We start from the raw sequence: 57671 nt of genomic DNA on the forward strand, positions 1-57671 counted from the left end.
CTTTGACATATGCACAACGAGGGCACCGCACTAGCCGACGCGATATCGAACGCCGTCTCGCGCGCCACCCGGGAGGTAGCAGTGGACGCAGACGAAACCACCGGCTCGGGACCGGCGGATCAGGCCTCCGGCCCCGAATCCGACATTGATGAGCCCCAGCAGCATTCCCCCGCCGAGGCCGAGGCGGGGTCCGTATCGGACGACCCGTCGCAACCACCCGCGAAGTTGACCACCGCCGTCGCGATCGCCGCCGCGGTGCGCGACGGTCTGGTCACGGCCGGGCAGGTCGTCGACGCCGCGCTGGATCGCATCGCGGGGGGCGATACGCGGGTGGGCGCCTTCCACACCGTCCGCGCGGAGCGGGCACGGGCCGAGAGCCGCGCCCTGGCCGACCGCGCCGACCTCGACATCCTCCCGTTGGCCGGCGTCCCCGTCGCGGTGAAGAACAACATCGATGTCGCCGGTGAGATCACCGACGCGGGTTCGCGCGCGGGTTCGGGTGTCCCCGCCGCCGCGGATCACCCGGTGGTGCGGCGGTTGCGGGCCGCGGGCGCGGTCGTGGTCGGCCTGACCGAGATGCCGGAAGGCGCGCTGTGGGGCACCTCCGACACGCCCGAGCGAATTGCTCGTTCCCCGTGGAATATTCGCTACAGCGCCGGTGGCTCCTCGGGTGGATCGGGCGCCGCGGTCGGTGCGGGACTCGTGCCGGTGGCCCACGGTAACGACGGACTCGGGTCGGTGCGCATACCCGCCGCGTGCTGCGGCGTCGTCGGCATCAAGCCGGGACGCGGCGTGGTCCCGGCACAGGTGGGGGTCGACTCCTGGAGCGGGATGACCGAGAACGGGGTGCTCGCGACCACGGTCGCCGACGCGGCACTCATGCTGTCGGTGCTGGCCGACCGGCCCGCCCTGGCCGATCTGGAACCGCCGACGCCGCTGCGTATCGCGATCGCGCCCGGATCGCCGTCCCCGCTGGTCCGGGTGGACAAGCACTGGGCCGCGGCCGCGCAGACCGCCGCCCGGCTCGCCGCGGAGGCCGGTCACGGCGTCGTGCCCGCCGCACTGCCCTACCAGGGCGCGACCACGGCGCTGGCGTGGCGCTGGCTGGCCAATGCGGCGCGCGAGGCGGGTGCGGTCGCCAATCCGGAACTGCTGCAACGCCGTAACCGCGTGCATATCGCGCTGGGCCGGGCGGTGCTGAAGGCCGGTCTGGTCCGGCCGAATCAGGTCGACCGGATCGAGGCGCGGCTGCTCGACTTCTTCGAGCAGCACGATGTGGTGATCACCCCGACGCTGGCCGCGCCCGCCCCCGCGGCGCGCAATTGGCACGCCCGGGGCTGGCTGGCCAATGTCGTTGCCAACGTTCGCTTCTCGCCGTTCACGCCGCTGTGGAATCTGGTCGGCTGGCCCGCGGTGAGCGTCCCGATGGGGCTGCACCCGCGCACCGGGACGCCGGTGGCCGCGCAGCTGGCCGGGCCGCCCGGCAGCGAATCGACGCTGCTACGCCTGGCCGCCCAGTTGGAGACCGCTCAGCCCTGGCAGCGCACCGCCTGAGCCCTGCCCCTCGTCTTCGACGGCGCTCATCGGTCGTCTTCGACGACGGAAAACCCTCCGGCGACAACGCGATTGGCGAAATCGAGAATGGTCGGCCGGTCGTCGTCCGCGCGCCACACCATGGCGAGTTCACACGGTGCGAGGCCGGCGACCGGGCGGGCGGTGAGCCCGGGCCACCGATACATCGGCACGTTGTTCTCGGCCAGCAGGCAGACGCCGAGTCCGAGGCTGACGGCCTCGAGCCGTTCCTCGGCGGTGGCGGCCTCGCCGCCGATCTTGGCCTGCCGCCCGCCGCGGGCGTCGCCGCCGAGCCAGAAGTCGCGCGCCGCACCGGCTTCGGCGGGCATCGCGATGAACGGCTCGTCGATCAGATCGGCGAATTCGATGGCCTCATGATCGGCCAGCCGGTGGTTCTCGGGGAGCAGCACCCACCTCGCCTCGGTGCGCAGCACCTGCCAGCGGTAGCGCCCGGAATCGGGCACCGGCAACCACATCAACGCCAGATCGGCTTGCCGGCCCGCGAGGCCACTGGAGGGATCGGTCCACGATGCCGAATGCAGGGCCAGCCGATGTCCGCTGGCGCTTTCCAGTTCGGCGATCAGACCGCGTCCGATCGAGCTCTGGATACCGACCCGCAACACCTCACCGGCTTCCTGGAGGGCCACGTTGGTGACCTCCCAGAGCTCCAGGATGCGACGGGCGCCCTCGAGCAGTTCTTTACCGGCGACGGTCAGCGCGACGCTGCGCTGGTTGCGATCGAACAGGACCACGTCGAGCTGACGCTCGAGCTGGCGGATCTGCCGCGAGAGGGTGGGTTGAGCGATGTGCAGCCGCTGCGCGGCATTGGTGAAGTGCAGTTCCTCAGCGACGGCGACGAAGTACCGCAGGTCGCGCAAATGCGGGTCCATAGCACCTTGCTATCAGAATCGGTCAGGGAAATCCAGCCGCTTTAGACCTTCGAGTCCGAATAGAGGGTCATAAACAGCCAAACGGTTTGTTACCGACAGCATAGGGCTCCGCCATAACTCCAGCACAATCGCATCGGTCAATTCTCAGCGAACGCGATAGCCGTCGCGAGAAGCCGAGCACACGACATCACCGCAGGCGTCGACCAGCGGTGATGTCACATTCGGCCCGGCGCGGAGAGCTCCGCCGCCGATACGGCCCGTCATCGCGGCCGGTCAGCAACTTCCATCGATAGCGATTGCGCAGGGAACATCATCAAACGGTGATTTTCGCCACACTCTGGCGGAATTCGGTCACCAAATCGGTCATCTGCCCAGTTCAGGCGCTGTAGACCCGCGGGTTCAGGGTGCCGATGTAGGGCAGATCGCGGTAACGCTCGGCGTAGTCCAGTCCGTACCCGACGACGAATTCGTTCGGGATGTCGAATCCGACGTGCGCGACCTCGATGTGGGTGCGCAGCGCATCGGGCTTGCGCAGCAGCGTCACCACCTCCAGCGAGGCGGGGTTGCGGCTGGAGAGGTTGCGCATCAGCCACGACAGCGTGAGACCGGAGTCGATGATGTCCTCGACGATCAGCACGTTGCGCCCGGCGATGTCCTTGTCCAGATCCTTCAGAATCCGGACCACGCCCGAGGACGAGGTGGACGACCCGTAGGACGAGACGGCCATGAATTCCATCTGTGTCGGGATCGGCAGCGCCTGCGCCAGCTCGGTCATGAAGAAGATCGCCCCCTTGAGCACGCCGACCAGCAGCAGATCACCCTCGGGCGCGTCCGGGGGATATCGCTTCGCGATGAGTTCGGCCAGCTCGTCGACCTTGGCTCGGATCTGCTCCTCGGTGATCAGCACCGACGCTATGTCGTCCCCGTACACGTGTGCTGGGTTCCCTTCGGGTCGTTATCGTGCGAACGCCAACGTCAGCCTGCCACGTTCGCGCCTGGCAACCAACCTGATCCCCGGCATTCCCCCGCCGACCGCGACGCCGCCCTGCCCGTGCCAATCGGTGATCAAGGACTCCACCGCGCGTAAATGCTTGTCCGTCAAGGCCTTTGCGCCGCCATCGAGGAGCCAGGCCCGGATGACACGCCGACGGATCGCGGGCGGAACCGTGGCGAGTGTCTCGACCGACAGCGACGAACCATCACGCGCATCGATCAGCAATCGATCGGCAATCGCATCGAGCGCCTCGCCGTCCTCGCGCAGTTGCGCGGCCGTACGAGCCAGGGCCGGTGCCACACCCCCGCCGAGGACCTCCTCCAGCAGCGGCAGCACCTCGGTGCGCAACCGGACGCGGGCGAATTCCGGGGCGGCGTTGTGCGGATCCTCGTGCGGGTCGAGACCCAGATCCCGGCACATCTCCCGAGTGACCGCGCGCCGCACGCCCAGCAGCGGCCTGCCCCAGGGCTCGTCGTAGCCGGCCATGCCCTGGATCGAGCGCTGGCCCGAACCACGCGCCAATCCGAGCAGCACGGTTTCGGCCTGATCGTCGAGGGTGTGCCCGACCAGCACCGGCAGGCCGTCGCGCAGCTCGTCCAATGCCGCGTAGCGCGCCTGCCGCGCCGCCGCCTCCGGCCCACCCGGCCCGGTCACCGACACCCGGCGCATCCGCACCGCCCGGCAGCCCAGCCGCCGGGCGATCTCCGCGGCCTCCGCCGCGACCACCGCCGAGCCTTTTTGCAATCCATGATCGATGATCAACGCGTCGACCTGGTCGGCCTCGGCGAGCGCCGCCGCCGTGAGGGCCAGCGAATCCGCCCCACCGGACAGGGCGACGGCCACCGCGCCCTCCGGCCGATACCGCAGCAACCACTCGCGCACGGCGTGCCGCATCCGCAGCACCGCCTCCGTCTCCGGGAGCCGGGCGCGCGCGACCCCGGCGGCGCCCGCCGGCGTCACCCCAGGACTCGGTCGATCCATCGTTGCGGGGTGCTGATCTCGTCGGGCCGGGGCAGGGTGTCGGCGTCGGTCCACACGGTGTTGAACCGCTGCATGCCGACCTTGCCGACGACCTCGTCGACGAACGCCTTGCCGCGCACGTACTGCGCGACCTTCGCGTCGACCCCGAGCAGTGCGCGCAACAGCCGCTGGATCGGATTGGCCGGGCGGCGGCGACGCTGATCGAAGGCCTCGCGGATCTGCGCGACGGTGGGGATCACGGCCGGGCCGACGGCGTCCATCACATGGTCGGCATGGCCCTCCAGCAGCGTGCCGAGCATCAGCAACCGGTCCAGCGCGTCGCGCTGCGGCGGCGGCTGGGTGGCGCGCAGCAGGCCGAGGATGCCGCGGTCGGCGGGATCGTCGCTCACCCCGTTGTCGCGGCGGCGACGCATTTCCTCCAGCAGCCGCGCGAGTACCTCGTTCACCGATTCGTCGCCGACGGCGCCGAGGGTGTCGACGTTCTGCTTCATATAGTCGGCCAGCCAGGGCGCGGAGGAGAACTGCACCCGGTGCGTCACCTCGTGCAGGCACACCCACAGCCGGAAATCGCTGGGCGAGACGCCGAGTGCGCGCTCCACGGCCATGATGTTGGGCGCGACCAGCAGCAAGGTGCCGTCCGGCCCGCTGAACGGATCGTATTGGCCGAGGATCGCGGTGGACAGGAAGGCCAGCATCGCTCCGGCCTGGACGCCGGCCGGTTTCCCGGCGAAGCGGCCGCGGTCGTCGCCGGCGGATCCGGTGAGTTCGGACATGGATTCGGCGGCCGCGCGGATCCAGCCGCGGCGATCGACGATCGTCGCCTGTGGGACGGGCTGGTCGTCGAGGAGCAGACTCACCTCGCGCACCGGGCCCTCGGCCCGCACGGACGCCTCGGACAGTTCCTCGACGACCTGTTCGGCGGAATACCGCGTGGTGCGCGGACCGGACGGCACGACGGCGCTACCAGCCCGTGCGGCCAGCCGCCAATCGACCGAGCCGGCCAGCACCGAGCGTTTCGCGGACGCGTTCTTCGCCACGTCCGTGGCTTCGCGACCGGCGACCACGGCATCGTCGGCGGTACGGCCATCGGCGGGGTCACCGGATCCGGTCATCGCATTTCCACCCGTCAGGAGCATCCACAGTTGCGAAGCGTGGTGGCGACGGCGTCCAATGCCGGGCGGCTGGCCTCGGGGGGCCGGTCGTTCGACATCAGCGCGAAGGTCATGACGCGGCCGTCGCGATCCAACACATATCCAGCCAACGCGCTCGACACCGACAGAGTTCCGGTCTTGGCGCGCACCCAGCCCGCGCCGGCGCGTTCGGGGCCGCCGTCGACGAACCGCACCGCCAGCGATCCGGTGCCACCGGCGACCGGCAGATAGTCCAGCAGCGGCGCCAGCGGTGAGGCGACCGCGGCGGCGTCGCCGGTGTTCACGACCGCGGGCGGTGTGGTGCCGCCCGGATCCGCACCGCCCGGCTGCGCGGACGCGGCCGATTCGGCGATGATCCGGTCGAGCAGTCGCGCCGGAACCCGGTCGTCGGTGGACAGTCCGCTGTTGTCGATCTGGGTGACGCCCGCGGTGTCGAAACCCGCCGCCTTCAACGCCGTCAGGGTGGCGGAGGCGGCACCGGCGAACGACTGCTCGCCACCGGTCGCCGCCGCGATCTCCCGGCCGATCGTCTCGGCGAGCACATCGTCGGAGTGAATCATCATGTCCCGCAAGCGGTCCCGCAGTTCCGCGGAGTCCACGTGGGCCAATTCGGCGGCGCCGGGCGCGGCCTTGCCAAGCCGCACCTTCGCCGGGTCGGCGCCCAGTTCCAGCGCCAGCCGGCGACCGGCGTCCAGGGCGGGCGTGGCCGAACGTGGCGAATATTCGACCAGCGGGTCGAGGCGGCCGCCGTCGATCATCACCGGTTCGATCGGCGCCCACGAACCGCCCGCGATATCGGCCGGGTCCCAGCCGGCCGGTGAGGTCGGACCCGAATACAGCGAGGTGTCGACCACGACCGTGTCGACCGGATGCCCGGCGGCCCGGATCTGAGCCACCAGATCCGACAACTTCGGCCCGTTCGGGTAGTAGCCCTTGCCGTCGGCCTGCGCGGTCAGGGTCGGATCACCGGCGCCGACCAGCACGACCTCACCGGGCGCCGAACCGGCCACCACCCGCGTGGTGAGCCGATGGTCCGGCGGCAACACCAGCAGCGCCGCCGCCGTGGTCATGACCTTCAGGGTGGACGCCGGGATCATCGGCTTGTCCGGATCGGCGCTCCAGAGCGTGGCGCGGGTGTCCGGATCGGAGATCGATCCGGCGAAATTGCCCAGGTCCGGACTGGTAGCCACCCGGGCCAGGGCAGCGGCCAGCCCCTGACGGCTGGGTTCGGGCGCACTCGCCGAGGCGGGATTCAGCTGGGGAAAGGGCTTCACGGGGGCCGGGGGTGCGGCTATCGTCAAACCCCCGTGCCGGAACTCCTCGGTCCACGGCCGCACCGTCACCAGAGCCACCGTGGCCACGACGACGGCGACAACGGTTGCGACCAGCACCGCGACCCACATATTGCGGCGTCGGCGAGCGGCCAGCCCACCGATGTTCTTCCTACCTCGACCTACCACGTGACAGCTGTCTCCCTATTCACCCGTGTGAGGCGGACGCTCCCTGCCGCACCCATGCGCGCATCGACCACACTATCCTCACCTCGCCGGCGTTCCACCGAACGAGCTGGCGCGTCGGCAGCCCACCGGACCGGTCGGCGAGTCGGCCGCGGCACACGCCGGCGAGCAGCCGTACCGCATCAACGCATACGCATCGGACGAAGGAGATGACGTGGAGTTCGACGTCACCATCGAGATCCCCAAGGGGCAGCGCAACAAGTACGAGGTCGACCACGAGACGGGTCGGGTGCGGCTGGACCGCTACCTCTACACCCCGATGGTCTACCCGGCCGACTACGGCTACATCGAGAACACCCTCGGCTCCGACGGCGACCCGCTGGACTGCCTGGTGCTGCTGCCGGAGTCGGTGTTCCCCGGCGTGATCGTCGAGGCCCGCCCGGTCGGCGTGCTGCTGATGAGCGACGAGGCCGGCGGCGACGAGAAGGTCGTCGCGGTGCCGGCCGGTGACAAGCGCTGGGATCACATCCAGGACGTCGACGACATCCCGGAATTCGAGCGCAAGGCCATCGAGCACTTCTTCGAGCACTACAAGGACCTCGAGCCCGGCAAGTGGGTCAAGGTCGACGGCTGGGACGGCCGGGCCAAGGCCGAGACCCTTGCCGATGAAGCCTTCAAGCGGCTGCAGGAGCAGGGCGGCCACTGAGTGCCGCCGGTGCCCGCGCGGGGCGGACCACCGGGAGAATCGACATCGAGCGAGGGCGCTCGCGGGCGTATGCGTCCCGCGAGCGCCGATTCGCCCGGGCCGTCCCGGGCGGCCGCTATTTGCCCTGGAAGTTCGGCTTGCGCTTCTCGAAGACGGCCTGAATCGCCTCGGTGAGGTCCTCCGAGGGCAGGAAGGCCGCGTTCCACGCCGAGACGTACCGCAGCCCGTCGGCCACCTTGCCGGCCTTGGGCTGATCCAGCACGTCCTTGATGCCCTGCACGACCAGCGGCGGATTCGCGGCGATCTCCTCCGCCAGCGTGTGCGCGGCGGCCAGCACCGCCTCCTGGTCCGGGTAGACGTCGTTGATCAGGCCGATCTTCTCCGCGCGCGCGGCGTCGATGTCCTTGCCGGTATAGGCGAGCTCGCGCACATGGCCCTCGCCGATGATGCCCGGCAGCCGGTGCAGCGATCCGATGTCGGCGACGATGGCGACCTTGGCCTCGCGCAGGCTGAAGCTGGCCTCCGCGCTGGCCAGGCGGATATCCGCGGCGGCGATGAGATCGAGTCCGCCACCCACGCACCAGCCGGAGATCGCGGCGATCACGGGTTTGCGGCAGTCGGCGACCGCGGTCACCGAGGCCTGCATGCGGCGGATCTCGTAGAGGAAATCGGTGCGCGGTGCGGCCAGGGCCTTCTCGCCCAGCAGCGGACCGAAGGTCGGGCTCATCGCGGGCAGATCGAGGCCGTAGGAGAAGTGCTTACCGGAACCGGTGAGCACGATCGCGCGGATCTCCGGGTCGGCGTCCAGCTCGCCGAAGATGAGCGGCAGTTCACTCCAGAAATCCGGGCCCATGGCATTGCCCTTGCCGGGTCCGGTCAGCGTCACTCGCGCGACGTGACCGGTGCGCTCGACGTCGAAAGCCTTCCAATCACTCATTCGTCCAGCGTATCGGGGCAGTTCGGCGGCGGCGGGACGGCGTCGGGATTGCGGGAGGGCGGGCACGACGTAGGTTGGAGGCGTGAGCAGTTCCCAGCGACCCGACGCCGAGCTGGCCGATCTCGACCCTCAGCACGACGGCGTCACCGCAGCGCAGTACCGGGCGGCCATGCGCCACTATCCCGCGGGCGTGACGATCGTCACCCTGAGCCGGCCGGAACGCCCGGTGGGCTTCACCGCCACCTCCTTCGCCTCGCTGTCACTGGATCCGCCGCTGATCTCGTTCAACATCGCGCACACCTCCTCGTCCATCGACGCGATGAGCGAGGCCGATTCGGTCGTCGTGCACTTCCTCGGCGAACATCAACAGCATCTGGCACAACGGTTTTCGCGCGCCGCCGAAGAGCGTTTCGCCGACCCGGAGTTGTGGTCGACGCTGGACACCGGCGAGCCGGTGCTGCACGGCACCCCGATCTGGGTGCGGGCCACCGTGCACCGGTTGATTCCCATCGGCGACCACACCCTGGTGGTCGGATTGGTCACCCGGGTGCACGACGACACCGGTGGCGAGCCGATGCGCAACCCGCTGCTGTACTACAACGGCACCTATCACCGCCCGGCCGGATTGGACTGAGCCGCAATAACTTTCACGCGCCCCTCGATTTCGGGCGCGGCGCGGCGCTCTTGCTCGTTCGAGTCCGGTGCTTGACAATGCCGGGCCGGTTCTGTCACTCTCGGCTCAGGTCACGAGTACCAGCGTCAAGCCCCGGCTAGCTGGTCGGCAACCCTCCTCCGCGGTGGGGTGCTCCGGGTGACGACCTGGCCGATGCTCGACCGAGCACGGCAAGCGCGGACTCCGATCACCCTCCACGTCCGGAGTCCCTGAACAAAGGGATCGCCCCGATGCGTACTGCTGTCTCGACAATTGCCGCCGCCGAAACCGTTGTCCCGGAACAGGTTTGCTCCCACGACACCTGCGTCTCCCGCTCCGGCGCCGCCTGCACCTGCTCGGCGTCGGACTGCGCCGGCCATGCCACCCGTTCCTGCCGCACCGGTGAACCGATCGCCCGCGTCTCCGGCTGCGATCTGCGAGTTCCGTTGGTACAGGGCGGTTTCCGTACCTACGCCAACTTCGACTACGCCGCCAGCGCCCCCGCCCTGGCCCAGGTCACCGACCGCGTGAACGAGTTGCTCCCCTACTACGCCAGCGTGCACCGCGGCGCCGGATACGCCTCCCGCATCAGCACCGATCGCTACGAGGCAGCACGTGTCGCGGTGGCACGGGCGGTGAACTGCGCCGATGACCAGGTGGTGGTGTTCACCCGCAACACCACCGACTCGCTGAATCTGCTGGCCTGCTGCGTTCCCGGTGACACGGTGGTGCTCGATATCGAGCACCACGCGAATTTCCTGCCCTGGACGCGCCGCGGCCGCCGGGTGGTTCCCGCCGCCGCGACGATCGCGGAGACGCTGCGACGGATCGAGGCCGAGCTGTGCGCCGAACCCGCTGCGCTGCTTGCGGTTACGGGTGCCTCGAATGTGACCGGTGAGGTGCTGCCGCTGGCGGACCTGACCGCGATCGCGCATCGCCACGGCGCCCGCATCCTGGTCGATGGCGCGCAACTGGCCCCGCATCGCCGAATCGACCTGCAGTCGTTCGCGGAATCCGGCGGGACCGGCATCGACTACCTGGCCTTCTCCGGGCACAAGTTGTACGCGCCCTTCGGCGCCGGTGTACTGGTGGGCCGCCGGGACTGGCTGGACGCGGCGCCGCCGTATCTGGCCGGCGGCGGGGCGGTCACGGCCGTCACCACCGAGCAGGCGTACTGGGCGCCCGCACCGCAGCGGCACGAGGCGGGATCACCGAACGTCTTGGGCGCGGCGGCCGTCGCGGCGGCCTGCGAAACGTTGTATGCCCTCGACGAGCAGGCCGTGGTCGAGCACGAACATCATTTGATCCGCCACCTGCGCGACGGCCTGAAAACCGTTGCGGGCGTTCGGCAACTGCGGATTTTCTCCGACAGCACCGACAGTGTGGGCATCGTGGCATTCACCGTCGACGGGTTCGAACCCGGCCGGGTCGCGGCGTATCTGTCGGCCGAATTCGGTATCGGCGTGCGCGACGGGCGTTTCTGCGCACATCCCCTCCTGCAGCGGCTCGGTGTCGACGGCGCGGTGCGCGCGAGCGTCGGTCTGGGCACGTCGGTCGCGGATGTGGATCGCCTCATCGAGGCGCTGAGCCGATTGGTTCGAGACGGCGCTTCGTGGAACTACACGTATGCCGGCGGCCAGTGGTCCCCGCTGCCGGAGACCCGGCCCGGCTTGACCGAGGCGGGGCAGGGCGCGGCACCCTGCACGATCTGATTCACGGCACGAGGTAGCGAGCGGCCAATTCTTCGATCAGCGGATCGCCGTCGGGAACGGAATCGATAGCTTCGAGATCTTTCTCGATGGCGATCTGGCGCGGATCGTCCTGTTCGGCGTCGGGCGCGCCGTCCTCGTTCAATTGGCGCAGCATCTTCTCGCGCACCCGAGCCTTCAGTGAATCAGCGATTTCCTGGGTCATATTTCCAGCATGCCCGCCTAGACCGGGGCCAACCATGTACCCCACGGGGTATTGCGGACCACGGTGAACAGCGCGAGCAGTCCGATCAACCACCATTGCGCCTGGCCACGAAGGGTGAACGGGAAGGCGGTGTCGGCGCGGCCGCGCCAGCGGCCCAGAGCCCACCGCCCCCACCACAGCGCCAGGGTGAGCAGCAGCGGAAGGACAAATACGTTGCTGTGCAGCGCGTCGAGCACCCGGCCTTCGGTGAGATTGTGCACAGCGCGCAGTCCACCGCACCCCGGGCACCACCATCCGGTCAGGGCATAGAACGGGCATATCCCGTATGCCCCCTGGCTGTGCGGATCGTGGAAGTGCAGCACCACGGCCGCGGTAACCACCACACCGGCCGCCAGCAGCGGCCCGCCCTGACTACGCCATCCGGTGCGCGGCGCCGACCGTTCGCCGGGCAGTTCGCGCGCGATATCCACAGGGTTCACGGTAATCGGCGGGCGTGGTGAGCCGCCAGCCTCGATGGACGGCGTTGTCGCCCGGTTTCAGCGGGTACGCGTCGTGACCGGGGCGGTGAGGGTGCCGGCGAGCATGTCGATGACCTGGTCCCAGGCCTCGCGATCGTCGGCGGCGATCCTTCCCGCCTCGACGGCCCGTTCGTGGTCGGCCAGCAGGGCGAACAGCACCGTGGTGAGGCTGCGCAGCCGGCGATGCCGCAGGCGCGGCGGCAGGTCCGAAAGAGCGCGGTCGAGCCCGCCCACGATCACTCGCACCGACGTCCGTTCGGCGCTGTCCAGATTGGCCGCGTCCGACACCGCGGGATGGGTGCGGATCTGTTCGAGAAACCTTGCGTAATAGGAACTTTCGTTCCGCGCTCCCAGTTCGAACATGGGGATGACCAGCGCGTCGAGCAGAGTGTGCACGTCGTCGGCGGCGACGGCCGGGCGCTGCGCCAGCAACTCCAACCGGCGCACCTCCAGGGTCGCCAGCCGCTGCTGCACCACCGCCTCGACGAGTCCGTCGCGCGAGCCGAAGTGATACGGGATCGCCGAATTGTTGCGCTGCCCGGCCGCGGCGGCGATATCGCGCAGCGGCACCAGATATCCCCGCTCGGCGATCAACCGCTCCCCCGCCACCATCAACCGCTCCCGGGCACTCACTGCTTCCACCCTGAGCACGATACGTCCTACCAGCGGATTGAGCACCAGTCCTTGACAGTTAAGAGTTAATTCTTAACACTGCGAGGACCCCCACCGAGAGGACTAGCGATGATCCTGGACAAATTCCGACTCGACGGCCGCGCGGCCGTCGTCACCGGCGCGGGCCGCGGTATCGGCGCCGCCACCGCGCTCGCCCTGGCCGAGGCGGGCGCCGATGTGGCGATCGCCGCGCGCACACAGTCTCAACTGGACGCGGTCGCCGAGCAGATCCGCGCGACGGGGCGGCGTGCCCTGGCCGTGGCCTGCGATCTGTCGGATCTCGACGCCGTCACCGCACTGGCCGACGCCGCCGCCACCGAATTCGGCCGCATCGACATCGTGGTCAACAATGTCGGCGGCACCATGCCGAACACCTTCCTGACCACCTCGCCGGAATTCCTCGAGGAGGCCTTCCGCTTCAATGTCTCCACCGCGCACGCCCTCACCCGTGCGGCGGTCCCGCACATGCTGGCCGGCGAGGGCGGCTCGGTGGTCAACATCTCCTCGATGATGGGCCGGGCGCCCGGGCGCGGCTTCCTCGCCTACGGCACGGCCAAGGCGGCGCTCGCGCACTGGACCCGGCTGGCCGCCGCGGATCTGTCACCGCGGATCCGGGTCAACGGCATCGCGGTCGGCTCGGTGCTGACCTCCGCACTCGAGGTGGTGGCACAGAATCCCGAGGTCAAGGCCAAGATGGAGGCCGATACGCCACTGCATCGGCTGGGCGATCCGACCGATATCGCGGCCGGCATCGTCTACCTGTGCTCCCCCGCGGGCAGTTATCTCACCGGCAAGATTCTCGAGATCGACGGCGGTATCGCCGCACCCAACCTGGAACTCGGTCTGCCCGATTTGTGATAACAAGGCGGATTCTTCCGCACCATCGGCGCCCGCGACGGGTCACAATGATCAACTATGCATCGTGATCGAGCACACATCGATCGCTGACGGTGCCGTCCCAGCTTGTCGACGAAGTGCCCGCCGCCCGGCTCGGCCGGACAGCGGGCCGGGTAGAGAGGTCGGACGCATATGAACTGCACGAGCATCACCCGATGGACGATCCGAGCGGCGGCCGCGGCCGCGATCGCGGCCGCCGGATTCGCTGTCACGGTGCCCGCGGGCGCCGATCCGGTGTGGCCCGGCGGCCCCGACATCCCCGGCGTTCCGCAACTCGTACCCTCCCCGCCCGGCCAGATCTCGGCTCCGTGTTCTGCCGCCGCACGCGCCTGCCTGCGCCTCTCGACCAATGAGGGCTGGCTGATGGACAACGGCCGCGTGGTCTACGGCCCGACCCCCATCTCGCACGGGCGGCCCGGATACGAGACACCGCCCGGCACCTTCCACGTCGCGTTCAAGGAGCCGTACCACTGGAGCACCATGCACAACGCCGAAATGCGGTGGGCAGTCTTCTTCAATGGTGATATCGCCACCCATATCGGGCCCATCGAGGAGCAGTCCCACGGCTGCATCCGGATGACCCCCGAGGGGGCCAAGGCCTTCTACGACTACGTCAATCCGGGTGACGTCTTCGAAGTCGTGCCGTGAGCGTGGGCGCCGGCCCGCATTCCGGGCCGGCGCGCTACGAATTCAGCGCTACGAATTCAGGTGGCCCAGCTTGATCGCCAGCAGATTCGCGATCACCAAGCCCGCGAAGACGACCGCCGCCACCCGATGGCCCAGTCCCCACAGCGCGGCCGCGGCGCCACCGAAGACAACGACCTTGGTGATCACCGCGAGCAGCGGAACATCGAAACTCGCCTTCGGCGCCGCGAACATTCCCCACACCACCGCGGCGGCCAGCGGGATGCCCAGCGCCAGAACCACTTTCACCACAGCGCTGTCACCGGCGCGCCATCCCCACAGTCCCAGCACCACCAGCGCGCCCAGCTCCACGGCGAATGCGACGGTCAGGTTGGCCCACTTCCACAGTTCCTGCATGACTGCCCTCTCGGTTTCTTGAGAGCAGCGCTCTCTAATAAGAGCAGTGTGCGCGAGAGGGCGAGGTGTTGTCAACCGGAACGGGGATGGATCGCGCACGGAAGGGCCGCCCTACCGGCGCGATATCGGACGAGCCGGTCGATGACGCCCGCAAAGATGGCCGACTCCTACCGCCGCCCGGTTCCTGCCGACGCACACGAAACGAAGACACCGACTCGCCACCGGACCGAAAAGCCCGTGCGGTGCTCCGGAAACGTCCTCAGCCGGCCGTTCGCGGTCGATCGGACAGGCCGAGACGCAGGTGCTCGCTGTGATAGACCGCCTCGTCCAGCAATTGCGCGACGTGGGTGTCGTAGAGGCTGTAGACGATGCTGCGCCCGGCGCGAGTTCCGGTGACCAGGCCGAGGTTGCGCAGCAGACGGAGCTGATGGGAGACCGCGGACTGCTCCATCCCGACCGCCTCGGCGAGTTCGGAGACCGGCCGCGGCCCCTGGCGCAATTCGCTGAGGATCAGCAGCCGGCTCGGCGTGGCCAGGGCCTGCAGGGTGGTCGCCACATGCGCGGCGGACTCACTGTCCAGCCGGGCAATCGGCCGATCCCGGCCCTCGACCCCATGTCCCATAACCGTGGAGTTTAGCCGACCAGGTATACATGAAGACCTCTTCACGTGTTCTGTTATTCTCGGGTCGTCCGCTCCCGACCTTCGGAGGTTTCTCGTGTCCGCACCGGCCGCTACGCGACCCGCCGCGCTCACGGCGATACCCGCGCGGCGGACGCGGCTGTTCACGCTTCCCGAAATTCGTTGGGCCGCAGCGGCTCTCCTGCTCTTTGCGGCCGGCTCGGTGGCCCGGCTCCTGCACACACCTCCCGAGCTGTGGTGGTCGCTCTATCTGGCCTGCTATCTCACCGGCGGCTGGGAACCCGCCCTGGCCGGCGTGCGCGCACTGCGCGAAAGGACACTGGACGTCGACCTGCTGATGGTGGTGGCCGCGCTCGGCGCCGCCGCGATCGGGCAGATCACCGACGGCGCACTGCTGATCGTCATCTTCGCCACCTCCGGCGCGCTGGAGGCGTTCGCGACCGCACGCACCGAGGATTCGGTGCGCGGACTGCTCGATCTGGCACCCGATACCGCCACCCGGATCGACGACGGCGCCGAGACAACCGTCAGGGCAGCGGATCTGGAAGTGGGTGAAGTGATCCTGGTCCGTCCCGGAGATCGCGTCGCGGCCGACGGCACGGTCGTGGCAGGCGCGAGCGAGGTCGACCAGGCGACCATCACCGGTGAGCCCATGCCGGTGGACAAAGCACCCGGTGACGAGGTGTTCGCCGGGACCTCGAACGGCACCGGCGTCCTGCGCGTGCGGGTCGGGCGCCGGGCCGAGGATTCGGTGGTGGCCCGGATCGCCGCCCTGGTCGAACAGGCCGGCCGGACCAAGGCGCGGGCGCAGCTGTTCATCGAGAAGATCGAGCAGCGCTATTCGGTGGGCATGGTCGCGGTGACGCTCGCCGTGTTCGCCGTACCGTTGATCTTCGGTGCCGCCCTGCAGGATTCGCTGCTTCGGGCCATGACGTTCATGATCGTCGCCTCACCGTGCGCGGTGGTGCTGTCCACCATGCCGCCCCTGCTCGCCGCGATCGCCAACGCCGGTCGGCACGGCGTACTGGTGAAATCCGCCGTCGTGATGGAACGGCTGGGCGGCACCACCCGCGTGGCGTTCGACAAGACCGGCACACTCACCCGCGGCGTCCCGGAACTCACCGATATCCGGGTGCTGCCCGGTTGCCCGTGCACGGCCGAGGAAGTCATGCGCTGGGCCGCGGCCGCGGAATACTCCAGCGAGCACCCGCTGGCCACCGCGGTCGTCCGCGCCTGTCGCGAACGCGGACTCGCCGTGCCGCCGGTCGACCACTTCAGCGCGCAACCCGGGCGTGGTGTCACCGCCACCGTGGACGGTCACGTCATCGAGGTGGGATCGCCTGCCGCACTGCTGAATTCGGCTGACGAGGACGCCGCGGCCGTCGTAGCGGAGATACAGGGCGCGGGGCATACCGCTGTGATCGTGCGGCGCGAGCACCGGTCGATCGCGATTCTCGGCCTGACCGATCAAGAGCGCCCCGAAGCGGCCGATTCCGTCGCCGCGCTCACCGAAATCACCGGAGCCGCACCGGTTCTGCTCACCGGCGACAATCTCGCCGCCGCCCGGCAGCTGGCCGGCCGGCTCGGACTCACCGATGTGCGGGCGGAGCTGTTGCCGGAAGGTAAGGTCGCCGCGATCGAAGAACTGGAAGCCGCGGGCGACCGGGTCACCGCCGTGGGCGACGGTATCAACGACGCACCCGCGCTCGCCGCCGCGCACACCGGAATCGCCATGGGCGGCAACGGATCCGACCTCACCCTGCACACCGCCGACGCGGTCGTCATCCGCGACGACCTGACCACCGTGCCCGCGGTCATCGCCCTGTCGCGCCGCGCGCGCCGCACCGTGATCGCCAATCTGATCATCGCCGCGACCTTCATCGCCGTCCTGATCACCTGGGATCTCGTCGGCCACCTTCCGCTACCACTGGGCGTCGCCGGTCACGAGGGTTCCACGGTCATCGTCGGTCTCAACGGTCTGCGCCTGCTTCGGCGCCGCGCATGGGAAAGCGGGACGGCGCGCGGGAGCGACTGACCGTTTCGGGCGATCACGTACCCGGACCTCGGCCGATCCGCCGATCGCGTCCCTCCGCGGTGGCGAGAGGCGCATACTGGTCGAGCGCGCATGGTGCGGCGGGCGGGTCGAACCCACCGCCGGGGTACCTCGTATCAGAGGCAGAACGTTTCCCGAAACCGACCATCAGAGGGTCACCATGACCGATCTGTCACCGTTCTACGCCGACGTGCAGGCCCACTACGACCTGTCCGACGATTTCTTCGCCCTCTTCCTGGATCCCACGCGCACCTACAGTTGCGCGTACTTCCGTGAACCGGACCTCACCCTGGAACAGGCACAGCTCGCCAAGATCGACCTGTCGCTCGGCAAATGCGATCTACATCCGGGGATGACCCTGCTCGACATCGGCTGCGGCTGGGGTTCGACCATGCTGCGCGCCGTCGAGAACTACGGCGTGCGCGTGATCGGCCTGACGCTGAGCCGCAACCAGTACGAGCACGTGCGGGAGCTGCTCGACCGGCTGCCGCCCGGCACCGGTGAGGTGTATCTGCGCGGCTGGGAGGAATTCGATCACCCGGTCGACCGGATCGTCTCGATCGGAGCCTTCGAACATTTCCGGCGCGAACGCTACGACGCGTTCTTCGACCGCTGCCACCACCTGCTGCCCCCGGACGGCCGCATGATGCTGCACACCATCATCGGCTTCCACCGCCACCAGCTCCGTGAGATGGGCATACCCATCACCCACGAATATCTGGCGTTCAGCAAGTTCGTCCTCGACGAGATCTTCCCCGGCGGACAACTTCCGCAGCCGCAGTGGATCGGCGAATACGCCGAACGGGCCGGCTTCACCCTGCACGACGTCCAATCGCTGCAGCCGCACTACGCCCACACCCTCGACCTCTGGGCCCAGGCCCTCCGCGACCACCGGTCCGAAGCCGTCGCCCTCACCTCCCCCGCCGTCTACGACCGCTACGTCCGCTATCTGACCGGCTGCGCCGACCTCTTCCGCGACGGCTACATCGACGTCCGCCAGCACGTCCTGCTGGCGTGACGGACGCCGCCACCGAACTGCGGGCACTGGGTGATGATCGAGGCCAAGGACGCATTCGAGCGGATCACCATGGAATTCCTGCTGCGCTGACATCCCGCTAGCTATGCGAAACCGCCCCGGAAATCGGCTTTCGGGGCGGTCGCATCTTCACGCCGCTGCCGCGGGCAGCGCGCGGCGGCCGAACACGTCAGTAGTAGTGCGCGCGGCCGGCCACGGGGCGACCCAGCGCTCCCAGCAGAGCCAGCGCAGCCCCCACGACCAGCGCGATGATGCCCAGAGTCCACAGAATCGGAATCCCGAGCAGGAAACCGAGAACCAGAAGGACAACCCCGAGAGTGATCACAGCAATCTCCTCACTTTCGCTCACCTCGCACCGATCCGGCGACCGGCTGCGATCAGCGGTGGCTCGAACCATCCGATACCCGCATATCCGGGAGTGAAACGAACTCTCTTCACCACATGGACGATTCGCTGATCGGAGCGTCGAGAAGTCGGCGAGTTCCGGAACTCATCGCCGACCGGCAACCGCCTGATGTCCCGGATCCACCACTCGCTCCAGTGCGCGCAGATCGGCCTCGAGCGCCCGGAACAGCACATAGGCCACCACGAAGGCGACGATGGACCCCACGCACAACACCCGCACCGCGACGATGATCTTCGGAGTATCGCTCAGCGGCAGGAATGTCACCCCGGCCACCGCCAGCAGTGGCACCGACGCCGCCACCGCGAGATATCCGTTGCAGCGGCGATCGAGCCGGCGCAGGCGCACCGCATCCTCGGGGCTGATGTCGCCGTGCCGGAGAAACAGCGGGTAGACGCAGCGGACCATGTAGAACGTCACCAGGAAGAACGGATATGCCACCGCCATCGCGCCGCACACCAGCAGCCCGCCCACGAAGTGCACCATCTCCCGTGCGGTGAGCTCGTGGGTCGCGAAGTGCAGCACGAGCGGGAACAGAATCGCCGACAGGCTCCAGAGCGAGAACGCCACCACCACACACCGATCACCGAACAGCAGGGCATCGGATCTGGCTCGGGCGAGTATCCGGGAGTCATAGTCGCGTCCGCGCCGCATACCGCGCGGAACGGTGAGTAGATAGCGCGACAAGTACATCACGGTCACGATCCCCACCGGGAAGAAGACCGCGTTCACCGTAGTGGTGAAAATCCACCATGTGTGCTGGGCGGGCACACTCATCCGGTCGATGATCAGGGTTCGATTGTGTACCGTATTGTACACGGCCGCAAGCACATTCGGGGCGCCATAGGCCAGCAGCACCAGCGGCACCAGCCACCTCCGCGCTCGGAAACGCCAGCTGGTGGGTGCCGGATCCACCAGTTCGCGGGCCCGCGCGTCCAGGCACAGTTCGAACTGCTGGGCCAGTTCGTTGCCGTTGGACCACCGATTGTCACGCGTGGGCGCCAGGCAGGTCTGCAACACCCTGCACAGTGTCGCCGGACAATCGGGCGGAACTCGTTGCAGCGCAGCCGAATCCACGCCAGTACGACGACGTGCGAGCATCGCCCCCAGAGCGGTGGAGTCGCTGCGCTCACCCGCGGTGCTGTCGTCGAACGGCTTGGCGCCGGTCAGCAGCTCCCACAGCAACACACCCAGCGAGTAGATGTCGGAACGGGTATCCAGATCGTCGGCGGAACGGCGGTAGCCGGGATGGCAGGCCTCCAACTGTTCCGGCGACATGTACGACAGCGACCCACCGAAGTACGCCACCGGATTGGCACCGGCCACCTCGCGGCTGAAACTGATGTTGAAATCGGCGAGTTTCGGCACCGCCTCCGCGGTGAGCAGCACGTTCGCCGGTTTGACGTCGCGATGCAGCACGCCGTGCTCGTCGGCGTAGGCCAGCGCCTCGGCGAGCCGGCGGCCCAGCCAGGCCACGGTTTCCGGCCACGACAGCGCCGCGATCTCGGCGCGAACGCTGGAATCGGTCGGGCGGATCTCACCCTTCTCCTCCATCGCGGCGTCGACCGCGGCCAGCAGCAACCGGCCGCTGCGCTGGTCGGCAGGGGTGGACCGGACCCGGCGCAACACACCCAGCAGGGTGCCACCGGGCAGAAACTGCATGTACAGCAGCCGCAGTCGGCGGCTGTGGGAATCGCCGTGCGGGTCCGGTTCGCCCAGCAGCCGCTGGTCGAAGATCCGGACGATGTAGTCGTGGTCGAGCTGGGCCAGCGTCTGCGGTTCGGTGCCGCGGTCGGCGGAGATCTTCACCGCCACCAGCCGCTGCAACGAGCGCTGCCGAGCCAGGAACACCCGCGCGAAGGCTCCGCTCCCCAGCCCGGTGAGCAGATCGAAATCATCGATGCAATCGCCTACCCGGATGTTGTCCAGCCGAGCGACCTGCGATCCCGTCGTCTCCTGGTCTGCGAACAGGTCGCCCGTGGTGCGGGTGCCTTCGGGGGAGACCATGGTCGAGGCGATGACAGTCGGGGCCACACCGGCGCGTTGAGTGCTTCGATCCTCGTCGTCGGCATTCAGCAACTCGCTCAGCTCGGGCGCTTGCGCGGGATATTCGCGCAGATATTCGCGCGGATCGACCCGCTCGCCGCTGTGCCGGCGGATCACGAACTCCTCATAGACCAGGCTGGCCGGAACGCGGTCCGGCGACAGCTCGGCGAATTCCGCGCAGTAGTTCCGCAGCCGCTTGCGGGGCGGCTCGGATCCGCCGGACGGCGTGAGCGCGGGCCGGCGCAGCCAGCGCTGGCGCAGGTCGACGCGGATCAGTTCGATCAACGCGGCCAAGCGCAAGGTCTCTGCGTCGGGCAGGTAATCGCTGATGGCCGGCGCCGGGGCAGCCGATTCCCACGCGGCTGCGAAGGCGGCCACCGCGGCGGATTCGAGTCCGGCCGTTGATCGTCCGAAGCCGCTGTCTGAGCCGGAGCCGTCGGTCATATCCGCTCCTGTCGAATCCGAACCGTGCACTGGCCGGTCGGTGAAGCGATGGATGCAATCCGCCACACCCAGAACCATCATCCCCGAGAGGCGGTCCGATCGAGGAGAAATCGCACGGCTGCATCCGGTCTACCCCTGAGACGCCGAGCCCTTCTATGACTACGTCGATCCGGGCGGCGTCTTCGAGGTCGTGGCGTATCGGTTTGTCGGCGTCAAATCCGCGCGCGGCGGGCGCCGCGCCGCCGTGGACGCAGCTGATACAGCCGGTATCCGGCCAGCGCGAGGAAGACGGCCCCCAGGCCGGCGACGACCCCCATGTCGAGCAGCCACGTGCCCAGGGAATGTCGCCACAGCGGGTCGGGTGCGCCCTCGTGCGGCGACAGGGTGTCCAGGTCGACGGTGGCCGCTGTCGCGGCGTAGCCCCAGCGGGACGGCGACAGGTAGGACAGCTGTTCCAGAACAGGGGTGCCGGGCAGCCGTACCAAACCGCCGGTGAACACCAGTTGCGCCATGGACAGCACAATCAGCAGTGGCAGCGTCTTCTCCGAGGTGTTGACTGACACCGAGACCAGCAAGCCCAACGCCAGCGAGGCGACGCCGAGCATCGCCATCGCCAGGATCAACTCCAGCGGGACCGAGGTGAATACGCCTTTCGCCGGCATGCTCACCCCGATGGTGCCGATCAAGAACAGCACCGCCGACTGCAGGACGGTGATCGCGCCCAAGACCAGGAGCTTCGACATCAGGTAGACCCCTGCGGACAGTCCGGCCGCGCGTTCTCTGCGGTAGATCGTCTGCTCCTTGACGATCTCGCGAATCGAGTTGCCGGTGCCGATGAAACAGGCACCGAATGCCAAGATCATAAGCTTGGTGGGGGCATCGCCGTTGGTTCCGGGCGCCCCGGCGAATCCCTCGCCCGACGGCACCGCGGCGATCAAGCCACCGAGAATCAGCGGCATCACGCCGAGCAGCGCCAGGTAACTTCGGTCCGAGGCGATGACCGCCAGATATCGCCGGCACACCGTACTGAGCTGGCTGAGCTTGGACTGCGACGCGGGCGGGGGTGCCGGCGCGTGTACGTCCGCCGGGCCGACATCGTCGGTCGGCCAGACCTCCACGTACTGCTCATAGCGTGGCGATTCCCGGAATTCAGCAGCCCAGTCGCGGTCCTCCTCGCGGTCGAAGGACTGAAACACCTCGGCCCAACTGCGCTGCCCGAACTGCTGCAACCCCTCCGCGGGCGGTCCGTAATAGGCCAGCCGACCGCCGGGTACCAGCACGAGGAGGCGATCGCAGGAATCGAGGTTCGCGACACTATGGGTGACGACGATCACGGTGCGCCCGTCGTGGGCCAGTTCGGACAGCATTTCCATGACCGTCTTGTCCAGGCCCGGGTCGAGGCCGGAGGTCGGCTCGTCGAGGAACAGCAGGGACGGTTTGGTCAGCAACTCCAGTGCGACGCTCACCCGTTTGCGCTGGCCACCGGAGAGCCTATCGATGCGGGTGTCGGCATGCCGGGCCAAGCCGAGCTCGGCGAGGACCTCATCGACCCGCTGCTCGCGCTCCTCGGGGCGCGTGTCACCGGGGAAGCGGAGTTCAGCCGCGTACAGTAGCGCGCGCCGCGTCGGAAGTTGGCTGTGCAGGATGTCTTCTTGCGGAACCAGTCCGATGCGGTGGCGGAGTTCGTCGTAGTCGGTGTAGAGGTCGCGTCCGTCGTAACGAACCGTCCCCTCTGTCGCCGGACGCAACCCGGTCACCGCGCCGAGCAACGTCGATTTGCCCGCTCCACTGGGTCCGATGACCCCGACGAGCGAGCGCTGCGGAATCGGGAAGCTCACCTCGTCGAGGAGAACCTTGCCTTCCGGTGTCCGCACGATGAGGTTCTGCACCGAGACCGACACGTCGCCGGTGTCGACGTACTCCCGCAGTTCGTCGCCGACCAGCCGGTAGGTGGTATGCCCCATGCCGATCAAGTCGGATTCGGACAGGTCCGCCGAATCGACCCGGGCGCCGTTGACGTAGGTGCCGTTGTGGCTGTCCAGGTCGACGACCCGATACCGGCCTTCGCCGGTCACTCGCAGTTCGGCGTGATGACGCGAGACCATGAGGTCGGGCACGACGATGTCGTTGTCGGAGGCCCGACCGATCCGGAATGTGTCCGAGACGATCCGGACGACCGCGCTGGGGTGAGCCGCGGGAGGCGACGACCGCGCAACCTGACGGGGGCGACCCCCCGGATGGACCGTCGTCCTCGTGGCTTCATCATCGAGCTGGTAGCCGGGGTCGGGGACGAGCATCGTGTCCCCGGCGATATCGCCGGACGACTCGCGGTCGTGCTGTCCTTTTCGCCCCTCCACCGAACAGGCCAGCTGCTCGCCGTTCACAGCGTGACCGAGCTGGAACGTCTCGTCATGATCGATCAGCATCCGATCGACGCGCTGACCGTCGAGAAAGGTGCCGTTGAGGCTGTGCGCGTCCTCGATCTCCCAACCGTCCGACCCGCGCTCCAAGACGGCGTGCACGGAAGATACCCGCGGATCGGTCACCACGACGTCGGCCCCCAGATCGCGGCCGACATTGTATGAACTTCCCGCGTGCAGCCGATAGACGCGCTCTCGCGTTTGCACCACCAGAACGGGCGCCTCGGGAAATTCTGTGGATGACTGATCATCCGCCATAACGGGAGTATACGACTCGAAACGCCCTGCCGCCGCAAAAGCCGGCCACCGGAAATTCCCCGGCAGTGTCCGCTCCGCTCCATTCTCGCGTCGCCTAAACCCGCGCTGACCAGCGAGAACGACCTGCGAGTGGAGAGCCACCACCACCCGGCAGCCACTGACGAGGCAGTGCGGCCGCCGCACCGGCACCCGACCGAACCAGCCACGGAAATCACCGTGACGGGATCGGTAATACCGATTCGATCGAACTCGGACAGAATGTCGAAGCTGAATATTCCCATTGATTCATCGCGCCGGAATTCCGACACATTTTTCCCGCAACCGTGACCGCGCTACGGGGCTTCGGCGGCAAAAGCGAGCCGCTCGGCCCGTCCTCACCGCGTGACGGGCTTCGGGGTCGGTTGCGGACCGCTGTTCAGCTGTTCCGGTAACACGGTGAAGTGGCGGACGAAGCCGGACAAGACGGGCAGGTCCTTCGGTGTGGTCCACTCGCCGAGCAGGTCGCCGGTGACGGTGTCGCTGTAGAGATAGTGACCGTGCGTGGGTTCGTCGAGGTCGTAGGCATCGAGGTAAATCCGCCATCGGCCGTCGGGGAGCGGGATCACGCACTGTCCCTCGCGCGGTTGCCCCGAACCGGGTCCGCCCCAGCGCGCCCAGTTCCCGGTTCGCGCGAACGTGTACGGGCCGACCAGGCGGTCGGCCACCGCGACCTCGACGTTCTTGGTCGATTCGTTCTTGACGAACGCGTAGTAGCGTCCCTGCGACAACGTGACCGTGGTGTCGATGTAACCGAGGCCATCCGGTGCGGGACTGATGCCTGCCAGCGGTATGGGCGTGGTCCAATGCAGCCGGCTCAGCGATGCGGTGGTCGCGGTCATGACGCAGGGCCGGAAGACCGTGCCGTCGTTGATGTTCACCAGGACGCTGACCGTGCCGTCACCATCGACGAACCATTCCGGCGCCCAGGTGTGGGTGACACCGCCGAACGGAATCGTGTACTCGTACAGGAACTCCCAGTGGATCCGGTCGTGGCTGCGAGCGAACCCGATGGTGTTGCCGTCCCATGCGGTCGTGTACGTCAGGTAGTACTCGCCGTCGATGTGACGAAAGACGCTGGGGTCGCGGCACAAGCCCTTCTTGGTCGTGGCCGCCGCTGGCGGGGTGTCGGCGGGGTCGGCGTCCGGCGGACGGTAGGCGTCGGCCTGGACGAGCCGGAAATTCGTTGCGTCGGTGGATTCGTAGACCCACATATCGGTCTGGCCGGCGTTGGTGAACGCCGTCATCGTGTATCGGATCGGCGCGGTGGCGGCCACTGCGCGTCGGGATACCACAACGCTCAACGGTACGCTCGCTGCCAGGGCGAGCATCGCTCTGCGGGACAGCCCGATCGACGTCATATGCGGATTATTCAGCCCATGAACACTGAATGATTGCTGACACACCGCGCGTGGCGAGTAGGTCGATGCCGCTGTTGTCGTGGCAGCACAGGCGCCGACGCCGGCCGTCCCGGGCGCCGCCGCACTCGGCCGCGGGGGCCGTGGCGATGTGAGCCGAATCAGCTGCGACTCCGGTCCCTCGGGTCCGAATCGCGGGAACCGGCTCTACCAGGAAGTATGGAGCCGCCTGGGGGAATCGAACCCCCGACCTTTTCATTACGAGTGAAGCGCTCTACCGACTGAGCTAAGGCGGCGTGCCTTTCGGCGGTGCGAGTCTATCGTCTTCGGCGACCGAACACGAAAACGGCAGGTCATCGCTGCAGCGTCGCCATGATCTCGGCCAGGCGGCGAGCCTTGGTGGCCGGGGTCCGGGCTTTCGGCAGGGGAAGGACCAGTAGGTAGCGGGCATCCGTTCGTCGAACTCCATACTGCCCGTTGGAGTGCTCATCTTTTGAGCACTTTTCTCGATGAGATCGCCCAAGGTCTGTCGGGCCGGTCGATCAGGCGGAGCGGGCCGCGATGAGGCCTGCGACCATCGCCGCGATCGCGAAGCGGGGCTTGACATTCAGATCGAGAGCCTCGCGGCAGGCGAGGACGGCTTCGATGGAACGCAACAGCCCCTCGGGTCGCACCTCGTCGGCCAGATCGCGGATCTGATCCGACAGGTCGGGATGGGTCAGGGTGATCGCCGGGGACGGATTCGCGGCGGAGGTGCCGAAACGCAGGGCCAGCGCGTCGCGGTACAGGCCAGCGACGTCGATCAGCGCCCGGTCGAGGGCGTCGCGGCTGGTGCGGGTGGCGCGGGATTTCTGGCGGCGCTCGAGGTCCTTCAGCACGCCCGCGGAACCGCGGGTCGCCGAGGCGGCGCCCTTCCCGGTGCCGCCGGCGCCCAGCGCGGTCGCCAGCTCGTCGCGTTCGCGCTCGTCCCGTTCCGCGCTGACCTGTTTGGCCTCCTCCTCGGCGGATTTGACCAGTTCGTCACCAGCCGCATAGGCGGCGGCCGGCCGAGTGACCGCCGAGACCAGCGACAATGCTCGGGTCCGGCGGGTGCGGGCCTGCTCATCGGTCGCGAGCCGGCGGGCGCGGCCGACATGGCCGCCGCTCACCGACGCCGCCCACGTCGCCTGGTCCGGGCTCAGCCCGTCGCGCTCGCGCAGCACTTGCGCGATGGCCTCCACGGACGGCGTGACCAGGTGGACGTGCCGGCAGCGGGACCGCAGCGTGACCGAGATGTCCTCCGGGTCCACCGACGGTGCGCACAGCAGGAATACGGTCCGCTCGGGCGGTTCCTCGACCACCTTCAACAGCACGTTGCCCGCGGCCTCGGTCAATCGGTCGGCATCCTCGATCACCACCACCTGCCACCGCCCGGTGCTGGGACGCCGGGCCGCGACCTGCACGATCTCCCGCATTTCCTTGGTGCCGATACTCAGCCCCTCCGGAATCACCCGCCGGACATCGCCGTGGGTACCGGCCATGGTGGTGGTACACGCATGGCAGTGACCGCAGCCCGGAGTGCCCTCGGCCGTGCATTGCAGTGCGGCCGCGAAGCACAGTGCCGCAACGGATCTGCCGGATCCGGGCGGGCCGGTGAACAGCCAGGAGTGCGTCATCGCCGAGGACGCGATCCCGGTGCGCGCCGCCACGGCGGCAGCGGTCAACTCGGACTCGACCGAGTCCTGGCCCACGAGCCGATCGAAGACACCTGCCACGCGCTACACCCTAATCGGCCGCACCGACAGGCCGGCCGGCACCGAGCAGCCGCCTACTACGACGCGCCTGCCACGACGCCAACCGCTACGACGCCAACCGCTACGACACCGACCGCTATGACGCCGACTGCTACGACTCGGCCGTCGACTTCGCCGCGGCCTTCTTCGCAGGCGCCTTCTTGGCCGCGGTCTTCTTCGCGGTGGTCTTCTTCGCGGCCGCGGTGGTCTTCTTGGCCGTCGACTTCGCCGCGGTCTTCTTGGCGGGCGCCTTCTTCGCGGTCTTCTTGGCCGCCTTCTTCACCGGCCCCTTGGCCCGGCGATCGGCGAGCAGTTCGGAGGCCCGCTCATCGGTGATCGACTCCACCTCGTCGCCCTTGCGCAGGCTGGCATTGGTTTCGCCGTCGGTGACATACGGACCGAACCGCCCGTCCTTGATCACCATCGGCTTGCCGGTGGCGGAATCGTTGCCCATCTCCCGCAGCGGCGCCGCACTCGCCGCCTGGCGTCCGCGCCGCTTGGGTTCGGCGTAGATCTTCAGTGCCTCGTCCAAGGTCACGGTGAAGATCTGATCCTCGGTCGCCAGGGAACGAGAGTCCGTGCCCTTCTTCAGATACGGGCCGTAGCGGCCGTTCTGCGCGGTGATCTCGTCGCCCGATTCGGGATCCTTGCCGACCACCCGAGGCAGCGACAGCAATTTCAGCGCGTCCTCGAGGGTGATGGTCGACAGATCCATCGACTTGAGCAGCGAACCGGTCCGCGGTTTGGGCGCGGCTGCCTTCTTGGCGCCTTTCTTGGCGTCGAGATCGGCCTCGGGCTCGGGCAGGATTTCGGTGACATACGGCCCGAAGCGGCCCTCCTTGGCCACGATCCGATGCCCGGTTTCGGGGTCCACACCGAGCGAGCGCCCCTCCTGCGGGGTCGCGAACAGCTTCTCCGCCACCTCGGGCGTCAACTCGTCCGGCGGCAGATCGTCGGGCAGATTGGCGCGCTGGGAAACCGGATCGCCATCCGGATCGTCCGGGTTCTGGACCATGCGCTCCAGATACGGACCGAAGCGCCCGACCCGGACCACGATGTCGCGGTCCTGGTCGTCGGTGAACATCTTGATCGAGTTGACCTCGCGGGCATCGATGTCGTCGAGCCGCTCACCGACCATCCGCTTCAGCCCGCCGGAGCGTGCCACCGACCCTTCGGCGCCGTGGTCACCACCGAAGTAGAAGCTGGTCAGCCAGTTTCCGCGCTGCTCGCGACCGCCGGCGATGGCGTCGAGATCGTCTTCCATCGCCGCGGTGAAGTCGAAGTCGACCAGGCGGCCGAAGTACTCCTCCAACAGCCCGACCACCGCGAACGCCACCCAGGACGGCACCAGCGCACTACCGCGTTTGTAGACGTAGCCGCGGTCCAGGATGGTCTTGATGATCGAGGCGTAGGTCGACGGGCGCCCGATACCCAGTTCCTCGAGCGCCTTGATCAACGAGGCCTCGTTGTAGCGCGGGGGCGGGTTGGTGGTGTGCCCGTCGGGCGTCAGCTCGGTGGCGTTGACGTTCTGGCCCTCGGTCAGCGCGGGCAGCCGCGACTCCGCATCGTCGGACTGACCGCCCGCGTCCTCGTCGACACTTTCGACATAGGCCTTGAGGAAGCCCGCGAAGGTGATGGTGCGACCGGACGCGGAGAACACGCATTCCTCGCCGGTGCCGGCGCGGCCGGTGATCCGGACCGTCAGCGTGGTGCCGCGCGCGTCGGCCATCTGCGAGGCGACCGTGCGCTGCCAGATCAGCTCGTAGAGCCGGAATTCGTCCTGATCCAGCCGGGCGTGCAGCTGGCCCGGCGTGGCGAACGTGTCACCGGCGGGCCGGATCGCCTCGTGCGCCTCCTGCGCGTTCTTGACCTTACGGGTGTACTGCCGCGGCGTCGGATGGACGAACTCCGGGCCGTACAGCTGGGTCGCCTGCGCCCGCGCCGCGCTGATCGCCGACTCCGACAGCGTCGTGGAGTCGGTACGCATATAGGTGATGTAGCCGTTCTCGTACAGCCGCTGCGCCACCCGCATCGTGCGCTCGGAACCGAACCGGAGTTTGCGCGCGGCCTCCTGCTGCAGCGTCGAGGTCATGAAGGGCGCGTAGGGCCGCCGGGTGTACGGCTTGGATTCGACCGAGGTGACCTGGAAATCCGCCTTCTCCAGTCCCGCGGCCAGCCGCCGTGCCGCGGCCTCGTCGAGGACGGTGACACCGTTGCGGGTCTTGAGCTGGCCGTCGGATCCGAAATCACGGCCGCCCGCGACGCGGGAACCGTCGACGGTGACCAGCCGCGCACCGAAGATCCGCGGGTTGGCCTCGTCACTCTCCCGGCCGCCGGCGTCGAATTTCGCCGCGATATCCCAGTACTCCGCCGAACGGAACGCGATGCGCTCCCGCTCGCGCTGCACAACGATCCGGGTCGCCACCGACTGCACCCGGCCCGCCGACAACCGCGGCATGACCTTCTTCCACAGCACGGGGCTGACCTCGTAGCCGTAGAGGCGGTCGAGGATGCGCCGGGTTTCCTGTGCGTCGACCAGGTCGTTGTCGAGTTCACGGGTATCGGCCGCGGCGGCGCGGATGGCCGGCTCGGTGATTTCGTGGAACACCATGCGCCGGACCGGAATCTTGGGCTTCAGCGTCTCGAGCAGATGCCAGGCGATGGCCTCGCCCTCGCGGTCGGGGTCGGTGGCCAGGAAGAGTTCGTCGGCGTCGCGCAGCAGCGTCTTCAGCTCCGAGACCTTGGCCTTCTTGTCCGGACTGACGACATAGATCGGCTCGAAATCGTGGTCGACGTCGACACCCAGCCGGGCCCAGGACTGGCCTTTGTATTTGGCCGGCACATCCGCGGCACCGCGCGGAAGATCCCGGATATGGCCGACGGACGCCTCGACCGTATAGCCGCGTCCCAGATAGGGCGCGATCTTACGTGCCTTGGTCGGCGACTCGACGATGACGAGACGACGCAGGGGACGCCCCCGGCCGGCTGCGGCCGCATCGGGCCCGGCGGAGGCCGCATCGGGAGTCGGCGATGCACCGCGGTCTCGTGTTGCCACCGGCGAACACACCTTTCCTGTCGACCCGCGCGGCGCAGGCGCGCGGCGCGCGGCTGGGGCAAGAGGGAGAGACGAATGTCTCCCGCCAGAGACGTTTATACCGTGTTTCGCTGTCGTGGAGTCCGCACTGCGGACCGGCGACCCAGGAGTCTCGGCTGTTCTGCGCGGCACTTCCCCGTGGATACCGTCCGAACCGGAATGGCTGCGAACTGCAGAAAAACCCCTTGTGGGCAACTCGATCAGATCGAAAAGCCCCGGTTTTCGATCGAGTCTACTTCCCCCGCATATGACTCGTCCCTCACCGCGTGCTCGCGGTGAGGGACGAGATCAGACCTTGTTGGGTTACTCGCTCAGCTGAGCGCGCGAACTCCGGTGGCCTGCGGGCCCTTGGTGCCCTGGCCGACCTCGAATTCGACCTTCTGGTTCTCCTCGAGGGTGCGGAAGCCCGAACCCTGAATCTCGGAGTAGTGGACGAAGACGTCAGCGGAGCCGTCCTCGGGCGCGATGAAGCCGAACCCCTTCTCCGCGTTGAACCACTTCACAGTTCCCTGTGCCATTCTGTTCCTTCTCTTTCCATACCGGAACGGCGGACAAGTTAGGTTGGTCCACCGGGTCCGTTCCGACCGCTGTACTCTGTTCCCCCTGCAGGAAGCTTCAAGCACACCGTTCGCAACATCGATCCTGCTGATGGTTTGGACCTTTGATCCGTTCCCTCGAACACAGAAGCTTGCGACCGAGAACTAGTGAACCATGTCCGCGCGCAATTCGACAGCCGAGTTACCGACAATTTGCAAAAAAGATGATCTTGCGAATGTGCAGGTGAGGGGCACAATGCCCAAATCCAAACTTGAAGTAGGTTTGCTTTGCGATAACCGAGCGAGCGTCAGGCAAACAGACTGTGACGCAGGTCGCTACTCGGTAGTGAATTGGCAGCTCGGGCGAGCACGGCACACACGGTTCACACTTTCTTCGCGTCGCACGGTCTCGGTCCGATGAATCCGAAAGGCCCGACACCGGACTCCGCCCGCACCGAGACGATCGGCTACGGGGGATCGTTGCTGAATCGTGTCCTTTTCGGAGTGCCCGATTCGGAAAGTCGTATCACCCATGTGACCGAACTTCCGGCCCGCGCGGCCCGCACCGGCGGCTGGCCTTCCTGGGCGGCCCCGGAAGTGGTCGACGCGCTGCGGGAATCCGGTGTCGAAGCACCGTGGACACATCAGATCCGCACCGCGGAGCTGGCCGCGGAGGGCACTCACGTCGTCGTCTGCACCGGGACGGCCTCGGGCAAATCCCTGGGTTATCAGCTGCCGGTATTGACCGACCTGCGGCGAGATCCGCGAGCGACCGCTCTGTATATATCGCCGACCAAAGCGCTCGGGGCCGATCAATTCCGCGCGGCCGCGCAGCTCACCCATGCCGGCAGCCTGCGCGATATCCATCCGGCCACCTACGACGGCGATACTCCGCCCGAGGTCAGGCAATGGGTGCGGGCGAACGCGCGGTGGTTGTTCACCAATCCCGACATGCTGCACATCGGCATCCTGCGGGCCCACCAGCGCTGGGCTCGGATGCTGCGGCGGCTGCGCTATGTGGTGGTCGACGAATGCCACGCCTATCGAGGTGTGTTCGGGTCCCAGGTCGCGATGGTGCTGCGTCGGCTGCGGCGGCTGGCCGCGCATTACGGCGCGAATCCGACCTTCGTCCTGTGCTCGGCGACCAGCGCGGATCCGGCCGCGGCCGCCGAACGGCTGATCGGCGCGCCGGTGACCGCGGTGACCGATGACGGTTCGCCGCAGGGCGCGCGGACGGTCGCCCTGTGGGAGCCGCCGCTGCTCGGCGACCTCAGCGGTGAGAACGGCGCCCCGGTGCGGCGGGCGGCCACCACGGAGGCGGCCCGGATCATGACCGATCTGGTCGTCGAGGGTGCGCGGACATTGACCTTCGTTCGCTCCCGCCGGGCCGCAGAGGTCGTCGCCATGGACGTGCAGCGCATGCTGGCCGAGGTGGATCCGTCGCTGGCCGGGCGCGTAGCCGCCTACCGGGCCGGATACCTGGCCGAGGACCGGCGCGAACTGGAGAACGGCCTGGCGGACGGGTCGCTGCTGGGCGCGGCCACCACGACCGCACTCGAACTGGGCGTCGACATCGCCGGGCTGGATGCCGTGGTGATGGCGGGTTTTCCGGGAACCGTCGCCTCGTTCTGGCAGCAGGCGGGGCGGGCCGGGCGTCGCACCCAGGGCTCGCTGGTCCTGCTGGTGGCCCGCGACGATCCGCTCGACACCTATCTCGTCCATCACCCGCACGCTCTGCTGGACAAGCCGGTCGAGGCGACCATCACCGATCCGCACAATCCCTACGTCGCCGGACCTCATCTGCTGTGCGCGGCCTGCGAACATCCCCTGACCGACGCCGAGCTCGACGACCTCGGCGTCCGGGAGGTGGCCGCCGACCTCGCCGCGCAGGGGCTGATCAAACGCCGGGAGAACGGCGGTGGACCGGCCCGCTGGTATCCGACCTCGAGCGCCTATCCGCACGACGACGTCGATGTCCGGGGCGGAATCGGCTCCCAGATCGCGATCGTCGACGCGACCAGCGGCAGGCTGCTGGGCAGCGCGGATTCCGGGCGAGCGCCCGCGACACTGCACGCCGGTGCCGTACATCTACATCAGGGCGAGACCTACGTGGTCGATGAACTGGACCTCGAGGCCGGAGTCGCGTTCGTCCACGCCGAGCAGCCCGGGTGGACCACCAGCGCCCGGATGGTCACCTCGGTCGCGATCGACGAGCGCACACACGAGCAGGTGTACGGCCGCGTCACCGCCGCCCTGGCCAGGGTCCGCGTGACGCGCCAGGTGGTCGGTTATCTGCGCACGCTTCCCAGCGGAGAGGTCCTCGGCCTCATCGAACTCGATATGCCCGAGCAGACGCTGCCGACCCAGGCCGTGTTCTACACCGTCACGCCGCGACTGCTGGCCGCGGCGGGGATCGAGCCGCGGCGTGTGGCCGGCGCCCTGCACGCCGCCGAACATGCCGCGATCGGGATGTTGCCGCTGGTCGCGAGCTGTGACCGGTGGGATGTGGGCGGCGTGTCCATCGCCGAACACCCCGATACCGGGCTGCCCACCGTCTTCGTCTACGACGGCCATCCCGGCGGAGCCGGATTCGCCGAGCGCGGCTTCGCCCGGTTGCGGACCTGGTTGGCGGCGACGCGGGCGGCCATCGCCTCCTGTTCGTGCCCGCAAGGCTGCCCCTCGTGCGTGCAATCCCCGAAGTGTGGCAACGGGAATTCCCCGCTGGACAAGGAAGGCGCGGCCGCCCTGCTGACGGCCGTCCTCTCCGATCTGCCCGACGAGGCGCCGAACTGACCGTCGCGGCCAACATTTCAGGCCATGACCTGCTCGAATCCGTTTCGTGACGATGCGGACACCGTCGGTAGACGTGGGCGCTCCCCGGGCGGACGGGCGGCGTTCCGGATTCGATGCCGACCGCCCGCTGCTCGAATAAAGAGGAAGTCGATCATGTTAACCGGCGCATTGCCCTAGCGAATAACGGCCATGTGCGCATTCACATGTGTGCATTTATCGGAATCCCACTGCGCCGAATGCTTGCACAATTGCACCTGCGGAATTGAATGCCGACCGAATGGGAAATCCACGACACTTACCGCTCCATACTGTGGCTCGGGTCACCCATTCTTTCTCACACCAACCGTCCGGTATTCATGATCGTTTTCCCGCACTCACCGGACCGGCTCGCGCGACCGCCACAACTGATCGCTTGCCCAAAAGAGCGAGCAGCACCGAACCGTCGACGGTTACCGTCACATCCCAATCCCGGATCGCACACTCACGTAGCCGCATCCGCATTCGCCGCACCACCGAATCCGCTTGTTCACAGGCCGCCTCGGCGCCGGAATCCAGTGCGCCCGCCGCGGCCAATGCCGCCGAATCGGCGGCACTCTGCGCCAGGTGGCGTGCGCCGACCACCGCCGCGAACTGCACGATCACGATCGTCACCACCAGGAGTGCGGTGAGCGCCAGACATGCGGTGACCGTGGCACCCCCGTCGCACCCGCGGCAGCGGCACGCGGCCGGCGTCACGGCGGCCCGCGCCGGTCCGGCCGCTGTCATCGCGGCTCTCCCGGTTCGCGCACGGCGACCGCCTCGGCCCGTAACCGCAGCATGGGCAGCAGCGGCGCCCGCGCCCGAACGATCGCGACGATCCGGTCGCCCTCCGCACGCACCTCGATATCGGCGCCGGGCGGTGCCACCCGCTGTGCCGCCGGCAGAGCCTCCGCTTCCGCGCCACGTGCCGTGAGACGAGCCGCTTCGCGAGCGGCGTCGATACAGCGGATCTGCATCGACGCCGCCAGCAAGGCCCCGAGGCAGAGCACGACGACCACGACCACCGCCGCCAGCGCGATCGCCGCCTCGACCGTCACCGCCCCCCGCTCGCTCGTGCGGGCCGACCTCATACGGTGGTGTTCAGTGCCCTGTCGATGATCTTGGTCAGCGCGTTGACGATGGAGTCGCCGGTCACCACGGTGTAGAGCACCGCCCCGAACGCCGCCGCGGCGATCGTCCCGATGGCGTATTCGGCCGTACTCATGCCGTCGTCGGACACCGCTACCTGGATCAGCCGCGAACGTAGTTCTCGCACAACCGATTGCGTTGCCGTCAGCATCGCTCTCCCCTTTCTCTACGGTCGGCGCGGCGGATCCGCACCGAGTCTTTCGTGTGATCACCACAACCCACCGCCGAGTACTCGACCGGCCAGTCCGGCGACCACCGGAACAATGCCGAGACAGACGAAGGCGGGCAGGAAGCACAGCCCGAGCGGGCCGCTGATGAGTACGCCCGCGCGTTCCGCACGCGCGGCGGCCGCATCCTCGACCGCCGCGCGGCACTTCTCGGCGAGTTCGGAGACCGCACCGGTCAGGGCCGCACCGGAGCGGGCCGACCGACGCACCAGCCGGGCGAGCGCGGACATCTCCGCCCCGGGCGCTTCCCGGGCCGCGCGCTCCCATGCGGTGACCGGATCCGCGCCCAGCGCCAGCAGATCCGCCGCCCGGCGCAGCGCCGAGGCGAAGGGTTCCGGGGCGATCGGGGCCACCGCGCGCGCCGCCGTGGCGGTCGGCAGGCCCGCCCGCAGACACGAGGCGAGCAGATCGAGAGCCGAGGCCACCGCCAGCGGGTCACCGGCGGCCGGACGCAGGTCTTGCCGCGGCATGGGTGGGGCGCCGCGAGCCACGCGGAGGCGGGCGACCGGTGTGATCCGGCCCGGAAGGGCCAGCAGCGCGGCACCGGAACAGAGCAGTGCCATCGGAAGGCCGCTCATACCGATACCCGCCGCGTGATGGCATCCGCCCACAGCAATCCCACGCCGATCAGTCCGGCGCCCAAAGGAAAGACGACGCTTCCGACCCCTCGGCTCATCAGCACCTGCAGCGGGTGCGCGCCCATCAGCTGGCCGAGCGCGATGCCCAGGAGCGGAAGACCGGCCAGCACTGCGGCGCTGGCACGTGCACCCGCCAGCGCAGCGGTCGTACGGTCGCTGAATCGCATCCGCCCGGCGAGATCGTCGCGGGCCGCGCTCAACAGTTCGGCCAATGCCAGGCCGTGCCGCTCGGCCACCTCCCAGGCGTCCGCGACACGATCGAGTTCGGTTGTGACGGCGCAGGGGCGGCCGCGCAATCCGTCCGCGGCCGAACCACCGAGCCGGGCCCGGGCCGCACTCACCGCGAAGGCCGCTCCGGCGGCTCCGCCGATCTCCGCGGCCGCGACCGCGGCGGCAGCGCTGGGATGCGCTCCCGTGCGCAGTTCACCGATCACCACTTCCAGCCCGTCCAGCAGTTTCCGGCATTCGCCGTCGTGGCGGCGTTCCTCGCGGCGGTTCTTCGCGCGCACGGTCAACGTGGTGGCGAGCACCGCGGCCGCACCCGCGACCCCGGGACCGAAGACGACCGCCGCCACCACCGCCGCAGCCGTCACGCCGCGAATGATCCAGCGGCTCCGAATATTTCGCTTCGCGTCCGACCGGCCATACAGAGCACGCAGCCGGTGCCGACGGGTGGGGCTCGGCAGGAGCAGCAGGGCTCCCGCGCCGCACAGCAGACTCACCGTCATTGCCGCGACCGTTCGTCCAGCAACCGGTGCAGCGCGGTATTCGCCGGTGCTGCAACGGCATCGGCCGACCAGGCCGTCTCGATACGCACACCGGCCTCCCCGTCGCGGGTCACCAGGCCGACTTCCTGCAGGACTCGCCCGCCGTCGGGTCGGCGCCGCATGGCGAGCACGACCTGGACCGCCGCGGCGAGCTGACTGTGCAAACCCCCACGTCCCATTCCGCCTAGTGCCGCAAGGGCTTCCAGTCTGGCTGGCACCTCACGGGGCGAGTTCGCATGCACCGTTCCGGCGCCCCCGTCGTGTCCGGTATTCAGCGCGGTGAGCAGGTCCACCACCTCGGCCCCGCGCACCTCCCCGATGACGATCCGATCCGGCCGCATTCGCAGCGCCTGCCGGACCAGGTCCCGAACCGTGATGGCACCCGCGCCTTCCACATTGGCGATGCGCGCGACCAGCCGGACGACATGCGGATGCGGCGGCGACAGTTCGGCGGCATCCTCGACGCACACGATCCGTTCGGTGGGGTCGACGTGCGCCAGCAGAGCCGACAGCAACGTGGTCTTCCCGGCGCCGGTACCGCCGACCACCAGGAATGCGAGCCGTGCGCGAATGATCCTCTCCAGCAGCAGTTCCGACTCCGGCGTGAGCGTGCCGGAGGCGGTCAGCCCGCGCAGGCTGTGGCCGACCGGACGCAGGACGCGCAGCGAGATACACGTTCCGCCCTGCGCGATGGGCGCGAGGACCGCGTGCAACCGGACTCCGAAGCTCTCGCCGGGCGCTCGCTCGTATTCCGGCAGCCGCCCGTCCACCCATGGCTGCGCGTCGTCGAGCCTGCGACCGGCGGCGAGGGCGAGGCGCTGAGCCAGTCGCCGCACCGCCGCTTCGTCCGGGAAGCGGATCGAGGTGCGTTCCAGACCGCTCCCGCGGTCGATCCACACCGCATCGGGTGCGGTCACCAGCACATCGGAGACCCGGGCATCGTGCAGCAGCGGTTCCAGCGCGCCGGCGCCGGTCATCTCCGTCTGCAGCAGACGCAGTGCGCGCAGCAGGTCCGTATCGCCGAGGACGCGGCCGGCTTCGGCACGGATGGCGGCGGCCAGGCGTGCCGGATCGTGTTCACCGGGCTGGGCGGCCAGTCGCTCCCGCACCCGGTCGAGGAGTTCGGTGCTCACCACGCCGCTCATCGGGCACCGTCCGGCAGTGCGGACAGCACCGACTCCGCCCCGGCGAACAGCGGACCGCGGCCGAGCGTCAGGCCGCCGCGTTCCAGAGTGCCCGCGAGCCCGGGTTGAGCGCGCATGGCGGCCAGCAGCGGCAGCCCCAATGCCTCCGCGATGTCTCGTCCCCGCAGCCCACCGGGCGCCGGACCCCGAACGACCAAGGACTGGTTGGGATTTCGACGACGAACATCCGCGACGACGGCCCCCGCGGCGGCCACCGCGCGCAACCGGGCCGGCACCACGAAGACGACGAGATCGGCGGCATCGAGGAGATGATCGGTATGCGGACCCCGGTTGCCGGAGATATCGCACACCACCAGATCGCCGGCGCCGCGGCCGGCCTCGACGACGGCGCGGGCCGCACCGGCGCCGATGTCGTCCGGTCGGGAACCGGCCGGTCTGCTGCACGCCAGGACACCGAGTCCCGGTGCCGCGGCGGGTAGTGCGTCGTGCAGGGCTTGCGCGGCCACTCGGCCGTCCTCGACGGAGAGGTCGGGCCAGCGCAGTCCCGGCACCGACTCGATACCCAGCAGCAGATCGATGCCGCCACCGAGCGGGTCGCCGTCGACGAGCAGGATCTGCGGCCGGAACCGCCGGGCCGCGGCCGTCAAGGCCAGTGTCGCGGCGAAGACCGAGGCCCCGGCACCGCCCCCTGCGCCGACGACGGCCAGGACGAGTCCGTCGCCGGGATCGCGCCAGGCATAGGCGGCGAAGGCCTCGATCAGCGTCTCGGTGTTGCCCGGCAGCGCGATGACCTGCTCGGCGCCGACCGCCGCGGCGGCCTGCCACTGGTCGAGATCCGGTTCACCGCCGCCGACCAGCACCACGCCCGAGCGGCGTGGATATCCGGCCTCGGCGCAGGTACGCGCCGCCGCGAGGTCGATGATCACCAGCGCTGCCGCGGCCCAGGCATGCCTGCCGACGGGCATCGAGCGTTCGTCCAGGCCACGGTCGGCGGCGGCCGCGATGCGGCGCACTTCGTCACGTAACCGGCGGTCGCCGACCGACACCAGCGCCGGAGGAGGAACTGCTGCAACGGAATTCATGTCCGCCAGCCTCACCCGGTTCCGCCGGGTGAACCAGGGGCCGAACGCCGAATGTGGACAACTCGCGGGCTGTGGATGAACACGGCACGCCGAGTAACAGCTGAACGGTCCGGAAATAGAGGACGGCCCCAGCCGGGGGGGGAGGAGGCTGGGGCCGTCGGGGTTCAGCCCCGGGGGGTCGGGCTGAACGCGCCTGGACCATGTCCAGGTGCCAGCAATACTACACCCAGAAACCGGCCGCAATGCAAGTCCATCGCATGACGAAGTTTCGCCCGGAGCGGGGCGGCTCCCAGGGCGTCGAGCGGGGCGTGTGGGCGGGCTGAACGCCGCGTCGGCGGGAAAGTTCCCTATTCTGGAGCCGTGACGGCCGAGGGCGACCAAACAGCTACGAACGATCGGGCCGCCGGGGATACCGGGCACCCGCGACACCGCAACGACGCAGCAGCGAACCGCGCGCACGAGACGAGGGCTGCGCCGTCCGCACCCCGGATCGCCGCCTTCTTCGATCTGGACAAGACGGTCATCGCGAAGTCGAGTGCGTTCGTCTTCAGCCGGCCGTTCTTCGCCCAGGGACTGATCGATCGGCGCACCGTCCTGGAGTCCAGTTACGCGCATTTCCTGTTCCTGCTCTCCGGCGCCGACCACGACCAGATGGAGCGGATGCGCGAACACCTGACGAAGATGACGGCCGGCTGGGATGTGTCGCAGGTGCGCTCGATCGTCGCGGAAACACTGCACGAACTGGTGGATCCGCTGATCTATGCCGAAGCCTCGGATCTGATCGCCGACCACAAGATCCGCGGCCACGACGTCGTGATCGTGTCGGCGTCCGGCGAGGAGATCGTCGCCCCGATCGCCGCCGCGCTGGGCGCCACCCATACCGCGGCCACCCGCATGGTGGTCGAAAACGGTAAGTACACAGGCGAAGTCGAGTTCTACTGCTACGGCGAGGGCAAGGTCGAGGCGATCGAGAAACTGGCCGCGACCGAACACTACGACCTCTCGCGCTGCTATGCCTACTCCGATTCGATCACCGATCTGCCGATGCTGTCGGCGGTCGGACACCCCACCGCGGTCAATCCCGACCGGAATCTGCGACGCGAGGCGATGGCCCGGGAATGGCCGATCCTGACCTTCTCGAATCCGGTGTCACTGTGGTCGCGCATTCCCGCGCCGTCGACCACGACCGTGGCCGCCACGGCGGTGGTCGGGGTGAGCGCGGTACTGGCCGGCGCCCTCAGTTACCGGCTGCTGCGCCGGCGTCGCTGAGGGCGGCGCTCCGGGCGCATCGAGGCTGGTCAACGACGCGCAACCCATCGATGTAACCACGATTCGAGGGGCCACACGCCGATTATGAGTAATGTCCTCTCGACCCTTGATGTGAGGGGGCTCACAGAGTAACAATGGACCCACGGAGGGGCGGAAGGCCAAGATCGAAACGGAAGAGAAGGTTCGATCTCCCATCCGCACTTCCCAGCACGGACGCCAGGCACCCACGCGGAGCGCGCCGCGACAAGGGCAGAAGCGTTGTGGGCCTGCGAAATTCGAACTCACGTCGGCAATGGCCTCGCACAGGTTGCGGGGATGAACCGGCGGGGTTCGGATGATCGCCGAGGCCGCAGAACACAACCCGACAAGCACGCTTGGTAACCGGGTAGTCCGTGCTAGCGGGCGGTGAGGCCGACGACGGCTATGCCGCCCGCTTCGATGTGCGGACCCGTTTCGCCCTCGCTGCGAGCAGCACTCGTTCCGCCCCGTTCATCCCCCGCGCTCATCCCGCCGCATCGGCGATCGATCGCGCCTCGCGGGCACCGTCCTCCAGCGCGCCGCAGCAGAACACCACCCAACCGCCCACACCCTCGGCCGTCCCCTCGGCGAAGCCCGCCGCGGCGTCGACGTAGGCCTGACGGCGCCGCAACCAGAAGACCTCGGGCACGCCGAGGCTGTGCGGATCCAGGCCGCTCGCGACGGCCACCAGCCGGGACGCCGCCCGCGCCACGACGCCGTCGGCGGAACCGAAGGGGCGCAACGACATCAATTCGCCGTGCACCACCGCGGCCAGCACGGGGGCCGACGCATTCGAGGTCAGCACGGTCTGAGCCAGCAGATCGAGCCGTTCGGCGACACCCGGTTCGGACCGCGGGCGGCCGAGACCGATTTCGTCGTCGACCAGATCGGCCGCGGCGAGCAGATGCAGACGAGCCAGCGCCTGCAGCGGCGCGCGTTGCCACACACCGACCAGATTGCGCAGCGCGTCACCGTCGAGGGCCTGCCCGACCCGCAGCGCCCCCGCCAGAATCGGGTCGGCGACCCGGCCGTCGGCGGGCAGTTCGGTGGCCCCGCCGTCGATCGCCGCCGAGGACCGCGCCGCGCGGACCGCCGCCTCAGCCGCCGTCGTCGGCCAGCCCCGCCGGTTCGCCTTGTGCCGGTGAACGTCGGCGAGCGCATCGCGGGCGCGGTCGGCCGCATCGCGGACACCGGGCAGCTCGACCAGGGGTTGCAGCACATCGGTCACGACCCACACGCTAGCCGAGCGCACCACACGGCCGGCCGGGGTCCGCGTCCCGGGCCCACCGTTCGGGACCGGTACGCGGCGCAGGTCACAGTCCGTTAGGGTCACATCGTGGCCGCGGTCACGCTGCGGCCGACGCGTATCCGATGGACAGGCCCGATGGAGGCGAGATGACCGACACCACCGCTGAGCACCGAGACGTGTACCCGCCTACCGCCGAATTCGCCGCGGCAGCCAATGCCGATGCGTCCATCTACGAGCGGGCAACGGCGGATCGCGACGGGTTCTGGGCCGAGCAGGCGCAGCGGCTGCACTGGCATCAACCGTGGGATCGGGTGCTGGACTGGGACGACGCCCCGTTCGCGCGCTGGTTCACCGGCGGCAAGCTCAACGTCGCCTACAACTGCGTGGACCGCCACGTCGCCGACGGCTACGGCGACCAGGTCGCCATCCACTGGGAGGGCGAGCCCGGCGATTCCCGCTCGATCACCTACGCGCAGCTGCAGGCCGAGGTCTCCCGAGCCGCCAACTACTTCACCGAACTCGGCCTGGTGGCCGGCGACCGGGTCGCGATCTACATGCCGATGGTTCCCGAGGCCATCGTCTCGATGCTGGCCTGCGCGCGGCTGGGCCTGACCCATTCGGTGGTCTTCGCCGGCTTCTCCCCCAGCGCCCTGCGCCAGCGCGTCGACGACGCCGAGGCCCGCCTGGTGATCACCACCGACGGCCAGTGGCGTCGCGGTAAGGCCGCCCCGCTGAAGGAAGCCGTGGACGAGGCGCTCTACGCCCACGGCGACGTGCCACACAGCGTGGAACACGTGCTGGTGGTGCGGCGCACGAACATCGAGATCCCGTGGACGCAGGGCCGCGACCTGTGGTGGCACGAAACCGTCGCCCAGGCGAGTCCCGAGCACGAGGCCCAGCCGTTCGATGCCGAGCACCCGCTCTACATCCTCTACACCTCCGGCACCACCGGCAAACCCAAGGGCATCCTGCACACTTCCGGCGGCTACCTGACCCAGGTCGCCTACACCCACCACTACGTCTTCGACCACAAACCCGGCGCCGACGTGTACTGGTGCACCGCCGACATCGGCTGGGTCACCGGGCACTCCTACATCGTCTACGGCCCGCTGGCCAACCGCGCCACCCAGGTCGTCTACGAGGGCACCCCCAACTTCCCCGACGAGCACCGGCACTGGCAGATCATCGAAAAGTACGGTGTCACAATCTATTACACCGCCCCCACGCTGATCCGCACCTTCATGAAGTGGGGCCGCGAGATCCCCGACGCCCACGACCTGTCCTCGCTGCGTGTGCTCGGCTCGGTCGGCGAACCGATCAACCCCGAAGCGTGGCGCTGGTACCGCGAAGTCATCGGCGCGGGCAGCGCACCCATCGTCGACACCTGGTGGCAGACCGAAACCGGCGCCATCATGATCTCCCCGCTGCCCGGCGTCACCGCCGCCAAACCCGGCGCCGCCATGGCACCGCTGCCCGGCATCTCCGCGAAAGTCGTCGACGAAGAAGGCAACTCCGTCGAAATCGATCGAACCGAAGCTGAATCTTCGGACCGCTCCGCAAGCTCCGCGGTCGTCGGATACCTCGTCCTCGACCAGCCCTGGCCGTCGATGCTGCGTGGCATCTGGGGCGACGACGAACGCTACAAGGCCACCTACTGGGAACGTTTCGCCTCCCAGGGCTGGTACTTCGCCGGCGACGGCGCCAAGATCGACGCCGACGGCGCCCTGTGGGTCCTGGGCCGCGTCGACGACGTCATGAACGTCTCCGGCCACCGCATCTCCACCGCCGAAGTCGAATCCGCGCTCGTCGGACACCACAGCGTCGCCGAGGCCGCGGTCGTCGGCGCCAGCGACGCCACCACCGGACAGGGCATCGTCGCCTTCGTCATCCTCACCGGCGGCTCGAACAACTCCGGACAACAGCTGGTCGACGAGCTCAAGGCCGAGGTCTCCCGCGAGATCAGCCCCATCGCCCGCCCCCGCGAAATCCACATCGTGCCCGAACTGCCCAAGACCCGTTCCGGCAAGATCATGCGGCGCCTGCTGCGCGATGTGGCCGAGGGCCGCGAACTCGGCGACACCTCCACCCTGGTCGACCCCAACGTGTTCGAAGCCATCCGCGCCTCCAACGCCTGATCGACCACACTTGTCGAGCCCACGTCCGGTGCCGCACCGGACGTGGGCTCGCCCGTTCGCGCCGGTGGAATCCGAAGGCTGCGGTAAACGGCAACCTCGGAACCGGTAAAATTTCGTCGAGGAGTGCCGGGAAGTCTGGTCGGCGTGTGGTTGGTGAGCCCGTTGCGGGAGTGCCCGCCGCAGTCGCCGTCCGCTCCCGAAAGGATCTCCGTGATCGTCGCGCTGCGCTCCGAGCTCGCTCGTTATCTCCGCACCGAAACCGTCGGCGGCGCATTGCTGCTCGTCGCCGCGGCGGTCGCGCTGCTGTGGGCCAACTCTCCGTGGCGCGACAGCTATTTCGCGATGGTGGACACGCCCCTCGCGATCCCGCCGCTGCATCTGGACCTCACTCTGGGCGATTGGACCGAGGACGGTCTGCTCGCGGTGTTCTTCTTCGTCGCGGGGCTCGAGCTCAAACGCGAACTCGTCGTCGGTGAGCTGGCCGATCGCAAACGGGCCACGCTCCCGGTGGTGGCCGCGGTGGGCGGCGTGATCACCCCGGCGGTGATCGCCTTCACCGTCGGCTGGGGTGTGCCGGGGATGGATCGCGGCTGGGCGATTCCGGTGGCGACCGATATCGCCTTCGCGCTGGCGGTGCTGGCCATGACCGGCTCGCGAATTCCGGCCGGGGCGAGGGTGTTTCTGCTCAGCCTGGCCGTCGTCGACGATCTCATGGCGATCGTCTTGATCGCGGTGCTGTTCACCACCACGGTGGCCGTCGGCTGGCTGGCCGGCGCGGCCGCCTGCTTCGCGGGCTGGGCCGTGGCGCAGCGGCTGCGTATTCGTACCCCGCTGGTGTATGTGCCGCTGGCGCTGCTGGCGTGGTACGCCCTGCACGAGGCGGGTATTCATCCCACGCTGGCGGGGGTGATCTGCGGGCTGCTGACCCGGGTACGCCCGGATCCGGAGGAGGACGAGGCACCGGCGGCCCGGCTCGAGCATCTGTTCCAACCGATCTCCGCGGGCGTGTGCGTCCCGTTGTTCGCGCTGTTCGCCTCCGGAGTTCCGTTGTCCACCAAGGTTTTCGGCGAGATGTTCACCTCGCGGCTGTCGCTGGCGATCATCGCCGGACTGCTGATCGGCAAGACCGTGGGCATCTTCGGCTCGAGCTGGCTGGCGATCCGGTTCGGAATCGCCAGCCGGCCCGCCGGTCTCGGCAATCGGGATATGTCGGCCCTGTCGGTACTGGGCGGGATCGGTTTCACCGTTAGCCTCTTGGTGGCAGAACTCGCGTTGCCCGACCGGGCCGCGACCGAACTGGCGAAGGCCGCCGTGTTGATGACGTCCTTGGCGGCCTCTCTGCTCGGTTCGGCGCTACTGTTGCGGCGTGGGCGGGCGCATCAGGCGCGGCGAGACGCGAGTGCGGCCACCGAATACGAGTGAAGGCCGGACAGCACCGGGACATGGAGAAGGGTCGAGCAATTGAGCTTCACAAACGGCGGTAACGACGCGGGCCGAAACCGGACCATCACCTCGATTCCGCTGTCCGAGGTCGATACCACCGCGAATGCCAGCGTCGGGGATCTGGTGCGCGACGCCGCCGAGCAGATGTCGACGCTGGTCCGCGCCGAGGTGGAGCTGGCCAAGGCCGAGGTGACCGGCGAGATCAAGAAGGGCCTGCAGGGCAGCGTCTTCTTCATCGGCGCGCTGACGGTGCTGCTGTTCTCGTCGTTCTTCTTCTTCTTTTTCCTCGCCGAGCTGCTGGATGTGTGGCTGTACCGGTGGGCGGCGTTCCTGATCGTCTTCGTGCTGATGATCGTCGTGGTGGCGGTGCTGGCGCTGCTCGGCTACCGGAAGGTCCGCAAACTGCGCGCGCCGGAGAAGACGATCGAATCGCTCAAGGAAACCCGGACGGTGCTGCCGCACGGCTTCGGCTCACACGCCGACGGCCCGGCCGGCAAGCCGACCGCATAGTCCGGCGATTACGCTTTCGGCGTGTCGTCGAATCCGCTTCCCGATCCGTCCAGCGTCCGCTTCGACGGCCCGTGGACGCACCGCGACGTGCACGCCAACGGCATCCGCTTCCACATCGCCGAGGGCGGCGCCGACGATGCGGTGGGCGACCCCGCGCGGCCGCTGGTCGTCCTGCTGCACGGCTTCGGCGATTTCTGGTGGTCGTGGCGGCATCAGCTGACCGGCCTCACCCGGGCCGGCTATCGCGCGGTCGCGGTCGATCTGCGCGGGTACGGCGATTCCGACAAACCTCCGCGTGGCTACGACGGCTGGACGCTGGCCGGTGATATCGCCGGCCTGGTGCGGGCGCTCGGACATACCGACGCCACCCTGGTCGGCCATGCCGAGGGCGGGCTGGTGTGCTGGGCGACCGCGGTGCTGCATCCGCGGGTGGTGCGGTCGATCGCGCTGATCGCGTCACCGCATCCGGTGGCGTTGAAACGGGCCGTGCTGCGCGATCGTCGCCAGCGTGCCGCCTATCTGCCGAATTTCCTGCGGTACCAGCTGCCGCGGTACGGCGAGCGCCGGCTGACCCGCCAGGACGGATTCGAAATCGAACGTCTCGTGCGCGAGCGGGTCGCGCCGCGGTGGGCGGGCACCACGGAGTTCGTCGACACCGCCCAGCGCATGCGCTCGGCGATCCGGATACCCGGCGCGGCGCACTGTGCCCTGGAGTATCAGCGCTGGGCCTTCCGCAGTCAGTGGCGTCCCGACGGCCGCCGCTTCCTGGCGGCGATGCGCGAACCCGTCCGCGTGCCGACGCTCATCCTGCGCGGCGACGCCGACCCCTACATGCTCGAATCCACCGTGCGCGGCGCCGGCAAACTCGCGCCCGGCCGCCGCGTGGTCACGATTCCGGCGGCGGGGCACTTCGCCCACCAGGAGAATCCGGACGCCGTCACGACGGAACTGTCGAAACTGCTGGGCGACCCGGCCACCGCGCAATACGCCTGACGCGAGCGGATCCTCAGCTCAGGACGCAGTCACCGGTGCCGACGGGCGAGGTCGAATTCGACGCGGCCTCCAGATCGGATTCGACCTCCTTCAAGGTGAGTACGTAGCCGGTGTCGTCGTCGGTGACCGCCGCGCCGAAGACCACGCCCAGCACCTCACCGTCGGTGTCGACCAGCGGGCCACCGGAATTGCCGGCGCGGACCCGGCCGCGCACGGTGTAGACCTGCCGTTCGACGGTGTTGCTCTTGTAGATGTCGGGACCGGTCAGTTCGAGCGTCTCGCGCACCCGGGCCGCGCTGGCGGTGTAGGGGCCACCGCCGGGGTAGCCGAGGACGATCGAACTCTGGCCGGATTTTCCGGGCGAGGGCGCGAGCGGGATCACCGGCGCGTTGAGTCCGGGAACGGCCAGGATGGCGACGTCCTTGGACGGATCGAACAGCACGACCGTCGCGTCCAGGCGACCGCGCGCGGTGTCGACCTGCACGGTGGAGGTGCCCGCGACCACGTGCGCATTGGTCATGACGCGCTCGGGCGCCACGACGAATCCGGAACCCTCCAGCGCGCGCTGGCAACTCGGCGCGACACCGTTCACCCGCAACACGCTGTGCTGAAGATTCAGAGCGACGGGCGTGTCGAGAACGCTCGGATCCGGCGGCTCGACCGCGGCGATCGGCGCACGGCCGAACGGGCCGATCACCTCCGGCAGGCCCGAGGTGTTGAGCAGTTTGGAGAATTCGTTCGGCACCCGGCGCAGCCAGTTCGGCGCGACCTGGTTCACGTCGGCGAGCACCCGGGAGCCGTTGACCGCGGCCGCGATACCCGGCTGGGACGACGATGCCAGCGGCAACGCCAGCAGCCAGGCGGTGACCAGCACGGCCACACACTGCAGCGCCGCACCCACCACACTGTCGATACTGCGGGTGAACGGATGCCGCATACCGCTGCGCGCCGCGCGGCCGAGCACCATGCCCGCCACCTCGCCGACGATCACCAGCGCGACGATGAGCACGACGCCCACCAGGACGCGCTTACGGCCCTCGCTGATGTGCTGCAGGATGTGCGGCGCGATCAGGATGCCGGCCACCGCGCCGAGCACCACACCGAGAAATCCGAGCGCCGAGGCCACCGCACCCTGTCTCCACCCCGAGGTGGCGGCCAGTAGCGCGATGATGACGACCGCGAGGTCGAGCCACCCGGAACTACTCATAACGTCATCCCCACTGCCGCGAGCGAAGTCTGCAGATCACGCACGTCGTGGTGATCCCAGTCCCGCTCCCATCCCGATACCGCAAGCAGACCGGCGAGCACACCGGCGGTGAAACCCCAGACGAGCATGCCATCGACCGCGAAGGCCGGGCCCATGTACCCCAGGGGATGGCGAACGACGAATCGGTTCGCCGGGTCGATCAGATCCGCCAGCGGCACCCGCACCACGCGGGCGGCTTCGGTTTCGCTGACCACCCCCACCTCCCCGGGCGTGCGCCAATACGCGACCACGGGCGTGACGTCGAACCGGGACGGTGGGACGAAGATCTTGGGCAGGACGGCGAACGGTTCCACACCCACGGGGTCGAGACCGGTCTCCTCGCGCGCTTCGCGCAGTGCGGTGCCGATGGGACCGTCGTCACCCGGTTCCACCCCGCCGCCGGGAAAGGCGACCTGCCCGCGGTGTTGCCGCAGGGTGGCGGCGCGCTGGGTCAGCAACACGTCGGCGTCGGCCGGGAGACCGCCGCGCGCAGCCGGATCGGACTCCGGGGAGCCGCCGAACAAGACGAGGACGGCGGCCTCGCGGGGGCGCAGGGCGGCCGCGGCCACCTTGCCGGCGGTGCGTTTGAGCACTTGATTCACGCCTGTCGGATCGGCCGGTTCGTGTTCGGCGACTCCGCGCAACCAGTCCGGGATGTCGGTGGCGAGCAGGTGCGGCCGGTCCTCAGTTGTCGAATTGTCGTTCATCTCGGAGCTATCGGGCACGGACGCGGTCCTCCACGGTTGTGCGTACTGCCTCCGCGTCCGGTCCGTACCGGTCGTACCGGATCAATCCCTCGCCTGTCCTCGGGCCGTGTCCGCTCACACCCGCACCCCCAATTCCTGCGCGACGGTGGCGGCGACATCGTCGGCGGTATCGAACGGCCGGACCACCACCTTCGCGATCGAACCGTCGGCGCGGACCAGGACCGAGACCGGCAGGACGGCCGGCGCCCGCACCGCCGTACGCACCTTTCCGGCGCCGTCCTGTGCACCCGGCAGATGCACGTCGAGGTCGCGCAACCGGGCCATCGCCTTGCCCTCGTCGGGATCGCTGTGCACGGTCATGACGGTAAGCGCGCTACCCGCGCGGGCCGAGAATTGCTGCAGCGCGGGCAGTTCCCGCGCGCACGGCTCACACCAGTAGGCCCACAGATTCACCAGCGCCGGACGGCCGGCCAACGCCTCGCCGAGGTCGACCGGACGTCCGTCGGCCAGACATTCGAGGGTGATTCCGGCCAACGGCCCGGCGGCAGGCGTCGGTGGCCGCCCCGTCGGATCACCCGGGCGCGGGCAATCGGCCAGTGCCGCCGCGGCACGCTGCCCGTCGGACACCGAAGCCGGCCCACCCTGGACCGCGGTGGTGGTGACGGACGGACCGCGATCGTCGCCGCGCGGCCAGACCGCGACCGCGAGCGCTACCACCGCTATGAGAATGACGAACGCCCATCGCCACGCCGTCGGGACCGATTTCACCGGCCCACCAATTCGAGCAGATGCTCGGCCTCGGGTCCCTTCACCAGTGCGGCGGCCGTCACGGGGTCGGTCGGGCCGATTCCGAACGAGGGGCAATCCTTGGCCAGCAGGCAGGCGCCGCACGCCGGTTTACGGGAATGGCAGACGCGACGGCCGTGGAAGATCACCCGATGCGAGAGCATCGTCCATTCCTTGCGCTCGATCAGTTCGCCGACGGCGTGTTCGATCTTGACCGGATCGTCCTCGGTGGTCCATTTCCATCGCTGCACCAGCCGCGAGAAATGGGTGTCGACAGTGATTCCCGGCACATCGAAGGCGTTGCCGAGGATGACATTGGCGGTCTTGCGCCCGATTCCCGGCAATTTCACCAATTCGGACATCGTGTGCGGCAGCACGCCGTCGTGCTGTTCCACCAGTGCCTGTCCCAGCCCGATCAGCGAACTCGTCTTGTTGCGGTAGAAGCCGGTGGGCCGGATGTATTCCTCGAGTTCCGTGCGGTCGGCCGCGGCATAGGCCTCGGCGTCGCGGTACCGGGCGAACAATGCCGGCGTCGTCAGATTCACCCGGACGTCGGTGCATTGCGCGGAAAGGATTGTGGCAACGGCCAATTCGAGCGGGGTGGTGAAATCCAGTTCGCAGTGCGCGTCGGGAAATGCCAGCGCCAGTGTGCGATTCATCCGCCGGGCGCGGCGTACCAGACCCAGCCGGGTTTCGTCGGCGAATCGGCCGGCCGGTTTCGAGTTCGCACGCGCGGATTTCTGCGGAGATTTTTTTCGAGCCGCAGAACTCGATTCGGTCGATGTGACCGACGCCGCATCGATGGCCGTCGCGGCCGTCTCGTGCCCGTTCACGGCGGTGGATCTGGGTTCACGCACTCGTCCACCATACGGAACCGCACCGACGTGAGCGCGATCGCGAACAATCCCCGTGTTCCATCTGAGACCTTCTCCGTGTTTACTCACCCGTATGCAAGGACTCGCTGTGGTGCTCTTCCCGGTGGTGTTGATGCTTTTCGCACTGTTCATGGAACGTGTCGAAAACCGCCTGCGCAAGCTGCTCGAACCGGGTGAAGAGGTCCAGCAATATCTGGACAGGGCCAGCAATGCCGAGGTCAACGAGCTGGCCAAGTTGGGCGTGCCCGCACACGCCGGCTCCGGAGGCCGCCGCCGTAATCGCGACGAATTGGACGTCGCCCAGGCCAGCTGACCCGATTCCGCCGTCCGGCGATACCGCCGCCCCGACCCGCGAATACCCGAGCCCGGGAACTTTCCGCGACGCCGCGCCCGTTCACAAACCGCACGTTACGTGGTGTCTGTCACTACGCTGCGTGGATGGCAAGTAGACTGCACTGTCGGCCGAACGCTTCGGTCCAGCACTGTGGCGAGCGACGCCGAGCCAGGCGGCAGCCTGCGTACCACGTAGGGACCCGCTGACGCCGCAGTAAGCAACGTCAATTCCCATAAGGAGCACATTCGTGGACGAGGCCCTCGCCAGAGCAGGCATCTTCCAAGGCGTCGAGCCCACCGCGGTGGCTGCTCTCGCCAAACAGCTTCAGCCTGTGGATTTTCCACGTGGCCATGTCATTTTCAACGAGGGCGAGCCCGGCGATCGGCTGTACATCATCACGTCGGGCAAGGTGAAGATCGGCCGCCGTTCCCCGGACGGGCGCGAGAACCTGCTGACCATCATGGGCCCGTCGGACATGTTCGGCGAGCTGTCGATCTTCGACCCGGGCCCGCGTACCTCCACGGCCACCACGGTGACCGAGGTGCGTGCGGTGACCATGGATCGCGATGCGCTCAAGGCGTGGATCGACCAGCGGCCGGAGATCGCCGAACAGTTGCTGCGGGTGCTCGCCCGTCGCCTGCGGCGTACCAACAACAACCTGGCCGACCTGATCTTCACCGATGTCCCGGGTCGAGTCGCCAAGGCGCTGCTGCAGCTCGCGCAGCGGTTCGGCACTCAGGAGGCCGGTGCCCTGCGGGTCACCCACGACCTCACCCAGGAAGAGATCGCCCAGCTGGTCGGCGCCTCGCGCGAGACGGTGAACAAGGCCCTGGCCGATTTCGCCCACCGCGGATGGCTGCGGCTCGAGGGTAAGAGCGTGCTGATCTCCGATTCGGAGCGGCTGGCTCGCCGGGCGCGGTAGGGATTTCCCACCGCGCTCCGGCGCATCCGGCTCAGTTCCGGCCGCGCAGATAGGCGAGCTGGGCCTTGACCGAGCTGCGCGCGGCCGGCCACAGCCGTTTGTCCACATCGGCGTAGACCTTCGCCACGATCTGCAGCGGTGTCGCGTTCTCACCCAGTTCGCGCAAGGCCGCCCGCACCTGGTCCAGGCGCTGATGCCGATGCTCGATGTAGTAACCGATCACCGGCTCGGCTTGCGGGTGGTCGGGGCCGTGCGCCGGGAGTAGCGCACGGCCCGGGGCGTGCCGGGCGAGCAGCGCGAGCGAGTCGAGATAGTCGCCGAGTGCGCCGTCCCGCGATTCCAGCACCGTCGTACCGCTGCCGAGCACGGTATCGCCGGTGATCAGCGCGTCGTCGAGCAGCAAACTGACCGAATCCTGGGTGTGCCCCGGGGTGCCCAGCACCGTCAGGCGCAGCCCGGCCGCCTCGACCACCTCGCCGTCGGTGAGCGGCGCCGAGGAACCGGACAGATATTTCGGATCCATCGCCCGTACCGGCGTTCCGGTCAGCTTCACCAGCCGATCGATGCCGCCCGTGTGGTCGTGATGGTGATGGGTGATCAGCGTCAGCGCGATATTGCCGTCGGTGGCGCGGGCGATCGCCTCGCTGTGCGCCTTGTCCTTGGGCCCCGGATCGATCACGACACAGTCGGACCGATCCGGCGCCCGCAGAATCCAGGTGTTCGTACCCTCCAGGGTCATCTGGTTCGGATTGTCGGCCAACAGCACCGACGCGGTCCCGGTGACCGGCCGCAGTTGTCCGTACGCGGGATGAGTGAGGGTCATCTCCCTTGCCTACCGCACTTCGGCGATCAGCTCCACCTCAACCGGAGTGTTCTTGGGCAACTCGAAAACGCCGACCGCGGACCGGGCGTGCACGCCCGCCGCGCCGAAGACCTCGCCCAGCAGCTCGGACGCGCCGTTGATCACCAGCGGCTGATCGGTGAAACCCGGCGCGGAGGCGACGAATCCCACCACCTTCACGATTCGCACGACCGTGTCCAGACCGACCAGATCGTGGACCGCGGCCAGCGCGTTCAACGCGCACAGCCCGGCCGCACGCGCGGCGTCATCGACGCTCACGTCGGCACCCACCTTGCCGGTCGCCGACAGCGCGCCGTCGACGAACGGCAGCTGGCCGGCGGTGTAGACCAGCGAACCGCTGCGCACGGCCGGAATGTAGGCGCCCGCCGGAGCCGCGACCGGCGGCAGGGTGAGACCGAGCCGTTCGAGGTTGGCCCGCCAGTCGGTGCCGGCCGTCACTGCTTGGGCCGCTTCAGGTAGGCCACGTGCTGCTCACCGGTCGGCCCCGGCAGCACCGTGACCAGTTCCCAGCCGTCGGCGCCCCACTGATCCAGAATCTGTTTGGTCGCATGCGTCAACAGCGGCACCGTCGCGTATTCCCACACCGTCACATCGCTCATGTCGCAGAAGCGTACTGGGTGAACCGACGGTGAAATGTGCGGCCGAGCGACTCGTCGCGAACCGATCAGCACATTTCCGGCTCGCACGGAAGTGCGCTGTGGCCTACGAGACAGTAGGGCGATCCTCTGGTCGCTGTTTCGTAACGGGTTATAGGCTCGCGAGCGTGGGAGTACCGACAGCAGTACCCGTTTCGCAAGAGCCGGGACTGAAATTAGGGTGGCCGGACCGAGCCGACAAAGCGCGGCTGCATTACGTGTCCGGCAAGGGCGGGACCGGAAAATCTACGGTCGCAGGCGCTTTGGCGCTCGCATTGGCCGCCGGCGGGCGCCGGGTGCTGCTGGTCGAGGTGGAGGGCCGCCAGTCGATTGCCCAATTGTTCGACCTGCCGCCGCTGCCGCCGACCGAAACCAAGATCGCCACCGCCGACGGTGGTGGCGAGGTGATGGCGCTGGCCCTCGATATCGAACACGCCTTCCTCGAATATCTCGACATGTTCTACAACCTCGGCTTCGCGGGCCGGGCGATGCGCCGGATGGGTGCCATCGAATTCGTCACGACCATCGCTCCGGGTCTGCGCGACGTGATACTGACCGGCAAGATCAAGGAATGCGCGGTCCGCACCGACAAATCCGGTGAGCGCGTCTACGACGAGATCGTGGTCGACGCCCCGCCGACCGGTCGCATCGCCGGATTCCTCGACGTCACCAAGGCCATGGCCGAGGTCGCCAAGGGCGGGCCGATCGCCGGGCAGGCCGAGGGCGTGGCGGCGCTGCTGCATTCCGAGCAGACCGTCGTCCACCTGGTGACCCTGCTCGAGGCGCTGCCGGTACAGGAGACCGCGGATGCGATCGCCGAGTTGACCGAATCGGATTTCCGGATCGGTACGGTCATCGTCAATCGCGCCACCGAGGGCTTTCTCCCCGCCCCGGTGCGCGCCCGCGTCGCCACCGGCGACCTCGATCTGGACGCCGTCCGCGCGGGGCTGGCCGAGGCCGGAATCACGGTGGACGACAACGACTTCCAGGGCCTGATCCAGGAGGCCGTGGAACATTCGGCCACCCTGCAGGCCCAGGACGACAGCTCCGCCGAACTGGCGAAGGTGGATATCAGCCGCTTGTATCTGCCGGCGCTGCCCGACGGTATGGACCTGGGCGGACTGTACGAACTGGCCGAACATCTGAGCGCGCAGGGAGTCCGCTGATGAGCCATCCGAGCCCGCTGATCCCGCCGGCGACTCCGCTGCTGGATGTCGAGGCCGTCATCGCCGACCCGACCGCCCGGGTGGTGGTGTGCTGCGGCTCCGGCGGGGTCGGCAAGACCACCACCGCCGCGGCGATCGCCCTGCGCGCGGCCGAACAGGGCCGCAAGGTCGTGGTGCTGACCATCGACCCGGCGCGGCGGCTGGCCCAGTCCCTGGGCGTCAGCGACCTCGGCAACGCTCCTCAGCGCGTCCAACTGCCCGAGACGGCCAAGGGTGAGCTGTACGCGATGATGCTCAACATGCGCCGCACCTTCGACGACATGGTGCTCGAGCACACCAGCCCGGACAAGGCCGAGCAGATCTTCGCCAACCCCTTCTATCAGACCGTCGCCTCCTCCTTCGGCGGAACGCAGGAGTACATGGCGATGGAGAAGCTGGGCCAGCTGGTCGCCAAGCGCGAGTGGGATCTGGTCGTCGTGGACACCCCGCCCTCGCGCAACGCCCTGGACTTCCTCGACGCGCCCAAGCGGCTCGGCAATTTCCTCAACGGCCGGATGATCCGCGTCATCATGGCGCCCGGCCGCGGCGTGGGCCGCTTCGTCACCGGCGCGATGAGCCTCGCCGTGCGCGGGGTGTCCACGGTCGTGGGCGGGCAGATGCTCAAGGACGCGTCGCTGTTCCTGCAGTCCCTGGAGTCGATGTTCGGCGGCTTCCAGGACCGCGCCGAACGCACCTACGCCATGCTCTCGCGGCCCGGAACCCATTTCGTGGTGGTCGCCGCGGCCGAGCCGGACGCGCTGCGCGAGGCGTCGTTCTTCGTGGATCGGCTCTCCACCGACGGAATGCCGCTGGCCGGGCTGGTTCTCAATCGCACCCATCCGGTGCTGTGCACCCTCTCCTCGGCTCAGGCGACCGCCGCCGCGGACCGGCTGAGCACCGGCCCGGGCAGCGCCTCCGACGGCACCTCGAAGGAGGCCGTGGCCGCCGCGGACGCCGCCACCGATCCCGCGACGCTGACCGCCGACATCCTGCGCATCCACGCCCATCGCGCGGTCACGGCCAAACGCGAACAACATCTGCTGCACCGCTTCACCGGCGCCCATCCGCGGGTGCCGATCGTGACGGTGACCGCGCTGCCGTTCGAGGTGTCCGATCTGGACGCGTTGCGTGCAGTCGGCGAACAGCTCGCCGGATCCGGCGCGGCCTGAATTCTCCAATGGTGATGACGTGCGGCCCCGATTCCGCACGTCATCGGGCGAAAAACGGTCCGAGCCCGCACCCGCGGACTCGGACCGTACGACTACTCGACTACATCGCGACCTTCTGCTGACGCTGGGCGCGGAAGAAGTCCGCCCAGGAGGTCACCTCGGGATGCTGCTTGAGCAGCGCACGCCGCTGCCGCTCCGTCATCCCACCCCACACACCGAATTCGACTCGATTGTCGAGGGCGTCGGCACCGCACTCCATGAGCACCGGGCAGTGCCGACAGATGGTGGCCGCCTTGCGCTGGGCGGCACCACGCACGAACAACTGGTCGGGATCCACTTCCTTGCATCGGGCCTGGGACACCCAGGCGATTCTCGCTTCGGCCTGCTCCACGTCCAATCGAGCGATGGGGGTAGTCATGTGCATTTGGTGTGCCCCTTTGCAGTCCGAACACCGGGTCAACGGCGCTCCGGAATCGCGTGCAGCCCACAGCAACCCAACCCCGCTGCGCTCCGCACCACATTCCACTTTGAGTGTTAGCTCTATCACACTGGGTTCTCAATCTAGGTAAAGGTATGGGCCCAGCGCAAGACCGTGCCCGTAATTTCTGGTACGCCCGTCCCTGCGGAGGCCGCGCGACCAGGCGTCATGGCGCGCCGCCGACCGCGCACCGCGCGTGTGACGGCGGGCCAATTAGGCTGGGGCGCGTGCCGATCTCACAATCGCTCGCGAGGCTCGCCGGCGCCTGCGTCCTAGCGGCCGTACTCGTCGCCGGATTGCTGTTCCCGCTCGCCGGCGGCTTCGGGTACCTGTCGAACCGCGCAGCCGATGCCGTGGACAACGTTTCCGCGGAATTGGTGGAGGGCACCGCACCGGCGGTGTCGACGATGGTCGATGCGACCGGAGCCCCCATCGCGTGGCTGTACGAGCAGAGACGTTTCGAGGTCCCCAGCGACAAGATCTCCAACGATATGAAGTTGGCGATCGTCTCCATCGAGGACAAACGCTTCGCCGAACACGGCGGCGTCGACTGGCAGGGCACGCTGCGCGCATTCCTGACCAACACCTCGAGCGGTGAAGTCCAGCAGGGCGCCTCGACCATCGACCAGCAGTACGTGAAGAACTTCCAGCTGCTGGTGGTCGCGAAAACCGACGCCGAACGCCGTGCCGCCATCGAAACCACGCCGGCCCGTAAACTGCGCGAAATCCGGATGGCGCTGACCTTGGAGAAAGAACTCACCAAGGACGAGATCCTCACCCGCTATCTGAATCTGGTGCCGTTCGGCAACGGGTCCTACGGCATTCAGGACGCCGCGCAGACCTATTTCGGCGTCGACGCCAAGGATTTGAAGGTCGCGCAGGCCGCCATGCTCGCCGGCATGGTCCAGTCCAGCTCCAAACTCAACCCGTACACCAACCCCAAGGGCGTGTTGGAGCGGCGTAATACCGTGCTGGACACCCTGATCCAGAACATTCCGAGCAGGGCCGACGAATTCCGGGCCGCGAAGGAACAGCCGCTGGGTGTGCTGCCGGAGCCCAAGGGCCTGCCGCGCGGATGCATCGCCGCAGGTGACCGGGGATATTTCTGTGATTACGCGCTGCAGTACCTGGCCAATTCCGGCATCAGCAAGGATCAGATGGACAAGGGCGGATATCTGATCCGCACCACCTTGGATCCGGCGGTGCAGAATTCGGTCAAGGCCGCCGTCACGGCGAACACCGATCCGAATCTGGAGAATATCGCCGAGGTCATGAGCATCATCGCTCCCGGCCAGGACTCCCATCACATCCTGGCGATGACCTCGAGCCGCACCTACGGTCTGGATCAGGGCGCACATCAAACCGTCCAACCGCAGCCGTATTCGATGGTCGGTGACGGCGCCGGATCGATTTTCAAGATCTTCACCACGGCCGCCGCGATGGAGAAGGGCCTCGGCACCAGCGCGCAGCTGGATGTGCCCTCGTTCTTCGCCGCGAAGGGTATGGGTAACGGTGGCGCCCCGGGCTGTCCGCCCGCCACCTATTGCGTGAAGAACGTCGGCAATTACAGATCTCCGGAGTCGGTGACCGAGGCGTTGGCGCAGTCACCGAATACCGCGTTCGTCAAGCTCATTCAGGACGTCGGCGTGACACCGACGGTCGATATGGCGGTACGGCTCGGGATGCGTTCCTACACCGAAGCGGGCACTTCCGGCCACGGCAATCAGAGCCTGGCGGACATGATCAAACAGCAGAATCTGGGCTCGTTCACCCTGGGCCCGGTCGCGATCAATCCGCTGGAATTGTCCAATGTCGCCGCGACGCTGGCCTCCGGCGGAAAGTGGTGCCCGCCCTCGCCGATCGCCGAGGTGATCGACCGCGACGGTAAGCAGGTGCCACTCACCCAGCAGGCCTGTGAACAGGTCGTCGAGCCCGGGCTGGCGAATACGCTGGCCAATGCGCTGAGCCAGGACGCCGTGGGCGGTACCGCGGCCGGTTCCGCACATGCGGTGGGCTGGAACGCCCCGGTCTCGGCCAAGACGGGAACCACCGAAACCCACCGGTCCTCGGCATTCCTCGGCTTCACCAATTCGATGGCCGGCGCCGCCTACATCTACGGCGACTCCCCGACGCCCGGCGAGATCTGCTCGTTCCCGCTGCGTACCTGCGGTGACGGCAACCTCTACGGTGGTAACGAACCGGCTCGCAGCTGGTTCGGCGGTATCAAGCCGGTACTCGACAAATTCCCGCCGCCCGCATTGCCGCCGCTGGACGACAAATACGTGCGCGGCTCGAACAACGCGCAGATTCCGGATGTGAACGGTATGTCGGAGTCCGAGGCCCGCTCGGTGCTCATCGGCGCCGGCTTCCAGGTGTCGACGGTCACCACGCCCGGGTCGGCGGCGAAGGGGACGGTCACCGCTACGACGCCGAACGGCTCGGCCATTCCCGGATCGGTGATCACAGTGCTCGTCAGCGACGGCACCCAGCGGGAGATTCCGCGCCCCGGACCGCCGCCCGCGCCGCCGATGCTCCCGG

At 68.4% G+C, this 57671-nt stretch carries 53 protein-coding genes, 1 tRNA gene and 1 riboswitch (1 of these 55 only partly in view); of the genes, 19 read left to right on the forward strand and 35 right to left on the reverse strand.

Annotation, left to right across the window (positions count from 1 at the left end; all coding sequences use genetic code 11):
• The first annotated feature begins 225 nt into the window (after positions 1–225).
• Positions 226–1554, forward strand: coding sequence for an amidase (locus NK1_RS01935; RefSeq protein ID WP_063007031.1), 1329 nt, complete (start codon positions 226–228; stop codon positions 1552–1554).
• A 26-nt stretch (positions 1555–1580) separates the two neighbouring features.
• Here NK1_RS01935 and NK1_RS01940 read toward each other — a convergent pair whose 3' ends face one another.
• The 5 genes from NK1_RS01940 to NK1_RS01960 form a co-directional block, all read right to left on the reverse strand.
• Entirely contained in the window at positions 1581–2462 is an 882-nt protein-coding gene (locus NK1_RS01940) for a LysR family transcriptional regulator (protein ID WP_036497434.1), read from the reverse strand.
• Positions 2463–2838: 376 nt separating this feature from the next.
• Positions 2839–3393, reverse strand: coding sequence for a hypoxanthine phosphoribosyltransferase (hpt, locus tag NK1_RS01945; protein WP_030517362.1), 555 nt, complete (start codon positions 3391–3393; stop codon positions 2839–2841).
• A 24-nt stretch (positions 3394–3417) separates the two neighbouring features.
• On the reverse strand, positions 3418–4437 hold the full coding sequence (tilS, locus tag NK1_RS01950) for a tRNA lysidine(34) synthetase TilS (protein WP_063006875.1): 1020 nt from the start codon (positions 4435–4437) through the stop codon (positions 3418–3420).
• Positions 4413–5549, reverse strand: coding sequence for a zinc-dependent metalloprotease (locus tag NK1_RS01955; RefSeq protein WP_084460509.1), 1137 nt, complete (start codon positions 5547–5549; stop codon positions 4413–4415). Before NK1_RS01955 ends, tilS begins: the two co-directional genes overlap by 25 nt.
• A gap of 14 nt (positions 5550–5563) precedes the next feature.
• Positions 5564–6991 (reverse strand): D-alanyl-D-alanine carboxypeptidase/D-alanyl-D-alanine-endopeptidase, encoded by a 1428-nt coding sequence (locus NK1_RS01960; protein WP_063006876.1) that lies wholly within the window; start codon positions 6989–6991, stop codon positions 5564–5566.
• A 268-nt stretch (positions 6992–7259) separates the two neighbouring features.
• Between NK1_RS01960 and ppa the strand changes: the two genes are divergently transcribed.
• Entirely contained in the window at positions 7260–7751 is a 492-nt protein-coding gene (gene ppa / locus NK1_RS01965; RefSeq protein ID WP_063006877.1) for an inorganic diphosphatase, read from the forward strand.
• Positions 7752–7866: 115 nt separating this feature from the next.
• Here the strand turns inward: ppa and NK1_RS01970 are convergent, their stop codons facing one another.
• Complete coding sequence (locus tag NK1_RS01970) at positions 7867–8688, reverse strand: crotonase/enoyl-CoA hydratase family protein (RefSeq protein ID WP_063006878.1); 822 nt, start codon at positions 8686–8688, stop codon at positions 7867–7869.
• A 169-nt stretch (positions 8689–8857) separates the two neighbouring features.
• On the opposite strand from NK1_RS01970, the gene NK1_RS01975 reads away from it, so the two are divergent.
• Together NK1_RS01975 and NK1_RS01980 are read left to right on the forward strand one after the other, a co-directional pair.
• The gene (locus NK1_RS01975; RefSeq protein WP_083903646.1) at positions 8858–9322 is read left to right on the forward strand and encodes a flavin reductase family protein; all 465 of its coding nucleotides are present in this window, start codon (positions 8858–8860) and stop codon (positions 9320–9322) included.
• 108 nt (positions 9323–9430) lie between these two features.
• Positions 9431–9544, forward strand: a riboswitch (SAM riboswitch).
• A 47-nt stretch (positions 9545–9591) separates the two neighbouring features.
• Complete coding sequence (locus NK1_RS01980; protein ID WP_084460510.1) at positions 9592–11052, forward strand: aminotransferase class V-fold PLP-dependent enzyme; 1461 nt, start codon at positions 9592–9594, stop codon at positions 11050–11052.
• Position 11053: 1 nt separating this feature from the next.
• On the opposite strand, the gene NK1_RS01985 is transcribed toward NK1_RS01980, so the two are convergent.
• The 3 genes from NK1_RS01985 to NK1_RS01995 all read right to left on the reverse strand — a co-directional run bounded on the left by NK1_RS01985 (position 11054) and on the right by NK1_RS01995 (position 12414).
• Positions 11054–11242, reverse strand: a complete 189-nt coding sequence (locus tag NK1_RS01985) for a hypothetical protein (RefSeq protein WP_036497470.1) — start codon at positions 11240–11242, stop codon at positions 11054–11056.
• Positions 11243–11271: 29 nt separating this feature from the next.
• Positions 11272–11724, reverse strand: a complete 453-nt coding sequence (locus NK1_RS01990) for a DUF2752 domain-containing protein (RefSeq protein WP_084460511.1) — start codon at positions 11722–11724, stop codon at positions 11272–11274.
• A 66-nt stretch (positions 11725–11790) separates the two neighbouring features.
• Positions 11791–12414 carry a TetR/AcrR family transcriptional regulator gene (locus NK1_RS01995; protein ID WP_157104035.1) on the reverse strand — a complete coding sequence of 208 codons (624 nt, stop codon included), beginning with the start codon at positions 12412–12414 and terminating at the stop codon, positions 11791–11793.
• A 99-nt stretch (positions 12415–12513) separates the two neighbouring features.
• Here NK1_RS01995 and NK1_RS02000 point away from each other — a divergent pair, with 99 nt between their 5' ends.
• Both NK1_RS02000 and NK1_RS02005 read left to right on the forward strand, forming a co-directional pair.
• Positions 12514–13302, forward strand: coding sequence for an SDR family oxidoreductase (locus NK1_RS02000; protein WP_063006881.1), 789 nt, complete (start codon positions 12514–12516; stop codon positions 13300–13302).
• 171 nt (positions 13303–13473) lie between these two features.
• Complete coding sequence (locus tag NK1_RS02005; protein ID WP_063006882.1) at positions 13474–13989, forward strand: L,D-transpeptidase; 516 nt, start codon at positions 13474–13476, stop codon at positions 13987–13989.
• A gap of 48 nt (positions 13990–14037) precedes the next feature.
• Here NK1_RS02005 and NK1_RS02010 read toward each other — a convergent pair whose 3' ends face one another.
• Together NK1_RS02010 and NK1_RS02015 are read right to left on the reverse strand one after the other, a co-directional pair.
• Entirely contained in the window at positions 14038–14382 is a 345-nt protein-coding gene (locus tag NK1_RS02010) for a YrdB family protein (protein ID WP_063006883.1), read from the reverse strand.
• A 259-nt stretch (positions 14383–14641) separates the two neighbouring features.
• Positions 14642–15004 (reverse strand): ArsR/SmtB family transcription factor, encoded by a 363-nt coding sequence (locus NK1_RS02015; protein WP_062962144.1) that lies wholly within the window; start codon positions 15002–15004, stop codon positions 14642–14644.
• Positions 15005–15098: 94 nt separating this feature from the next.
• Here NK1_RS02015 and NK1_RS02020 point away from each other — a divergent pair, with 94 nt between their 5' ends.
• A complete protein-coding gene (locus NK1_RS02020) occupies positions 15099–17057 on the forward strand; it encodes a heavy metal translocating P-type ATPase (RefSeq protein ID WP_063006884.1) in 1959 nt (652 codons plus the stop codon).
• Positions 17058–17235: 178 nt separating this feature from the next.
• The gene (locus NK1_RS02025; RefSeq protein ID WP_063006885.1) at positions 17236–18093 is read left to right on the forward strand and encodes a cyclopropane mycolic acid synthase family methyltransferase; all 858 of its coding nucleotides are present in this window, start codon (positions 17236–17238) and stop codon (positions 18091–18093) included.
• A gap of 187 nt (positions 18094–18280) precedes the next feature.
• On the opposite strand, the gene NK1_RS34870 is transcribed toward NK1_RS02025, so the two are convergent.
• The 8 genes from NK1_RS34870 to NK1_RS02060 form a co-directional block, all read right to left on the reverse strand.
• Complete coding sequence (locus NK1_RS34870; protein WP_086006819.1) at positions 18281–18436, reverse strand: DUF6131 family protein; 156 nt, start codon at positions 18434–18436, stop codon at positions 18281–18283.
• A gap of 165 nt (positions 18437–18601) precedes the next feature.
• Positions 18602–21004 (reverse strand): serine/threonine-protein kinase, encoded by a 2403-nt coding sequence (locus NK1_RS02030; RefSeq protein WP_084460532.1) that lies wholly within the window; start codon positions 21002–21004, stop codon positions 18602–18604.
• 212 nt (positions 21005–21216) lie between these two features.
• Positions 21217–23682 (reverse strand): FHA domain-containing protein, encoded by a 2466-nt coding sequence (locus tag NK1_RS02035; protein ID WP_063006886.1) that lies wholly within the window; start codon positions 23680–23682, stop codon positions 21217–21219.
• 374 nt (positions 23683–24056) lie between these two features.
• The gene (locus tag NK1_RS02040) at positions 24057–25079 is read right to left on the reverse strand and encodes a glycoside hydrolase family protein (RefSeq protein ID WP_245660306.1); all 1023 of its coding nucleotides are present in this window, start codon (positions 25077–25079) and stop codon (positions 24057–24059) included.
• 217 nt (positions 25080–25296) lie between these two features.
• Positions 25297–25372 (reverse strand) — tRNA-Thr (locus tag NK1_RS02045).
• Positions 25373–25618: 246 nt separating this feature from the next.
• Positions 25619–26830 carry a DNA polymerase III subunit delta' gene (locus NK1_RS02050; RefSeq protein ID WP_063006887.1) on the reverse strand — a complete coding sequence of 404 codons (1212 nt, stop codon included), beginning with the start codon at positions 26828–26830 and terminating at the stop codon, positions 25619–25621.
• A gap of 130 nt (positions 26831–26960) precedes the next feature.
• Entirely contained in the window at positions 26961–29816 is a 2856-nt protein-coding gene (gene topA / locus NK1_RS02055; RefSeq protein ID WP_063007037.1) for a type I DNA topoisomerase, read from the reverse strand.
• 437 nt (positions 29817–30253) lie between these two features.
• Positions 30254–30460: a cold-shock protein gene (locus NK1_RS02060; protein WP_011206895.1), complete on the reverse strand. Its 207-nt coding sequence runs from the start codon at positions 30458–30460 to the stop codon at positions 30254–30256.
• A 435-nt stretch (positions 30461–30895) separates the two neighbouring features.
• Here NK1_RS02060 and NK1_RS02065 point away from each other — a divergent pair, with 435 nt between their 5' ends.
• Positions 30896–33271, forward strand: a complete 2376-nt coding sequence (locus NK1_RS02065; RefSeq protein WP_063006888.1) for a DEAD/DEAH box helicase — start codon at positions 30896–30898, stop codon at positions 33269–33271.
• Between the two features lie 354 nt (positions 33272–33625).
• On the opposite strand, the gene NK1_RS02070 is transcribed toward NK1_RS02065, so the two are convergent.
• From NK1_RS02070 to ssd, 7 genes are all read right to left on the reverse strand, one after another.
• Entirely contained in the window at positions 33626–34036 is a 411-nt protein-coding gene (locus tag NK1_RS02070; RefSeq protein WP_084460513.1) for an Rv3654c family TadE-like protein, read from the reverse strand.
• Positions 34033–34380, reverse strand: coding sequence for a TadE family type IV pilus minor pilin (locus NK1_RS02075; protein WP_063006889.1), 348 nt, complete (start codon positions 34378–34380; stop codon positions 34033–34035). The genes NK1_RS02070 and NK1_RS02075 overlap by 4 nt, the downstream gene beginning before the upstream one ends.
• The gene (locus NK1_RS02080; protein WP_063006890.1) at positions 34377–34589 is read right to left on the reverse strand and encodes a DUF4244 domain-containing protein; all 213 of its coding nucleotides are present in this window, start codon (positions 34587–34589) and stop codon (positions 34377–34379) included. Before NK1_RS02080 ends, NK1_RS02075 begins: the two co-directional genes overlap by 4 nt.
• A gap of 57 nt (positions 34590–34646) precedes the next feature.
• Positions 34647–35243, reverse strand: coding sequence for a type II secretion system F family protein (locus tag NK1_RS02085; RefSeq protein ID WP_062994567.1), 597 nt, complete (start codon positions 35241–35243; stop codon positions 34647–34649).
• Positions 35240–35896 carry a type II secretion system F family protein gene (locus tag NK1_RS02090; RefSeq protein ID WP_369689797.1) on the reverse strand — a complete coding sequence of 219 codons (657 nt, stop codon included), beginning with the start codon at positions 35894–35896 and terminating at the stop codon, positions 35240–35242. Before NK1_RS02090 ends, NK1_RS02085 begins: the two co-directional genes overlap by 4 nt.
• Positions 35897–36027: 131 nt before the next feature.
• Positions 36028–37215 (reverse strand): TadA family conjugal transfer-associated ATPase, encoded by a 1188-nt coding sequence (locus NK1_RS02095; RefSeq protein WP_063006892.1) that lies wholly within the window; start codon positions 37213–37215, stop codon positions 36028–36030.
• Entirely contained in the window at positions 37212–38297 is a 1086-nt protein-coding gene (gene ssd, locus NK1_RS02100; RefSeq protein WP_063007039.1) for a septum site-determining protein Ssd, read from the reverse strand. The genes NK1_RS02095 and ssd overlap by 4 nt, the downstream gene beginning before the upstream one ends.
• Positions 38298–38786: 489 nt before the next feature.
• On the opposite strand from ssd, the gene NK1_RS02105 reads away from it, so the two are divergent.
• Complete coding sequence (locus NK1_RS02105; protein WP_063007040.1) at positions 38787–39566, forward strand: HAD family hydrolase; 780 nt, start codon at positions 38787–38789, stop codon at positions 39564–39566.
• Positions 39567–40068: 502 nt separating this feature from the next.
• On the opposite strand, the gene NK1_RS02110 is transcribed toward NK1_RS02105, so the two are convergent.
• Positions 40069–40812: a Fic family protein gene (locus tag NK1_RS02110; RefSeq protein ID WP_063007041.1), complete on the reverse strand. Its 744-nt coding sequence runs from the start codon at positions 40810–40812 to the stop codon at positions 40069–40071.
• A gap of 167 nt (positions 40813–40979) precedes the next feature.
• Here NK1_RS02110 and acs point away from each other — a divergent pair, with 167 nt between their 5' ends.
• The 4 genes from acs (at position 40980) to NK1_RS02130 (ending at position 45914) form a co-directional block, all read left to right on the forward strand.
• The gene (gene acs, locus NK1_RS02115; protein WP_063006893.1) at positions 40980–42968 is read left to right on the forward strand and encodes an acetate--CoA ligase; all 1989 of its coding nucleotides are present in this window, start codon (positions 40980–40982) and stop codon (positions 42966–42968) included.
• A 210-nt stretch (positions 42969–43178) separates the two neighbouring features.
• Entirely contained in the window at positions 43179–44390 is a 1212-nt protein-coding gene (gene nhaA / locus NK1_RS02120; RefSeq protein WP_063006894.1) for a Na+/H+ antiporter NhaA, read from the forward strand.
• 39 nt (positions 44391–44429) lie between these two features.
• Positions 44430–44921: a phage holin family protein gene (locus NK1_RS02125; RefSeq protein ID WP_063006895.1), complete on the forward strand. Its 492-nt coding sequence runs from the start codon at positions 44430–44432 to the stop codon at positions 44919–44921.
• Positions 44922–44942: 21 nt separating this feature from the next.
• Positions 44943–45914: an alpha/beta fold hydrolase gene (locus tag NK1_RS02130; protein WP_063006896.1), complete on the forward strand. Its 972-nt coding sequence runs from the start codon at positions 44943–44945 to the stop codon at positions 45912–45914.
• A 13-nt stretch (positions 45915–45927) separates the two neighbouring features.
• Here the strand turns inward: NK1_RS02130 and NK1_RS02135 are convergent, their stop codons facing one another.
• The 4 genes from NK1_RS02135 to nth form a co-directional block, all read right to left on the reverse strand.
• Positions 45928–47121 (reverse strand): MarP family serine protease, encoded by a 1194-nt coding sequence (locus tag NK1_RS02135; protein WP_063006897.1) that lies wholly within the window; start codon positions 47119–47121, stop codon positions 45928–45930.
• Positions 47118–47867 carry an NUDIX hydrolase gene (locus tag NK1_RS02140; RefSeq protein WP_063006898.1) on the reverse strand — a complete coding sequence of 250 codons (750 nt, stop codon included), beginning with the start codon at positions 47865–47867 and terminating at the stop codon, positions 47118–47120. Before NK1_RS02140 ends, NK1_RS02135 begins: the two co-directional genes overlap by 4 nt.
• A 114-nt stretch (positions 47868–47981) precedes the next feature.
• Positions 47982–48635 (reverse strand): TlpA family protein disulfide reductase, encoded by a 654-nt coding sequence (locus tag NK1_RS02145; protein WP_063006899.1) that lies wholly within the window; start codon positions 48633–48635, stop codon positions 47982–47984.
• Complete coding sequence (gene nth, locus NK1_RS02150) at positions 48632–49339, reverse strand: endonuclease III (protein ID WP_063007042.1); 708 nt, start codon at positions 49337–49339, stop codon at positions 48632–48634. The genes NK1_RS02145 and nth overlap by 4 nt, the downstream gene beginning before the upstream one ends.
• A 262-nt stretch (positions 49340–49601) precedes the next feature.
• Between nth and NK1_RS02155 the strand changes: the two genes are divergently transcribed.
• Both NK1_RS02155 and NK1_RS02160 read left to right on the forward strand, forming a co-directional pair.
• Positions 49602–49841 (forward strand): hypothetical protein, encoded by a 240-nt coding sequence (locus NK1_RS02155; protein WP_030516432.1) that lies wholly within the window; start codon positions 49602–49604, stop codon positions 49839–49841.
• Between the two features lie 268 nt (positions 49842–50109).
• The gene (locus NK1_RS02160) at positions 50110–50784 is read left to right on the forward strand and encodes a Crp/Fnr family transcriptional regulator (protein WP_019044571.1); all 675 of its coding nucleotides are present in this window, start codon (positions 50110–50112) and stop codon (positions 50782–50784) included.
• Positions 50785–50815: 31 nt separating this feature from the next.
• On the opposite strand, the gene NK1_RS02165 is transcribed toward NK1_RS02160, so the two are convergent.
• Genes NK1_RS02165 through sp36 form a run of 3 tightly spaced genes read right to left on the reverse strand, consistent with a single transcriptional unit; the run spans position 50816 to position 52245 of the window.
• A complete protein-coding gene (locus tag NK1_RS02165) occupies positions 50816–51607 on the reverse strand; it encodes an MBL fold metallo-hydrolase (protein ID WP_039775561.1) in 792 nt (263 codons plus the stop codon).
• Between the two features lie 9 nt (positions 51608–51616).
• Positions 51617–52084, reverse strand: a complete 468-nt coding sequence (locus tag NK1_RS02170; protein WP_063006900.1) for a RidA family protein — start codon at positions 52082–52084, stop codon at positions 51617–51619.
• Positions 52081–52245, reverse strand: coding sequence for a Sp36 family protein (gene sp36, locus NK1_RS34165; protein ID WP_085997207.1), 165 nt, complete (start codon positions 52243–52245; stop codon positions 52081–52083). Before sp36 ends, NK1_RS02170 begins: the two co-directional genes overlap by 4 nt.
• 164 nt (positions 52246–52409) lie before the next feature.
• Between sp36 and bagA the strand changes: the two genes are divergently transcribed.
• Together bagA and bagB are read left to right on the forward strand one after the other, a co-directional pair.
• Positions 52410–53447 carry an ATPase BagA gene (gene bagA / locus NK1_RS02175; protein WP_063006901.1) on the forward strand — a complete coding sequence of 346 codons (1038 nt, stop codon included), beginning with the start codon at positions 52410–52412 and terminating at the stop codon, positions 53445–53447.
• Positions 53447–54655 carry an ATPase BagB gene (gene bagB, locus NK1_RS02180; RefSeq protein WP_063006902.1) on the forward strand — a complete coding sequence of 403 codons (1209 nt, stop codon included), beginning with the start codon at positions 53447–53449 and terminating at the stop codon, positions 54653–54655. The genes bagA and bagB overlap by 1 nt, the downstream gene beginning before the upstream one ends.
• Positions 54656–54755: 100 nt before the next feature.
• Here the strand turns inward: bagB and NK1_RS02185 are convergent, their stop codons facing one another.
• The gene (locus tag NK1_RS02185; RefSeq protein WP_030516437.1) at positions 54756–55079 is read right to left on the reverse strand and encodes a WhiB family transcriptional regulator; all 324 of its coding nucleotides are present in this window, start codon (positions 55077–55079) and stop codon (positions 54756–54758) included.
• A 281-nt stretch (positions 55080–55360) separates the two neighbouring features.
• Between NK1_RS02185 and NK1_RS02190 the strand changes: the two genes are divergently transcribed.
• A protein-coding gene (locus NK1_RS02190; protein WP_063006903.1) for a penicillin-binding protein crosses the window boundary here: on the forward strand, positions 55361–57671 show its 5' portion. 53 nt of this gene lie beyond the right edge of the window; 2311 of the gene's 2364 nt are visible here — the first part of the coding sequence; the start codon lies at positions 55361–55363; its stop codon lies beyond the right edge, outside the window.

The organism is Nocardia kruczakiae NBRC 101016, from assembly GCF_001612965.1.
Lineage (GTDB): Bacteria > Actinomycetota > Actinomycetes > Mycobacteriales > Mycobacteriaceae > Nocardia > Nocardia kruczakiae.

Bases quoted from the DNA above. Each gene is read 5' to 3' on its own strand.
- NK1_RS01940 (WP_036497434.1), bottom strand. From the start codon at position 2,462: ATGGACCCGCATTTGCGCGACCTGCGGTACTTCGTCGCCGTCGCTGAG.
- tilS (WP_063006875.1), bottom strand. From the start codon at position 4,437: ATGGATCGACCGAGTCCTGGGGTGACGCCGGCGGGCGCCGCCGGGGTC.
- NK1_RS01955 (WP_084460509.1), bottom strand. From the start codon at position 5,549: ATGACCGGATCCGGTGACCCCGCCGATGGCCGTACCGCCGACGATGCC.
- NK1_RS01960 (WP_063006876.1), bottom strand. From the start codon at position 6,991: ATGTGGGTCGCGGTGCTGGTCGCAACCGTTGTCGCCGTCGTCGTGGCC.
- NK1_RS01970 (WP_063006878.1), bottom strand. From the start codon at position 8,688: ATGAGTGATTGGAAGGCTTTCGACGTCGAGCGCACCGGTCACGTCGCG.
- NK1_RS01975 (WP_083903646.1), top strand. From the start codon at position 8,858: ATGCGCCACTATCCCGCGGGCGTGACGATCGTCACCCTGAGCCGGCCG.
- NK1_RS01980 (WP_084460510.1), top strand. From the start codon at position 9,592: ATGCGTACTGCTGTCTCGACAATTGCCGCCGCCGAAACCGTTGTCCCG.
- NK1_RS02000 (WP_063006881.1), top strand. From the start codon at position 12,514: ATGATCCTGGACAAATTCCGACTCGACGGCCGCGCGGCCGTCGTCACC.
- NK1_RS02005 (WP_063006882.1), top strand. From the start codon at position 13,474: ATGAACTGCACGAGCATCACCCGATGGACGATCCGAGCGGCGGCCGCG.
- NK1_RS02010 (WP_063006883.1), bottom strand. From the start codon at position 14,382: ATGCAGGAACTGTGGAAGTGGGCCAACCTGACCGTCGCATTCGCCGTG.
- NK1_RS02015 (WP_062962144.1), bottom strand. From the start codon at position 15,004: ATGGGACATGGGGTCGAGGGCCGGGATCGGCCGATTGCCCGGCTGGAC.
- NK1_RS02025 (WP_063006885.1), top strand. From the start codon at position 17,236: ATGACCGATCTGTCACCGTTCTACGCCGACGTGCAGGCCCACTACGAC.
- NK1_RS02030 (WP_084460532.1), bottom strand. From the start codon at position 21,004: ATGACCGACGGCTCCGGCTCAGACAGCGGCTTCGGACGATCAACGGCC.
- NK1_RS02035 (WP_063006886.1), bottom strand. From the start codon at position 23,682: ATGGCGGATGATCAGTCATCCACAGAATTTCCCGAGGCGCCCGTTCTG.
- NK1_RS02040 (WP_245660306.1), bottom strand. From the start codon at position 25,079: ATGACGTCGATCGGGCTGTCCCGCAGAGCGATGCTCGCCCTGGCAGCG.
- NK1_RS02060 (WP_011206895.1), bottom strand. From the start codon at position 30,460: ATGGCACAGGGAACTGTGAAGTGGTTCAACGCGGAGAAGGGGTTCGGC.
- NK1_RS02065 (WP_063006888.1), top strand. From the start codon at position 30,896: ATGAATCCGAAAGGCCCGACACCGGACTCCGCCCGCACCGAGACGATC.
- NK1_RS02070 (WP_084460513.1), bottom strand. From the start codon at position 34,036: ATGACAGCGGCCGGACCGGCGCGGGCCGCCGTGACGCCGGCCGCGTGC.
- NK1_RS02075 (WP_063006889.1), bottom strand. From the start codon at position 34,380: ATGAGGTCGGCCCGCACGAGCGAGCGGGGGGCGGTGACGGTCGAGGCG.
- NK1_RS02080 (WP_063006890.1), bottom strand. From the start codon at position 34,589: ATGCTGACGGCAACGCAATCGGTTGTGCGAGAACTACGTTCGCGGCTG.
- NK1_RS02085 (WP_062994567.1), bottom strand. From the start codon at position 35,243: ATGAGCGGCCTTCCGATGGCACTGCTCTGTTCCGGTGCCGCGCTGCTG.
- NK1_RS02095 (WP_063006892.1), bottom strand. From the start codon at position 37,215: ATGAGCGGCGTGGTGAGCACCGAACTCCTCGACCGGGTGCGGGAGCGA.
- ssd (WP_063007039.1), bottom strand. From the start codon at position 38,297: ATGAATTCCGTTGCAGCAGTTCCTCCTCCGGCGCTGGTGTCGGTCGGC.
- acs (WP_063006893.1), top strand. From the start codon at position 40,980: ATGACCGACACCACCGCTGAGCACCGAGACGTGTACCCGCCTACCGCC.
- NK1_RS02135 (WP_063006897.1), bottom strand. From the start codon at position 47,121: ATGAGTAGTTCCGGGTGGCTCGACCTCGCGGTCGTCATCATCGCGCTA.
- NK1_RS02140 (WP_063006898.1), bottom strand. From the start codon at position 47,867: ATGAACGACAATTCGACAACTGAGGACCGGCCGCACCTGCTCGCCACC.
- NK1_RS02155 (WP_030516432.1), top strand. From the start codon at position 49,602: ATGCAAGGACTCGCTGTGGTGCTCTTCCCGGTGGTGTTGATGCTTTTC.
- NK1_RS02165 (WP_039775561.1), bottom strand. From the start codon at position 51,607: ATGACCCTCACTCATCCCGCGTACGGACAACTGCGGCCGGTCACCGGG.
- sp36 (WP_085997207.1), bottom strand. From the start codon at position 52,245: ATGAGCGATGTGACGGTGTGGGAATACGCGACGGTGCCGCTGTTGACG.
- bagB (WP_063006902.1), top strand. From the start codon at position 53,447: ATGAGCCATCCGAGCCCGCTGATCCCGCCGGCGACTCCGCTGCTGGAT.
- NK1_RS02185 (WP_030516437.1), bottom strand. From the start codon at position 55,079: ATGCACATGACTACCCCCATCGCTCGATTGGACGTGGAGCAGGCCGAA.